The organism is Parathalassolituus penaei (assembly GCF_026626885.1).
GTDB classification, from domain to species: Bacteria; Pseudomonadota; Gammaproteobacteria; order Pseudomonadales; family Oceanobacteraceae; genus Oceanobacter; species Oceanobacter penaei.
Window position 1 is genome coordinate 227516 of sequence record NZ_JAPNOA010000016.1, and the last position, 57671, is coordinate 285186.

The window sequence follows — 57671 nt, forward strand, 5'->3', positions numbered from 1 at the left end:
GGCTGCGCACCTGATTCATCCACATACCGGCCTTGGGCAGCAGGCTGGCGCCACTGGTGGCCAGAATAATCAGTGGTGCTCCCATGCCAAGCCCCAATGCCAGCAGGGCACTGCCGCCGAGCCAGGCATCACCGGTACTGCCGATATACACCAGGGCTCCGGCCAGTGGTGCTGACACACATGGGGAAACCACCAGAGCGGACAGGATGCCAATCACCAGCACGCCCACAAACTGGCCGCCTTGCTGTTGCTGGCTGAGGTTATTCAGACGATTACGAATGGCGGAGGGCAGTTGCAGTTCGTAGAGGCCAAACATCGACAAGGCCAGCGCCACAAACAGTACGCTGAACACAACCAGCACTGCGGGGGTTTGCATCCAGGCTTGCAGGTTGGCTCCTGCCCCCAGCAAACCAACGGTAACACCTGCCAGTGCATAGGTCGTTGCCATCCCCAGTACATAGGTGGTCGACAGTAGCAGGGCGCGTTGGCGGTTCACCTGGCCATTGGCCGATTGCCCCAGCACAACGCTGGTCAGAATCGGTACCATCGGTAATACACAGGGAGTGAAGGTCAGACCCAGTCCCAATAGAAAAAACAGTCCAACCACGGCTGGCCATGAGCGGCCGCTGAACAGGCTGTTGCTGACGCTATTGCCGAAAGGTTCAGCCTGAGCAGGGGTAGCCGGGCTGGCGGCGGTGTTAGCGGTTGTGCTGGCTGCTGTGCTGACGCTGGCTATCGGGGGTGTTTGCTGGCTGTTATCGGTCTGGCTGTTGTTGGTGGTGCTAGCCGGATTGGTCGTTACTGCACTTGCCTGCAGATCGGCCAGCACTTCAAACGTGACTTTCTGGGGGGGATAACACAGACCGGCTTCGGCGCAGCCCTGATAAGTCAGGGTGGCGGGGCCAGGTTGAAGGGATGACAGATAAAACTCGGCATCCAGATCGCCGTGAAAAACCGTGACCAGGCCAAAGGCTTCATCCTGTTTCTCTTCACCTTTGGTAATGGCACCGTTGTGCAGAAAACGGCTGGCATCAACGCTGGCCGAGCCTTGCTGGACCTTGATGCGGTGCTGATACAGGTAATAACCGTCGGCGGAAGTCCAGCTGGCAATCAGGAACTTGCCTTGTACATCGGTTCGTAATGGAAAAGCCTGTTCTACCGGCAAAAACTGCGGTTCTTCAGAGGATTTACCAGTCAGGCTGTCGAGCAGCCCGGCCTGAACGGAGTTGGTCAGCAGACCAGACAGGGATACCAGCAACAGCAGCAGTCGCAGCATACGAACCTCAGACCGATCCGAAAAGTTGAACATGAGCCGGGCGAACCCGACTCATTGAAGATTAGCGTGTGCGCTGAGCAGCAATCACTGCCAGCGCCATCAAAGCGGTTTTGGCAGCAGAGTCTGGCAGAAGTTGCAGGGCTTGCTGGGCACGGGCAACCGAGTCGTTGGCTTTCTGGCGGGTGTATTCCATGGAGCCGCAGCGTTTTACCACTTCCATCACCGCCGACATATCCTCGAGACCACCTTTGCGAATGGCCTGACGCACCAGTTTGCGGCCTTCTTCATCGGCGTTGGCCATGGCGTGAATCAGGGGCAGGGTTGGTTTGCCTTCAGCAAGGTCGTCACCAACGTTTTTGCCCAGCTCTTCACTGTTGCCTTCGTAATCAAGTACGTCGTCGATCAGCTGGAATGCCAGACCGAGTTCCTTGCCGTACTGACGCATGGCTTCCTGAACCTCGGCCGGGGCATTCAGCAGGGCGGCAGCACCATGGGTGGAGGCTTCGAACAGCTGTGCTGTCTTGCCCTGAATCACCATCATGTACTGCTCTTCGGTAGTGTTCGGGTTGCGAACGTTGGTCAGCTGCAGCACTTCACCTTCGGCAATCACGCAGGTGGTGGTCGACAGAATATCCATGACCTTCAGGTTGGCCAGTTCAACCAGCATCATAAAGGAGCGGCTGTAGAGAAAGTCGCCAACCAGAACGGAAGGTGCGTTACCCCACTTGGCGTTAGCCGTCGGGTTACCGCGACGCATGTCCGAGGTATCGACCACGTCGTCATGCAGCAGGGTAGCGGTGTGCAGGAACTCAATAATGGCGGCCAGTTTGACGGCACCGTCGCCACAATGTCCAAGGGCGTGGGATGTCAGCAATACCAGCAATGGGCGGATGCGTTTGCCGCCGCTGTTCACAATATACTCGGCGATTTTTTCGACCAGCGGTACACGAGAGGCCAACTGTTCGTTGATCAACTGGTCTACAGCGTGGAAGTCATCGCCAACCAGGGCGAGAATGTCGGCAAGTTGCATGGTCTGTGCCTGAGCGGGTGTGGATTGCATGATAAAAGTCAGCCCCTGGAAGTCTGGCGCCATGCTAGGGAGCACTGGCTTGGCTGTCAAGAATGCCAAAGTTTCGGACTTGCAACAGAAGGTTGTCTGGGGTATAGTCTCGCGCCCGAAAAACGCTCCCTGCCATATGGTAACCCGGTCGTTACCAGTAGAAGCAGGCCATCTAAGCAGCGACGAGGGTCAGATATCCCGGTGTCCGGATCTGCTGGTGCAGATCGGTTCAGTGCACCGGTTATTCATATGCGGAGAACAGAATGTACGCAGTAGTTATTACCGGCGGTAAACAATACCGTGTGGAAGAAGGTCAAACCCTGAAAGTTGAAAAGCTGGAACTGGCTACCGGTGAAGCGGTTCAACTGGAAAAAGTTCTGCTGATCGGCAACGGCGACGACGTAAAAATCGGTACCCCAGTTGTTGAAGGCGCCAAGGTAACTGCAGAAGTTATCGCTCACGGTCGTCACAAGAAAGTGAAGATCCTGAAGTTCAAGCGTCGTAAGCACCACATGAAGCAAATGGGCCACCGTCAGTGGTTCACTGAACTGAAAATCACCAGCATCGCTGGCTAATTTTTGTAAATTCACCCCCGGGGCCCGTGTCGGCGCAAGTTGCCAGACCACATCCGCAGTGTTGTAGTGGCTCCATTAAAGGAGAAGTCTCATGGCTCACAAAAAAGCTGGTGGTAGTACTCGTAACGGTCGTGATTCCGAGAGTAAACGCCTTGGTGTCAAACTGTTCGGTGGCCAGGTTGCCAAAGCTGGTGCCATCATTGTTCGTCAGCGCGGCACTCGTATGCACGCTGGTTCCAACGTTCGCGTAGGTCGTGACCACACTCTGTTCGCTACTGCTGAAGGCGTAGTGACCTTTGAAGTGAAAGGTGCTGACAATCGCAAGACCGTTAGCGTCGTTCCTGCCTGATTCCTGAATAACTGCCTCGTATGAGGTAGTCAGGTGACCTGCAGGTCGAGCCAAGCGCCCTGACTGTTAACAGTTGGGGCGTTTTTGTTTGTTCAACAGAACCCGTATTTGAAACGGGTCTGATTCCAGTGGGACGAAATCATGAAATTCGTTGATGAAGCGCGCATCACAGTTGAAGCGGGCAAGGGCGGCAACGGCTGTATGAGCTTCCGTCGCGAAAAATTCATTCCCAAAGGTGGCCCCGATGGTGGTGATGGCGGCGACGGTGGTTCGATTTTTCTGCAAGCAGATGACTCTCTGAACACCCTGATCGATTTCCGGTATACCCGTCGTTATCGTGCCCAGAACGGTCAGAACGGCATGAGCTGTAACTGTACCGGTGCCAAAGGGGAAGATCTGATCCTGCGTGTGCCTGTGGGCACTACTGCGATTGATGAAGACACCGGTGAAACCCTGGGTGACCTGACCGAAGCTGGTCAGCAGCTGATGGTTGTGCGTGGTGGTTTTCACGGACTGGGTAACACCCGTTACAAGTCCAGTGCTAACCAGGCGCCACGTCAGACCAAGCCGGGTCAGGACGGTGAATCCCGTAACCTCAAGCTGGAACTGAAAGTTCTGGCGGATGTGGGCTTGCTGGGTCTGCCAAATGCCGGTAAATCGACCCTGATTCGTGCGGTATCCGCAGCCAAGCCAAAAGTGGCCGATTATCCATTTACCACCCTGGTTCCTAACCTGGGTGTGGTATCCATTGAACAGCACCGCAGCTTTGTGATCGCCGACATTCCGGGTCTGATCGAAGGTGCGTCAGACGGTGCTGGTCTGGGCGTGCGTTTCCTTAAGCATCTGGTTCGTACCCACCTGCTGCTGCACATTGTTGATATGTGCCCGCCAGATGGTGCTGATCCAGCGGACAATGCACTGACCATTATTAACGAGCTGGAGCACTTCTCTCCGGGTCTGGCGGCGCGTGACCGCTGGCTGGTGCTGAACAAGCTCGATTTGCTGGATCCTGAAGAGCGCAAAGAGCGTTGTCAGGCGGTTGTCGACAAGCTGGGCTGGACGGGGCCGGTATTCAGTGTGACAGCGCTGACCAAAACCGGTACGTTCGAACTGAGTTGCCGGATCATGGAATACATTGAGGCTCGTCGCCTGCGTGCGCTGGAAGACGAAGACTTTGCTGAGCAGATTCGCCAGGAACGTGAGCTGGTGGAAGCGGAAGCACGTGAGCGTATTGAAGATCTGGAAGAGCGTCGTCGCCTCGAACGCGCCATGCGTGCGGAAGAAGATGGTGATGACGATGATGAGGATAATGGCGTAGAGGTCATCTACGTTCGCGAGTAATCACGTCGACCTCCGGGACGGGGTTACCTGCGCCAGTTGGCGTGAGAAAAGGTGTCTGTAATGGCAGTAGATGAGATGCAGCAGTATCAGGAAAGCCGTGAACGCCTGGCGAAGCAAAAGCGCTGGGTCATCAAGATTGGCAGCGCCTTGCTGACCAATGACGGTAAGGGGCTGAACCGTGAAGGTATGCAGTCCTGGGTTGATCAGATGGCCGAGCTGCAGAAGCTGGGTCACGAGATTATTCTGGTGTCGTCCGGTTCAGTGGCTGAGGGCATGAAGCGCCTTGGTCTCAAGAAGCGACCGGATGAGGTGCATCAACTGCAGGCTGCGGCTGCCGTCGGGCAGATGGGGCTGGTGCAGGCTTATGAAACCGCCTTTGGCAAACATGAGCGTCTGACTGCCCAGGTACTGCTGACTCATGATGATCTCAGCAATCGTACTCGTTATCTGAATGCCCGCAGCACTCTGCGTACTCTGATGAGTATGGGGGTGGTGCCGGTCATCAACGAAAACGACACTGTTGTTACCGATGAAATCTGCTTTGGGGATAACGATACTCTGGGGGCTCTGGTTGCCAACCTGGTCGAAGCCGATGTGTTGGTGATTCTGACTGACCAGCAAGGGTTGTTTACGGCTGATCCGCGCTCCAATCCGGATGCCCGTCTTGTTGTTGAGGGGCGTGCCTCTGATCCTGCTTACGCCGCGATGGCAGGCGGTGGTGGCATTCTCGGTCGTGGTGGCATGGTTACCAAGGTCCGCGCAGCAACACTGGCGGCCCGTTCCGGTGCTGATACCGTGATTGTCGGCGGTCGTATTGATCAGGTGCTGACTCGACTGCGAGCCGGTGAGTTGATTGGCACGCTGATGCTGGCCGACAAGGAGCCGGTAGCAGCCCGCAAGCAGTGGATTGCTGGCCATCTGCAGACTCGTGGTGATCTGATTCTGGACGATGGTGCGGTGCGCGCTTTGCGCGAAGGTCGTCGCAGTCTGCTGCCGATTGGTGTGGTGGCGGCCAATGGTCGTTTTGAGCGTGGCGAGGTGGTGGCCTGCAAAGACGAGCGTGGCGAGTTGGTGGCGAAAGGGCTGGTGAATTACAGTCGTACTGAAGCTGTCAAGATTCTCAAAACACCATCCAGTGGATTGGAACAGGCGCTTGGTTATGTTGCTGAGCCCGAGATGATCCATCGCGATAATCTGGTGGTACTCTGATACAGGATTGTCCGGTACTGGTGTGACATAAGTGCTGGATGCTGCTGTGGGGTTGTATCTGTATATGCAGCCCAAAATTCATTCCTATATAACGAGGGAAGTTATGATCGAGTCGGTATCGGTTGCCGGTCTGGACGTCAGCAACAACAAGCCATTCACCCTGTTTGGTGGTATGAACGTGCTGGAAAGCCGTGACCTGGCCATGAGCATCTGTGAATACTATGTAAAAGTGACCGAGAAACTCGGCATTCCTTACGTATTCAAAGCATCTTTTGACAAGGCCAACCGTTCCTCTATCAACTCCTACCGTGGTCCTGGTATGGAAGAGGGTCTGAAGATTTTTGAAGAAATCAAAAAGACCTTTAACGTGCCAATCATCACTGACGTTCACGAGCCTTACCAGGCTGCTCCGGTGGCGGAAGTGGTTGATGTGATCCAGCTGCCAGCTTTCCTGGCGCGTCAGACGGATCTGGTGGTGGCGATGGCCAAAACCGGCGCCGCGATCAACATCAAGAAGCCTCAGTTCCTGGCTCCGCATGAAATGCGTCACATCATCAAGAAGTTTGCCGAAGCTGGTAACGAGCGTGTGATGCTGTGTGAGCGTGGTTCCTGCTTTGGTTACAACAACCTGGTGGTGGACATGCTGGGCATGGATGAAATGAAATCCATGGCTCCGGTTATTTTCGACGCGACCCACGCCCTGCAGCGTCCGGGTGGTCGTGCCGACTCCGCTGACGGTCGTCGTCAGCAGGCGTTTGAGCTGGCTCGTGCTGGTATGGCGCTGGGTATTGCAGGCCTGTTCCTGGAAGCTCACCCGAACCCGGCTGAAGCCAAGTGTGACGGCCCATGTGCTCTGCCGCTGGATAAACTCGAGGTTTATCTGAAGCAGATGAAAGATGTGGATGCCCTGATCAAGTCGTTCGACAAGGTTGTGATCGACTGATTTTTAGCCGGTAATATCCTGCTTTGGGCCGGGCTTGCTGTAAAAACGGCATTGACACTATCCGGTTTAGCTGGGAGAATACCGGCCCTATTTAATAGCAGGCCCGAAATCTTTGGGCCCATATTCAAGTTGAACCCAAATTTGAGGAGCCGACTGTGGCAAATTCTGCTGGTTCTCGTAAACGCGCCCGTCAGGCTGTCAAGCGTCGTGCTCGTACTGTAGCTCTGCGTTCCATGGTGCGTACTTACATCAAGAAAGTGAACGCTGCTGTTTCTACTGGTAGTTACGAGCAGGCTCAGGCCGCGTTTATCAAAGCACAACCTTACATCGACAAGATGGTTAACAAGGGTATCCTGCACAAGAACACTGCTGCACGTACCAAGAGCCGTCTGAACGCCAAGGTATTCGCTCTGAAGGGTTAATTCCTTCTGAACGACAAAAAGCCCGCCTCTGGCGGGCTTTTTTGTATCCGCTGTTTTTGTGGCCGTAATTTTTGTCCCTGTTATGTTTGTTAACTGCCCGAACCAGAGGGTTCAGGGTTGCGGAGTCAGTAAGATGTCTGATGCCGGTAGTGCCACCCCGGAGGGTGGAAAACCACGCAGCCTGCTGCGTTCGTCCTCGATTGTAGGTGTTCTCACCATGCTCAGCCGGGTGCTGGGTCTGGCGCGAGATATGGTGGTAGCCCAGTATTTTGGTTCCCATCTCGACCCGTTTCTGGTCGCTTTCAAAATTCCCAATTTTTTCCGCCGCCTGTTTGCGGAAGGTGCATTTTCGGTCGCATTTGTTCCGGTTCTGACCGAATACCGCACTCGTCGCAGTCTGCAGGAAGTGCAGCTGCTGGTATCCCGGGTATCCGGGGCGTTAGGTCTGGCACTGCTTCTGGTGACTGTGCTGGCCATTTTGTTTGCTGATTATCTGCCCTGGGTGTTTGCGCCGGGGTTCCAGAGTGATCCTGAAAAATTTGCCCTCACCGGTGATCTGTTACGCATTACGTTTCCATATCTGTTTTTTATTGCCCTGACAGCGTTTTCCGGTGGTGTGCTGAATTCTTATGGGCGCTTTGCGGTGCCGGCGTTTACCCCGGTATTGCTGAACGTCACCATGATTGCCACGACTCTCTGGGGCAGCGAGTGGTTTGAAGAGCCGTTGTATACCCTCGCCTGGGGCGTGTTTTTTGCCGGTCTGGTGCAGTGGTTGTTCCAGATGCCATTCCTGGCACGGATGCAGATGCTGGTGCGGCCAACCTTTGTGCGTAAAGACGAAGGTGTGCAGCGGATTATTGGTCTGATGATTCCTGCCCTGTTTGGTGTGTCGGTCAGTCAGATCAACCTGCTGCTGGATACGGTGCTGGCGTCGTTTCTGCAGAGTGGCAGTGTGTCATGGTTGTATTACGCCGATCGCCTGAACAACCTGCCGCTGGGGATTTTTGCCATCGCGATTGGGGTGGTGATTCTGCCTGCGTTGTCGAGCCGTCATGCCAATGAAGAAAAGGACGGTTTTGATCGTACCCTCGATTGGGCAGTGCGGATGGTTATTCTGCTGGCGGTGCCGGCAGCGCTGGCCTTGACCGTGCTGGCGGGCCCTATGATGTCGACCCTGTTTTATCACGGTGAAATGACACCGAACGATATTACCCAGATGACCAGTGCAACGCAGGCGTATGCCGTAGGTCTGCTGGCGTTTATGCTCATCAAGGTGCTTGCACCGGGGTTTTATGCCCGTCAGGACACCCGTACACCGGTGCGCATCGGTATTGTGGCTATGGTCGCCAACATGGTGCTGAACCTGATTCTGGTGTGGCCACTGGCGCATTCCGGGCTGGCGCTGGCGACCTCGTTGTCGTCTTATCTGAATGCCCTGATGCTGTATCTGGCCTTGCGCAAGGCTGGTGTGATGTCGCCACAGCCGGGTTGGGGAGCATTTATGCTGAAGATGCTGATAGCCAACGGCCTGATGATGTTGTTCCTGCTGGGGCTGATGGGATCATTCGAACAGTGGCTGGAGTGGTCTACGGCTGAACGCAGCTGGCGTCTGGCGGGGCTTGTGTGCGGTGGTGGTGCGGTTTATCTGGTCGTGCTGCTGGTTGCAGGACTGCGTCCTCGTCACCTGCGCGGGGCCAGTTTCTGATCAAAAACGGGTGAATGGCGCAGGCTGTTGACCCGTAAAAGCCTAATTGCTGTTCGTTGGGGAGGGGGTTGGCTATAATCCGGCCCTTTGTGTTGTCCCTGAGTTTTTGAGGTAGTACCGGCCCAATGCGTTTGCTGCGCGGTTTACACAATATTCCTGATCCGTTCCCTGGCTGTGCGGCAACCATCGGCAATTTTGATGGTTTGCATCGCGGCCATCAGGCGCTTTTGTCGGCTTTGCATACGGTTGCGGATCAGCACGGTGTGCCAACGCTGGTACTGCTCTTTGAGCCACAGCCGAAAGAGTATTTTGCACCGGACAAGGCGCCAGCCCGGTTGGCGAGTTTGCGCGAGAAACTGCAGGATCTGAACGCCGATCACGTGGATTACGTCTTGTGTCTGCCGTTTAACCATGCGCTGCGCAGTATGTCGGCGGATGCTTTTATCGAAGACATCCTGGTCAAGACCCTGAAAATCCGTCACCTGATTGTGGGAGATGATTTCCGTTTTGGCTGCGACCGCAAGGGCGATTACCAGGCGCTGGCCAGCGCCGGTGAGCAAGCCGGTTTTGATGTGCAGGACTCCTCGACCTTTCTGGTTGCGGGGGAGCGCGTCAGCAGCACCCGTGTGCGCGCTGAACTGGCTGGCCATAACCTGCAAGGTGCTGCCGACTTGCTGGGACGTCCGTACTCTATGTCCGGGCGGGTTGCCCATGGCCGCGAGCTGGGGCGCACCATTGATACGCCAACCGCCAACGTGCTGATTCGTCGCAAGCAGTTGCCGATTCGCGGTGTTTTTGCGGTTCGGGTGCGTCATCAGGAAACCGGTGATATCTGGCAAGGTGTTGCCAATGCCGGTTACAAGCCCAGTATTACCAAAATTCCGGAGCCGTCTCTGGAAGTGCATGTGTTTGATTTCAACGGGAATCTGTACGGTCAGCATCTGACGGTAGAGTTCCTGTTCCGTATTCGTGGCGAGCAGGCCTTTGCCAGCCTCGATCACTTGCGGGCCGCCATTGCTGCTGACAAGCAGGCTGCCCGTGATTATTTTGCCGCTCTGGCCGGGCAGTCGCCTGCCGCCAGCTCTTGACCGTTTTGAACTTCAGGAAATTGACTTGTCATGAACGATAAAGTGGACAGCCAGTACAAACCGACACTGAATCTGCCGGATACCGAATTCCCGATGCGTGGCAACCTGTCCCAGCGCGAACCAGAAATGCTGGCTCGTTGGGAAGAAATGGGCCTGTACCAGAAAATTCGTAACGCCCGCGCTGGTCGTGACAAGTTTGTGCTGCACGATGGCCCTCCATACGCCAACGGCAACATTCACATCGGTCATGCCGTTAACAAGATCCTGAAAGACGTGATCATCAAGTCCCGTACCCTGAGTGGCTTTGATGCCCCGTACGTACCGGGCTGGGACTGTCACGGTCTGCCAATCGAATTGAAGGTGGAAGAGCTGGTTGGTAAAGCCGGTCAGAAAGTAACCGCCTCAGAATTCCGCAAGCACTGCCGCGAATACGCCCTCAAGCAGGTTGACGGTCAGCGCAAGGACTTCAAACGCCTGATGGTGCTGGGTGACTGGGAAAAGCCTTACCTGACCATGGATTTCAAAACCGAGGCGGACATCATCCGTACCCTCGGCAAGATCATCGACAAGGGCCACCTGCACAAGGGCTTCAAGCCGGTGAACTGGTGTCCTGACTGTGCGTCTGCCCTGGCTGAAGCTGAGGTTGAATACCAGGACAAGAAATCCATCGCGATTGACGTGAAGTTCCCGTTCGCCAATTCGGCCGCACTGCTGGCGGCATTTGGTGTGCAGAACGACTCTCTGGCCGACAAGCCGGTCAGCATTGTGATCTGGACCACCACCCCATGGACTCTGCCGTCCAACGAAGCGGTATCCGTACATCCAACGCTGGAATACTCGCTGGTTCTGCTGAAAGAGCAGGGCGAGATGCTGGTTCTGGCGGATGCTCTGGTGCAGGACGCCATGAAACGTTACGGCATTGGCGCTGACGGTTTCGAAGTTCTGGCTAATGCTCGTGGTGAAGTATTCGGCCAACTGCCGGGTCAGGAAGAAGCACCATTTGTTGTGCATCACCCGTTTATGCCAGCAACCGATGCGCACACCAAAACCGTTCCGGTGATCACTGGCGAACACGTGACCGCGGATTCCGGTACTGGTGCTGTTCACACCGCGCCAATGCACGGTGTTGACGACTATAACGTGTCGGCCATTTACGGTGTGCGTTCCGCTGAAATGCTGGTGGATGGCAACGGTAACTTCATCAGCAATCCAGCACTGGATGCTCTGGAGTTGAGTGGCCTGAGCACGGCCGACAAGGGCAACTTCAAGGTTCTGGGTCTGCTGGCGGAAAAAGGCGCACTGCTGAAAAAAGCCAACATCACCCACAGCTACCCACACTGCTGGCGCCACAAGAGCCCGATTATCTTCCGTGCGACTCCGCAGTGGTTTATCTCCATGAACCAGGCGGGTCTGCTGGAACAGGCCATGCACGAAGTGCAAAACACCGTGGAATGGCGTCCGGGCTGGGGCAAGGCACGTATTGAAGGCATGATGAACGATCGTCCTGACTGGTGTATTTCCCGTCAGCGTACCTGGGGTGTGCCAATCGCCCTGTTCGTACACAAGGACTCCAGCGAGCTGCACCCACGCTCTGCCGAGCTGATCGAACAGGTTGCTCTGAAAGTTGAAGAGAAGGGCATTGATGCCTGGTTTGACCTGGAAGCCGTTGAGTTGCTGGGTGACGAAGCCGCTGACTACGTAAAAGTGACCGACACCCTCGACGTCTGGTTCGACTCCGGTGTTACCCACACCGCTGTGTGCAAGGCGCGCGAAGAACTGACCTTCCCGGCTGACATGTACCTGGAAGGTTCTGACCAGCACCGCGGCTGGTTCCAGAGCTCTCTGCTGACCAGTGTGGCGGCGTATGGCCATGCGCCGTACAAAACCGTTCTGACTCACGGTTTCACCGTGGATGGTCAGGGCCGCAAGATGTCTAAGTCGCTGGGCAACACCGTAGAGCCACAGAAAGTTCTGAACAGCCTGGGTGGTGACATTCTGCGCTGGTGGGTAGCGGATACCGACTACAGCGGTGAAATGACGGTTTCTGACGAGATCCTGAAGCGTAATGCCGATGCCTACCGTCGTGTCCGTAACACCTGTCGTTTCCTGCTGGCCAACATCAACGGCTTTAACCCGGTAACTGATCTGGTAGCGGGTGAAGACCTGTTGCCGCTGGATGCCTGGATGGTGGATTACACCCGTCAGCTGCAGGACAAGGTCAAGGCCTTCTACCTGGATTACGACTTCAAGGGCCTGACCAAGACCCTGATGAACTTCTGTGTATCCGAGCTGGGTGGTTTCTACCTCGACGTGATCAAGGATCGTCAGTACACCTGCAAGCGTGATGGTCTGCCACGTCGCAGCGCCCAGACTGCGCTGTTCCACGTACTGGAAGCCATGGCGCGCTGGATTGCACCAGTACTGTCGTTCACTGCCGAAGAAATCTGGGACAACCTGCCAGGTGAGCGTGAAGAGTCGGTATTCCTGGCGGAATGGTACGAAGCCTTCCCGACACTGGCTGTAACCGGTTTCGACGACGCTTACTGGCAGAACATTCTGCAGGTAAAAGAAGCGGTTAACGGCGAGCTGGAAAAAGCCCGTGTGAACAAGAGCATCGGTGCCAGTCTGGAAGCCGAGGTGGTTCTGTATGCCGAGCCTGAACAGCAAGCTGCGCTGGCAAAACTGGGCAACGAACTGCGCTTTGTGCTGATGACTTCTGCCGCAACCGTACAGCCGTTCGATGCAGAAGCCGGTCAGGCATCTGAGCTGAAGGGCCTGCGTGTTGGTGTTCTGCCAACGACTCACGACAAGTGTGAGCGCTGCTGGCACCACAGCGCGGATGTTGGCCTGAATGCCCAGCACCCAACCCTGTGTGGTCGTTGCGTTGAGAACGTTGAAGGAGATGGCGAAGTTCGTCATTACGCATAAGTATGCAAAGCAAAGACACTGCCATCCGCTGGATGTGGTTGGCCATACTGGTACTGGTTCTGGACCAGGTAACCAAACAACTGGCGGAGCACCTGCTGGCATATGCCCAGCCGGTGCCGTTGTTGCCGGTGCTGGATTTCACCCTGTTGTACAACCCGGGTGCGGCATTCAGCTTCCTGGCCGACGAATCCGGTTGGCAGCGCTGGTTTTTCACCCTGATTGCGGTGGGTGTCAGTGTCATGTTGTCGATCTGGCTGGCACGTTTGCCACGCCAGCAGCGCTGGCTTGCTTGCTCATTGGCGCTGATTCTGGGTGGTGCGGTTGGTAATCTTGTTGACCGCATGCTGTTTGGCCATGTGATCGACTTTATTTCCGTGCACTGGGACGATGCCTATTTCCCGGCGTTTAACATTGCAGACTCGGCGATTACCGTCGGTGCCATCATGATGGCTCTGGACGTGATTCGTGACAGTTTTGCTCCTGCGGCCGATTCGTCGGTGGCAGGAAAACCGGATAACAATGCCTGAGAGGTGAGAAATGACCGCAGAAATTCGTAATGGCAGCCAGGTGCGTTTCCATTTTGCGCTGAAGCTGACCGATGGTCAGATCATTGATTCCACGTTTGAAAGTGAACCGGCCGCCATGACCGTGGGTGATGGTAATCTGCCGGAAAACTTCGAATCCTGTCTGCATGGTTTGAGTGCTGGCGCTCATGAAACCTTCAGCGTGCCACCGGAACAGGCGTTTGGTCAGCACAATCCGAACAACGTACAACGTATGAAACGTTCCGATTTTGCTGCGGATATGCCAATTGCTCCCGGTCTGGTGGTGTCGTTTGCGGATGCCCAGAATACCGAACTGCCAGGTGTGATTGCCGGCGTTGATGGCAACTGGGTAGAAGTGGATTTCAACCATCCACTGGCTGGCAAAACCCTGCAATTTGAAGTGCAGATCCTCGAGGTTGTGAATGCAGATTAAGCTCGCCAACCCGCGTGGTTTCTGTGCCGGTGTTGATCGTGCCATCGACATCGTTAACCGTGCCCTCGACCTGTTTGAGCCGCCGATTTATGTGCGTCATGAAGTGGTGCACAACAAGTTTGTGGTGAACGGCCTGCGTGAGCGTGGTGCGTTGTTTGTTGATGAACTCGACGAAGTGCCAGATAACAGCATCGTGATTTTTTCTGCGCATGGTGTCTCCCAGGCAGTGCGGAAGAATGCAACAGACCGTGGTCTGCGTGTATTTGACGCAACCTGCCCGCTGGTTACCAAGGTTCACCTCGAAGTGGCCCGTTACAGTGCCGATGGCAGCGAATGTATCCTGATTGGTCACAAGGGCCATCCGGAAGTGGAAGGCACCATGGGGCAGTATGATCACTCCCGTGGTGGCGATATCTATCTGGTGGAAAACGAAGCTGATGTGGAGCGTCTGCAAGTACGTGATGAATCCCGTCTGTCTTATGTGACCCAGACTACTCTGTCGATGGACGATACTGCACGGGTGATCGATGCTCTGCGCAAGAAGTTTGTGCAGATTCAGGGCCCGCGTAAGGACGACATCTGTTATGCCACCCAGAACCGTCAGGACGCCGTCAAACGTCTGGCATCCGAATGTCAGGTACTGATGGTGGTGGGTTCGCCAAACAGCTCCAACTCCAATCGCCTGCGTGAACTGGGTGAGCGTATGGGAGCCAAGGCTTACCTGATCGACAACGCCAGTGAAATCCAGCCGGAATGGGTTCACGGGATCGAGGCCGTTGGGGTTACCGCGGGTGCTTCTGCTCCGGAAGTGCTGGTGCGGGAAGTGATCAGCAAACTACGTGATCTTGGTGGTGAGGCGCCGGAAGAAATCGCTGGTACAGAAGAGAACGTGGTGTTCACGTTGCCGAAGGAGCTGCGAATGGTCGACGTTGGCTGATCGCCAGCTTCGATAATTTGCTCATAAAAAAGCGCCTTCGGGCGCTTTTTTATGAGGCTGGATCTGGCCAGGACAAATTACCAGCTCACCTCTGTGGTGTCAGGCAATACCCGTACGGCACGCCCCAGGGTATTGGCTATCAGGTTACCGTCATTCACCTGGCTGCCCTGGGCTTTGGCTTCAACCTCTACGCATTGGGTCAGGGTCATACCGGTGCAAGCACGTGCCACGATGTGATAACGGCCATCATCGGTGGTGACATAAGCCGATGAACCTGAGCCGGTTACGGTCATACCGAGTTTGGCCAGTTCATTGGTATAAGTGACGTTATCGGCGTAATAACGTTCCTCTCCGTTCAGAATGCTGCTGATTGCTCCAACCGCGTCGGTGCGATGTCCCTTGCGAACCTGATTCTGGTAAGACGGCACTACCACGGCCGTGAGAATGGCGATCACCACCAGAGTGATCATGAGTTCTACCAGAGTGAAACCGGCCGCCAGTCGATGTGTGTTAAAGCGAATTGTCATCTCGAACTCTCTTAAAGACTCAGAAGTTGGCGAGTGCCACTGTGGTGGTCATGATCTGACGGGCAACACCATCGGTGAAGGTATAAGGCGCTGCATCCAGCAGTACGTAGCTGCGTTGCTCTTCACCACTGGCGTTTTCGGCCCATGATCGGGTCAAAACACTTATCCGAACAGCCGAGACATTAGACATGTCCGATATGTCACTGGCACGCACATACCGTGTAATGGCACGGTTATCACTGCTGCTTCCCTCAGCATAGAGAATCTGTAGCCCTTCAACGCCGGATGCGATGGTCTGGGCTGGCGCCACGATTACACCGCTGTCGTCGTAGGTAACACAGCGCAATACATCGTCGTAGGCATCACCATCGTTGCCATTGTCACGTACTACCCAGTAGACATCGGTAAGAACGGTTTCATCATTAGTCAGTGCCGCGTTGGTGCTGAGGTCTACGCCGGTGCAATCCTGGCCATCACGTGCGTTACCACTGCTGGTGGAGTAGGTCCGCTGCAAGGCCAGACGATCGCTATTAGCGGCGTCATCGCTGTTGAAAGAACAGTTGCCTCCGACCGCAGGAGGCATGGCAGAGCCGGCCGCACAAGCTGATGCAAATGGCTGCACACGGTCGGCGCTGATATTGCTGTTGTAACCGGCTCGTCGGGCTTCGGTATGCAACCAGCTCAGTACAAAACGACCAGACTCCTGCGCCTGTGCTTGTCCATTGGAACGCGAGGCGGTCTGACTGCTGGTCATCATGATCGACATGGCGAAATAACTGATCACCAGAGCCAGTACTCCGGCGATCATTAATTCGACAAGGGTGATACCGCGTTGTTGTTGCAGACCACGCGACAGCAGGGGGCGTTGACGCTGAATCATGGGGTGAACTCCGTGGTCAGGGTCAATGTGCGATCCTGGATGTCATCTGAATCGACGTAAATAAAATTGCCATTGGCATCCTGGCCGCCGGAGCGAGCGTCCCAGCTGAGACTGATCTGTACATGATCATCCACGGCACCATCGGTAAAAGTTACTATCAGTTGTGGAGTAGCAATAAAGTCGGATGCACTTTTTCGCGTAAATACTGACCCTGATACTTCCCAGTTACTGGAGCAGGCGACGTCCCACAAATCAGAAGCCGCCAAGGTAGCAGCAGTGCAAGTTGCATCAGCGATGGTAATGTTATTGCCATTATATTGGTTGGAACACATGGGAGTCGGTGGAGCGCTGCAGTCCACGGCTACTCCGCCAGTATCATAAGCGGACGCCGCAGCAGAATTGGCGCGAATACGATTGGTCAGGTCTTCGAGCATCCAGCTAGCCTGGGTACGGCCCCCCGCATCTTCTGTTGAGCGATTGACTTCCAGTTGCAAAGCAGCGATGCCAGCGAGACCAATGATACTGATCACAACGGTGATCATCACTTCGATCAGGGTGTACCCCTGCTGACGAATAGGGGAATATCTCATGGGCAGGCACCTGAGGTAATCACGGTTTGGCCGATGAAGTTGATGTTGATGGTGTGGCGGTGTTCCCCCTTGCAATTGGTGACGGCAATCAGCAGGGAGCCGGTTGAGGCGCGTCCCTGACTGTCGAAACTTAAGGGGGCACTTGTGGTGAACGTGCTGCTGATGGTGTTGGCAGCGGCGGTATGCTGACTGTTGGAGCCGCGGGTTCTCAGAAGCGTAGCACCTTGCAGTACTTGCCAGCCGATGTTCCAATCGCCACTGAGTGGCTGGACATTGACGGTATTAGCGAGAACCACGGCTTGGCTGCGTGCAAAGGCGATATCCATTTCCAGATGGTCACGCAGAGCGTCGGCGGTACGGTTTTGCATCATTCCATTGATGGAAGGCCCTCCCACCGCCGCCAGAATGGCGATGATGGTAAGGGTAATCATCATTTCAATCAGGGTCAGGCCACGTATGGCCCTCCCCTGAAACAGGTGGGATACAGCTATCATTCTTCCCTCCAGTAATTTCGATAAAGGGTGGCGTTGGCATCCGGTGGACACTCGAGTTCGGCACCGATGATTATGGATTGTCCATTTGGACAACCACCACCACCGCCACCACCAACGGTACCGTCTGCAACGGCTTTTTCAACAATCAGCACGGGACTTGGCGGAATTCCTCCTTCTTCCAGATCTTTTTCGATCAGAATGGGCGGCTCTTTTACAACGTTGCCGTTTTCATCCAGCTTGTAGGTACCGTTTTTCAACATATATACCCGCGCATCGCCGATATCCGGTTCACAGCCACTCTGGGTATTTGGATCTGATGGCCGATAGGTGGTGAAATAGCTATAACCACTGACCGTGATGGAGTCGGACAATGCTTTTTCCCCTTCATCTGGCAGGGTGTAGAACAGCCCGTTATGAATCTGGTTGGCCGATGCTGAGCTGAAGCTGCTGTAGTTAGCCAGATCGGAACGGTTCAAGGGGCTGTAACTGCTCGGTACCGTCAGTGTGTCGTAGTCATTGATCAGGTACAGGCGGTCGGTGGCGCTGTTATCCAGTGGATGTGCGCGGTAACCAGAGCCGATCGCAATCTGGAAACGTTCCTGCGAGTACAGGGTGCCTGTAGACGAGTTATAAAACTGTCCCTCATTACTCCAGCTAACATCCGGAGAAGTAAAGAAACGGACGTTCTCGGAGGCCGAGTTGTCAGCCCCCAGATCAGCAATCACGCCACCTTGAGCATAATCAGCAGCACCTGCGCCGGTATCGGCCCCGGTAAAGTCGATACGCCAGATACGTCCACCCATATCAGAGGCATAGAGCATATCAACAGTACCGTCACCGTCCATATCTACCGGAGCGATGTTGGATGGAATGGCACTGGTCATTCCTGTCAGGCGTAAGCTGGCATCAGCTGACGGAGAGGCTTTCCAGAGCAATGCGCCGGTCGCCGGGTCAACCATATAGATGGCATTACCCATGGTGGCATCCGTGCGGATATCGTTGTTGTCTTCAGCTGGATCGTAACCACCGCCAAACACCAGAACGTCTTTTTTGACGCCGCCCCATTTAATAGTGATCGGTGTCATTTCTGACCAGGTCTGCCCCAGCTCAGAGAACGAACCTGAGCCGCCGTTAATCTGCCACAGATATTTGGGTTCGGCTCGGTCGCTGACGTCGAGTGCGTAGTAGTTACGACCACCACGGCGCATACCGCTGTAAAGATAGGCTTGTTCATTATTGTCGATGATCAGATTGCCGTTGCTGTCGTTATGCCAAACGCTGATCTGGCCATCCATACCGTACATCTTGCTGCCACCACCGGCGTAGTAGGCAGCGAGGTTTGGCAGCAGTTCTTTCGGAACAAATGAAAAGTGTTCGTATGGGCTGTCGATGTTGGTGTTAAACGCGTGCAGATAACCACTGTTGGTGCCCACATACAGAACACTGTCCGGAATCTTTTCGCCGGAGCCGTTGATGGTATACCCATAGGTCAGCAGTGCTGGACGGCTGTGTAGCGGGTCTTCCATTTCACGACGAGCAAGGGTCGGGTTGCCGTTCAGAACGTCATAACCAGATGACCACAGCAGCAGTTTGGTGAAATTGTCCGTTGACAGGCTGGTACCGAACATTGCCTGGGTCAGGTTGCTATTGGAGCTACTGATGCGATTGGCAGAAGCGGTCAGGGATGTATTGCCGCCTAACCAGGTGGCAATATTGCGTGACGCCGGAGCGGTCAGGCGGCGGGCAATACCACCGGTGGTGACGTTGGCGCCATCCGGAGAGTCTTCTGAGAGTGTCCAGAAGCTGACGGCGTTATCCGCAAAAAATCCGGTAGTGTCATCCACCGCTGCCGCATCGCGGGAATCGACGATTTCACCGTCAGAGAGACGATAACGCTTGATATTGCCTTGCCAACGCACGGTGCTGGCTGGGCTGAATACCGAGAAATACAGCTGGTCGGTATGCTCCATGCTGTTAAAGGCGTTCACCGCCACAGCGGGTGCCGAGAAGCTGCCGCTGTTGCTGGAAATGTTGGCAAATACCTTGGTCAAGGCTTCTTTCAGAGATGCGGCGTCGCTACCGTTACCGGAAATACCGCCACCGTAGGAAGCCATGGCATCGAGGCGATTCTGCGATGCACCGGAAATAAAACCACCAATGGTGTGAACGTAAATACGTTGGGTGTCTTCCAGGGCGGTGGAGTTGTCGGCGTGGTAATAGAACCATGCCAGTTCTTCCGCACAGCCACCCTCACCAGAGCAGCTGGTCGAGAAGTTGCTGGCGGTTGGGTAAGTACTGGCAGGCAGGGTTTGCACCAGGCTGCGTACGGTTGTGTTGATATCCGTATCCTGGTTGGGTTCGCCGTCGGTGAACACCACAATATGGTTGGTCTGACATTCGTCGTTCATGGGCGAGATGTATTTGCCAGCACCGTTGTGAGCATCGTCCAGATTCAGATATTCGTTACACACGGTCTCCGTCCGGTTTTCGACGGTGTCGGGCGTTCCGGCAACCGGGCCGGTGGTGTCGTTGGCAATGTTGCTGCTGTAAGTACTTTCGTTAATACCGGCGTTGACCAGCTGGGTTTTGGTGCTGCTGCTGAGGCTGCTCCAGATGGTGAACTCACCGGTATCCGCATTACGAATACTCGAAATCAGCGATGTATCGAGCACAAACCACCAGGGCACCGAGCCAGTGCCAAAGGTTGTTGAAGTCAGGCCATAGGTATTACGGAGCGTGTTTTTGGCACTGCTATTCAGGCTGCCCCAGGATTTCCAGGTCAGGGATGGATTGGTTTTGTAGGTATAGGGAATGACCCACAAATCATTCTGGGCGACGGTCCACCACCATGGGTATTGAGTAGGAGTGCCGGGGATTACCACTTGTGTGACTTGTTCACTGGTGCTCACACAGATATTGCTGTTGTCGGTAACCGTGGTGCCGTATTTGATGTTGTCACCGCGAAGAAATGCGCCTGCTTCATAAACGGCTTCAGTGAGGGGGGTATAACCGTTGGCCGTATAGGAGTTGAGGACCGAACTGACCACCGAGCGGGTGCCATCGGCATCAATCGACATCATAGGTGTACTGAGGCGTCCGCCCTGGTTGTTATTGAAGCGCATCAGGGCAATATTGATATTGCTGGTACTGTTGATAACGTCAATGGCCGCCTGACGAACAACCGCCAAACGAGTGCCCTGCAGAGTGCCGTCGCTGTAAACGTTACCGGCCATACTGCCTGATGTGTCCATCACAAACACCACGTTTGGGGTACTGGAAGCATTGCTGCTGACATAGATTTCGGTGTCGTCAGCCTGTGCCGGTGGAACAGACAGTAGTCCTATTGCTGTTAACGATAGCCAGTAGAGTTTCATGGGCTGTACCTCAATACGGTCCTTTGTAGCCGCCGAAGCGAATGTAGGTGACTTCCTTTTGCTGACGATCTACCCCGAGATAAATCACCGGGTAGGGGTGCGACAGGTACAGCTCAGTCGCACGCTTGAGGTCAATGGGAGTGTCCTGATCAAAAAATTCGTTGTACCGGCTCAGCTTCAGAGCGGTAATGGAGCAGTCTTCACACAGGCGAGCCTGTGCTGCTCCGCCCGAGAAGGCTACCAGGTCGGTGGCCGCAATATGGTATTCGGCAAAACCGCCCAGCGTTGGTGACTCTTCTGTCGCCAGGCAATACGAAGCCATTGCCAGACTTGCCAGCAAACACAACCTTTTCATTGTCTCGTCTCCCTGAGTCGGGCTGTTATTGCGGGGCAGCGCCCATCACAACAAAGCCCTGGCGTTGTACTGAGCTGATATTGCCGCCGGCATTACTCGCGATAACCTGGCTGGCGAAGTAGTAAGGAGCCTGGGTGCCAGCACTGTTGCCAGCGGAGTCCCGAAGCGAATATTTCTTGCCGGATGGCAGTTGGTCGACGCTGACAAGGTTGGATACCGAGTCAACGGCTTTCAGATCATCGTGTTCCGGCGCGGTCCAGCTACTCTCGGAAAAAATATCGATGGTGGTATCACCGCTGGCAGCACCGGCGTTGACATTGTTTTGTTCGTTGGTGATCAGGGTGCCGAGCGCATCGGTGGCACCATCACCGCTGCCCAGGTTGGCCATCATGGATTCAATGCTGCTATAAGCTGCCGTGAACATTTGCTGCTTGAATTGCATGTTGGTTGTCATCTTGACCTGCAAGCTTGAACGTTGCATGGCCACACTGGCACCCAGAGTCAGCAGAGTGAGAATGGCCAGACTGATCAGCAGGGCAGATCCGCGCTGTTTTCTGGCTCGAATCGGCGCACTGCCAGAAAATGTAGTATTTTGGTAACTGATTCTCATTTTCTAGTAGCAACTTTAACTTTAAGTAAAAATGATGAGGGATATTGCTACTCAACATAGGGGTTTTGCAACTGCTCAAACGCCAGGCGTTTCAGTTTTCGGTGTTAACGGTTACCTCAAAAACACGGAATATTTTGACCGCTGGCAGCCTCCGGAAGCCCGTCACCATTAGTATCTCGACCAGTTCTCACTCGACCCATCCGCGACACAATCCATACAGAAGTTGAATAACGATTGTTCGGCAAACGACGACAATAACTGAGTGAGCCATTGTTAACGGCAGCAAAGCCACGTTCGTCAAACATCAGTGCCCGGTTAGGATAATGGCGTTTCACATCGTTATCAGCGGCTGGAATGGTCTGAATAACGGTTTCGTTGGTGTCGAGCGCACGATTGCCGTTGCGGTCCTGAAACAGGGTGAGGGATGCGTTCCAGTTGTTGTCGCAGCGCTGCTGGCTGTCGAGTGGACAGAGTGTGGCATGTGATTGCAGGGCAACCGCTGTGGTCCGGCTAGTGTCGATCAGGGTTTGTAGCTGCTGGATTTCGTAATAGCCACGCTGTTGTAACAGGAAGCCATCAATGGCGGGGAATACGAACGCAAACGAGATACTGATGATCAGCAGGACAATCAGCAGTTCGGTCAGGGTCATGCCGTGCTGATCATTGGAGACAGGTACGGGTGAGGCAAGTACATTCCTTTGCATGGATATTCCTCCCTGGATGGTATGAACCATTTAAAGCCAGGGAGGTGCGCTTGTCTGTCCAGAAAAAGCATGAGATTTCGGAGAATTTTCCTCAGTCTTTTTACTGAGGCAATTTGGGCAATTTAATCAATTCTCAGCTTCTTGCAGCGGTAGCGCAGTGCCCGGAAACTGATTCCGAGCTTTTCAGCAGCGGCGGTCTTGTTCCAGCGCGTGGTTTCCAGTGCATGAGTGATAGCGGAACGTTCGATGTTTTCCAGATACATCTCGAGATTGCTGGTCTCGATGGGGTGCTGGATGTCAGAGATTCCTGAGCTTGTGCTCTCCAGATTGCCGTCATTCAATGATCTGTCATCGGATGCATCATTTGGATTTTCAGCGTTGCTAACAGCCAAAGATGACGTAGGGCGGCTGCTCTGGCCAGGCAGATGCAGATCATAGGCCGTGATTTCGTCACCTTCAGCCATGGTAACGGCCCGTTGCAGGATATTTTCCAGTTCCCGCACGTTACCCGGGTATTCGTAATTCAGCAGGCATTGCATTGCCTCCGGTTCGAGGCGGGCTTCTGGCATTCCCCATTCCTTGCTGTATTTGCGAATAAAGTGCTGTACCAGATGCGGGATGTCATCCGAGCGTTCGCACAGGCGTGGCACTTCCAGCTGGATCACATTGAGGCGGAAAAAAAGGTCTTGGCGGAATTTTTCATCCTCGACCATTTTGCCCAGATTCTTGTGGCTGGCGCTGACGATACGGACATCGACCGGCACTTCATGTTCGCTACCAACGGCCCGGATGGCTTTTTCCTGGATCACACGCAGCAGTTTGGCTTGCATGTCGAGGGGGAGTTCAGCGACTTCGTCCAGAAACAAGGTGCCGCCTTCCGCGGCGCGAAAGAAACCTTCTTTTTCGCCGGTTGCACCGGTGAAGGCTCCTTTCTTGTGGCCAAAAAATTCACTTTCCATCAGGTCTTTGGGAATAGCGCCGCAGTTTACCGGAATAAACGGTCCTTCGGCACGGGAGCTCTGGTGATGAATCAGGCGTGCCACCAGTTCCTTACCGGTACCGGATTCGCCAAAAATAAATACCGGCGCCTGGGTGCGGGCGACTTTCTGGATACGCTCCTTGAGCTGGCGCATGGGGGCTGACTGGCCCAGCAACGCATCGGAAGAGGGCAGGCTTTCCATATGAACCGGTACGCGGGTCAAACGCAGAGCGGCATTGGCCAGTTCACGCAAGCGGGTGATGTCAACCGGTTTGGCGACTACATCAAAGGCTCCCGCCTTCAGTGTCTCAATCGCCATTTCCATATTGCCGTAGGCGGTGATCATGGCCACTGGCATATCCGGATAACGCGAGTGGCAGAGCTGGATTATGTCCATACCGTTGCCATCGGGCAGCTTCATGTCGGTCAGACAGAAATGAAATGGACGTTCGCGCAGCAATTGCAATGCTTCGCTGACGGTCGCCGCCTGGCTGCAGTCGAGGTCCATTCGCCCAAGGGTCATGGCCATTAACTGGCGGATATCGGGCTCATCATCAATGATGAGGACTGAGTACTGCTTCATGAATGTGTGTCCGTTCTCATCATCAGGCGAAAACAGCTGCCTGATTCGGTAGGTTGATACAGCAGGCTTGCCTGGTTGGCTTCACTCAGTTCTCGAGAAAGATACAAGCCAAGTCCGGTGCCATTATGTTCAGTGGTGTGGAAGGGTTCAAATAAATGCGCCAGTTGTTCAGGGGCAATACCACCACCATTATCGACGATATCCAACTGGATGCGCTCACCATTGGTGGTTACGGATGCTTCCAATCGCAAGCTTGCCTGGTCCGGATTCTGTTTGAGTGCATAACGCAGGCCGTTACCGCAGAGGTTATAGAGAATCTGTTGCAGATGATCAGGGTCAAACATCACCATCAACTCGCGATCACAATGGATTTCCAGAGTGAATACCAGCTCTTTATGCTGGCTACGAAATTGTTCGGCGAAATGCTGTAACCAGGGAGCAAGACGCAAACCTTCCTGCATTGGCTGGCGTTTGCGCGACAATTGCAGTATGTCTTCGATGGTGCGGTTGATCCGCATGCAATGCTGTTCAATTACCTGGGTCAGATATTGCTCCGAAGACTGCAGATAAGGCGTTTCGGCCAAGAGCTGGGATGCCTGGCGCAGGGCGCTGAGCGGGTTGCGAATTTCGTGAGCGATACTGGCAGTCAGACGACCAAGAGAGGCCAGTTTTAGCTGCTGGGCGGCGGCATTTACGCTGGATTGTTCTTCGATAAACAGCAGAAAATCACCCGGTTCGCCATCGTTCAATTCAACCTTGCGAATGGCAAGCTGTTGATCGTTAACCTTCAGCTTGCAGATTTCTTCACCATGGTGATGGGGCAGGCACTCGCGTACAACCTGGGGCAATCCGGGGCCTTGATCCAGACCAAGCCATTGCTGGGCTTTCTGGTTAAAAAACAGCACTTCCATATCCTTGTCGCAACCAACGATACCATGTGGCAGGTCCAGTAGTGCTTGCCAGCTGAAACGTCGCAGGCGGCGGAGCCGGGCGGCTTCTTCGGTGGCCAACGCCAGAGCGCTGCGCAAACGGGTCGCCAACGCCTGGGTGAGAGCAGCCAGCAGGAAGCACAGACCGCCATAAAAGCCCGAAGCAAACAGTACGTTGGTATCATAACGGTCTGGCAGGTAGTGCAGGGTAAACATCACAGCCAGCGTGACCCAGGCGGCCACGGCATAGCCGAGCATACCTGGAGCTAGCAGGTTGGCGATCACCACGCTGAACAGAATCAGGCTGGAGAAACCACTGGTGAAGCCACCGGCAATCGACATCAGAAAACTGAGAATGGCGGTTTCAATAAAGAAGTAGGCGGTGGCATGCTGCACATTGGGGCCGAGCCAGGCAATCACTACAAACATGGCGGCAAGGGCAACATAACCGAGGGTTAACCAGAAGCGCAGCAGTGAATTCGGGTTGCCCATAATCTGTCCGCTGGTATCCATCACATGAATGGACACCACAACCAGAGCAACCAACAGTGAATAAATTGCGTAGAATCGGAGCAGACGGTTGCCTCTGACGGCGAGCTCGCTTGCCTGAAAAACCATGTCTTTACTGTCTCCTGGCGGCTGCTTGATAAATCCGCGTTGGTTGTTTGCGTAACCGTTGGCAAAAACCGACAATACCGCGAAAAACATCGAAAGGTAACGTATTACATGTCCGAGACACTCCAGATTGCCTTGGCGCAGTGCAATTTTCTGGTTGGCGACATCGTCGGCAACTGCGACCGTATCATTGCCGAAGCGGCGACGGCTCGTACCCGGGGTGCGGATATGGTGCTGTTTTCCGAACTGGCCCTGACCGGTTATCCACCAGAAGACCTGCTGCTACGCCCAAGCCTGCAGCCACGCATTGAAGAAGCCCTGCATCGAATAGCTGCATCCAGCAGTGGTATTGCGATTGTAGTGGGCTTCCCATGGCGTGAGGATGGCCGTCTTTATAACTGTGCTGGTATCTGGTCTGAAGGCGCTTGCCTGGGCCGTTATGCCAAACAATGTTTGCCAAACTATCAGGTGTTCGATGAGCAGCGCTATTTCAGCGCCGGTTATCAGCCTCTGGTGGTTGATTATCGTGGCCATCGTCTGGGCCTGACCATTTGTGAAGATATCTGGCATCAAGGGCCAATCGACCAGTGTGTTGGTGCCGGTGCGGAACTGGTGCTGAACCTCAATGCTTCGCCGTATCACATTGGCAAACACGATGAGCGTGTGAGCCTGCTGAAAGAACATACCAGCCGCCTGGGTGTGCCGATCCTCTATGTGAATCAGGTGGGTGGTCAGGACGAACTGGTGTTTGATGGCGCCTCGTTTGCGATGGCTGGCAACGGTGATGTGGTTCTGCAAATGGCCGAATGGAACGAATGCCAGGCGGATGTGTGCTGGAATGGCTCGCTGCTGACTGCGGTATCGGCTAATGCTGCCCTGCCTGAATCCGAACTGGCAAGCCTGTATCAGGCGCTGGTTACCGGCGTACGTGATTACGTTAACAAGAACCGTTTCAAAGGTGTGGTACTGGGGTTGTCTGGTGGTATCGACTCGGCATTGACGCTGGCGATTGCCGTTGATGCGCTCGGTGCCGACCGGGTTGAGGCGGTGATGATGCCGTTTGCCTACACCTCTGACATGAGCAAGGAAGACGCTGCCCTGCAGGCGACCAAAATGGGCGTTCAGTATCGATCGATTTCGATTGCGCCTATGTACGATGCCTTTATGGAATCGCTGGCGGAGAAGTTTGCTGGTATGGCGCGTGATACCACCGAAGAAAACCTGCAGTCGCGCTGCCGTGGTGTGTTGCTGATGGCGATTTCCAACAAGACCGGTTACATGGTGCTGACCACTGGCAACAAGAGTGAAATGGCGGTGGGTTACGCCACGCTTTACGGTGATATGGCCGGTGGTTACGGTGCGATCAAGGACGTCTACAAAACCCGTGTGTTTGATCTGGCCAATTATCGCAACAGCATTGAGCCGGTGATTCCGCAGCGCGTGATCGATCGCCCACCGTCAGCCGAGCTGGCTCCGGGTCAGGTGGATCAGGACAGCCTGCCGCCGTATCCGGTGCTGGATGCGATTCTGGAGTCCTACATTGAGCAGGACATGAGCGCCGAAGCCATTATCGCCAGCGGCTTCTCCCGTGAGGATGTGATGCGGGTAGTACGTCTGGTTGATATCAACGAATACAAGCGTCGCCAGGCACCGGTGGGTGTGCGTGTTACCCGTCGTGGTTTTGGCCGTGATCGTCGATATCCGCTCACCAATGGCTGGAAGGCTGGTGTTTAAGTGTGAGCGATGGAGTCTCAGGCATACTGGGTGTGTCTGGGGCTTCGGAATCCCAGACAATAAAAAAGCGGCCTTGGCCGCTTTTTTATTGTCTGCTGCTAATCGGTCTGGCGATCAGCGCAACAAGCCGAATGTCATGACTTCCAGCAGGGAATGACGGTCAACCTGAGCCAGACCACTGGACTGGAATTCACCATCTTTCATCTGTGGATGATCCGGGTAGTTGATTGCCAGCAGTTCCAATGCCTTGTCAGCCTCCGGTTTCATGTTGAGTTCCTGATAGGCCTCAACCATGATGGCCAGTGCATCAGCAACGGCTGGTGTGCGCTGGTAGTGTTCCAGCACGTTTTCACAACGGTTGGCGGCCGCCAGAAAGGCGTGACGTTTCATGTAGTAACGAGCAATTTCCACATCGTGGGATGCCAGGCGCTGACGCAAGTACACCATGCGGGCACGGGCGTCCGCCACGTACGGGCTGTTCGGATAACGTTTCAGCAACTCAGCGAAGTGGTTAAAGGCGTCACGCAGAGGTGTGACATCACGACGGGCGTTGCCCTGGTTGACGCGACGCTCAACCATCGAGAAACCCATTTCATAGGTCGCCAGCGCGCGCATGTAGTAGGCGTAGTCGACTTTTTCATGCAGCGGGTTAAGGCGGATAAAACGTTCGGTATCCGCTAAAACGGCTTCCATATCAGACATCTGGAAGTGGGCGTAGATCAGTTCCAGCTGAGCCTGCTCGGCGTAGCGACCAAACGGATAGCGGGATTCCAGTTCCTGCAGTTTTTCAACGGCAGACATGTAACTTTCATCATCCAGAGCCTCACGGGCCTGCTGGTAGTATTCCTGTTCTGTCAGTTCAGTCTTTTCAGGATTATTTGAACAAGCGGACAGAATCAGGGGCAGGGCAAGCAACAGCCAGCGGCGTATCATGGAGCGCATTCCTGTTTGTGGATATACTTCGCGGAAACGCGGTATTAAAGCACAGTCGTCCGGTTGTCCCAAGAAGCCGACGGCAGTTCGTATCCGTACGCCCGCTCATTTCCGGACTTAACCAGATTCCCTATGACCACCCAGATCCAGAAAACTCTCCAGGTTCCTTATGAACATGGCAATAAACGCTTTGACCAGGTTGCGGCCATTGTTTTCCCTGAATATTCGCGCTCGCGCCTGCAACAATGGATCAAGGATGGTCTGCTGACGGTTGATGGCAAGGTATGGCGCGGCCGCGACAAGCTGGTCGGCGGCGAAACCCTTGCGCTGAATGCCGAGCTGACACCAGAAGGTGACTGGCAGCCAGAAGCCATCGAACTCGATGTGGTGTTCGAAGACGAACACATTCTGGTCATCAACAAACCGGCTGGTCTGGTGGTGCACCCGGCGGCCGGTAACCATGATGGCACTCTGCTGAATGGTCTGTTGCATCATTGCCCGGAGCTGGTGAACATTCCGCGCGCCGGTATTGTGCACCGTCTCGACAAGGACACCACCGGTCTGATGGTGGTGGCCAAAACCCTGCAAGCCCAGGCCAACCTGGTGGGGCAGCTGCAAGACCGCACCATGGGCCGTGAATACGAAGCCGTGGTGCAAGGCCAGATGACCGGTGGTGGCAAGGTTGATCAGCCGATTGGTCGCCATGGCACCCAGCGTACCAAAATGGCCGTTAACCCGATGGGTAAGGAAGCGATTACCAACTATCGCGTTCTGAAGAAATTCGGCACTCATACCCATATCCGTTGCAAGCTGGAAACCGGCCGTACCCACCAGATTCGTGTGCACATGTCACACATCGGTTATCCGCTGGTGGGCGATGCCACCTACGCTGGCCGTACTCGTCTGGTTCGTGGCATTGGCCCGGAGCTGCGCAACCTCCTGCAAACCTTCCCGCGTCAGGCGCTGCATGCCAAGGCACTGGCCTTGTGGCATCCGGTGGATGGTGACTGGCTGGAGTGGGAAGTGGATCTGCCGGAAGACATGATTCACCTGCTCGACGTACTGGGGCGTGATGGCCGTGAAGAAGATCAGGATTACTGATTGGCAATTGCCCGCCGGCGTGCGGGCACTGGTAACGACCCGTGACGGTGGATTTTCCAGCGGGTCGTATGCCGGACTGAATCTGGGGGATCACGTTGGTGATGATCCGCTCACGGTGGCGCGTAATCGTCAGCAGCTGTTGCAGGAATTACCAGGTGTCACCGCGATCCAGTGGTTGCAGCAGGTGCACGGTGTGGATGTGGTAGAAGCCTGTGGTGGACCTGTGCGTCTGACCGCCGATGCCAGCACCACCCGTCAGACCGGTCTGGCCTGTGCGATTCTGACTGCAGACTGTCTACCGGTGTTATTTGCCAGTCTGGATGGCCAGCAGGTAGCAGCTGCACATGCGGGCTGGCGCGGATTGGCGGCCGGTGTGTTGCTGAACACACTGGCGCGCTTTCCGGATCCCTCGCAGGTGACGGCTTATATTGGCCCGGCGATTGGCCCGGATGCTTTTGAAGTCGGACCGGAAGTGCGTGCGGCCTTTGCTGGAGCACCGGACAGCTGTTTCCGGGCGGGGCGAGGGGATCGTCTGATGGCGGATCTGCCAGCGATTGCCCGCTGGCAGCTGCTATCGGCCGGTGTCAGTCTGGTGGCTGGTGGAACGGACTGTACCTTCAGCGATCCTGAACGCTTCTATTCCTATCGCCGGGATCGCTTCTGTGGTCGTCAGGCAACGCTTATCTGGCGCGAAAACGGTCTCTGATTGTCGCGCCTGACACTTATGGCTGACAGTATTGTTTGATGATCTTGTCGGCCTTGGTGTTTTCTTCAGCCCGCTCGGCATCCGTCAGTGGGCGCATACTGCCATCCGGACGGGTGTAACGACGGTTGAAGTTGGAAGCCAGAGTCTGTTTGTAATCCCGGCCCTGCTTGCAGTACTTGTCGGCATCTTCTGTCGAAACACTGCCTTTCATTTCCGTATCTTTTTCAGTGGGTTTATCGGCGGCTGGTGCATTCTTGTTGGCAGCACCCGGAGCCGGTGTTGCTGGTGGCAAGGCTTTGATGTCATAGTTTTCCGCCTGTTTGAGTTTTTCGACCGGCGGGTTGGAACTGAAGTGAACCTGACCGTTTTCATCGGTCCAGCGATATACCTGGGCAGCATTCAGAGTGGCTGGCAGCAGGCTGGCCAGCAGGGCCAGAGCCGACAGGGAGCGGACAAGGATTTGAACTGGGCGTTGACGCAACTGCATGAACATTGGCGTTTACCTGATGGCGAAAGCTGGGAAACCGGGTGGACGTGTGTGCGCTAACCGGCGGGTCCGTCCGTTGAATGCGAGAGTGGGAAAATCTGTTCCTGAAGTCAAGGAACTGCGACACTCTGTGATACCCGCATCTGGCAGTCATCAAGCCTTCTGAAGTCCCCGACGGGTGGTACTTCATATAGACAAAATAAGCGGTGGTGATAAAATCGCCGGGTTTCTTCCGGGTATTGAAGCCTCACCATCCCTGATGGCTCCCTGGAAGATTTTGGTCCCTGGTACGGTTATCCTCCGATCCAGTTCCGACTTGTGGTTTTCGACCAGGCCACAAGACTCCGATGAGCAACTACAAGTTATTCATCCACCCCAGGCTTCTCCCTGTCAACGTCGATAGCGGAGCGGGCCATTATTCATTCAATTTTCAGTCATGCTCGTTATTGAGCCTGTGCAAGAGGATAGTACGGTGGAATTACTTTCCGGCGGAGAAATGTTGGTTCGTGCGTTGCACGAAGCAGGCGTTGAATACATTTATGGTTACCCGGGCGGCTCGCTGCTGCACGTGTACGATGCCCTGTACAGACAAAGTGCCGTGAAACACGTACTGGTCCGTCACGAGCAGGCCGCTGCTCACATGGCAGATGGTTACGCCCGTGCGACCGGTAAACCCGGCGTAGTGATGGTGACCTCAGGCCCTGGTGCTACCAATACCATTACCGGTATTGCTACCGCCTTTACTGACTCCATCCCGATGGTCATTATTTCTGGTCAGGTAATGAGCCATCTGGTGGGCGATGACGCCTTCCAGGAAACCGACATGCTGGGTGTGTCTCGCCCGGTTGTTAAACACAGCTTCAGCGTTCGCCGTCCGGAAGAAATCCCGGAACTGGTGGCCAAGGCTTTTTATATCGCCAGCACTGGCCGTCCAGGTCCGGTTCTGATCGATATTCCAAAAGACATGACCATGCCGAATGAGCGTTACGAATACGCTTATCCGAAGAAGGTCAAACTGCGTTCTTACACTCCACCTCAGCGCGGTCACTCCGGTCAGATCAAGAAAGCCGTTGAGTTGCTGCTGAAAGCCAAACGTCCGGTGATTTACTCCGGCGGTGGTGTGGTCATTGATGGCAGCTCCGACAAGCTGCGCGCTCTGGTTGATCGTCTGAACTTCCCATGCACCAGCACCCTGATGGGTCTGGGCGCGTATCCGGGTACTGCTGACCGCTTCCTGGGTATGCTGGGTATGCACGGTACTTACGAAGCCAACATGGTTATGCATCACTCTGATGTGATTCTGGCCGTGGGTGCCCGTTTTGACGACCGTGTAACCAACGCAACCAGCAAGTTCTGCCCGGATGCCAAGATCATCCACATCGACATTGATCCGTCTTCTATTTCCAAGACCATCACCGCTGATGTGCCAATCGTTGGCCCGGTTGGTACTGTTCTGGACGAAATGATGGCGTTGCTGGATGAAGCCGGTGAAGTGCCGGATGCCGATGCGATCAGTGCCTGGTGGAAGCAGATCAACGAATGGCGTCCACGTCACGGCATGCGTTTCGACAAGAACGAAAACGGCCTGATGAAACCTCAGGAAGTGATTGAAGCCATGTGGGCGGCCACCAACGGTGACGCGTACGTGACGTCTGACGTAGGCCAGCACCAGATGTTTGCGGCCCAGTACTACAAGTTTGACAAGCCAAACCGCTGGATCAACTCCGGTGGTCTGGGCACCATGGGCTTCGGCTTCCCTGCCGCCATGGGTATCAAGCTGAATTTTCCGGATCACCACGTTGTGTGTGTTACCGGTGAAGGATCTATCCAGATGAACATCCAGGAAATGTCTACCTGTCTGCAATACGGCATTCCTGTGAAGATCCTGTGTCTGAACAACGGCTCTCTGGGCATGGTGCGTCAGTGGCAGGACATGAACTATGAAGGCCGTCACTCGCACTCCTACATGGAATCCCTGCCGGATTTCGTGAAGCTGGCTGAGGCTTATGGCCACGTGGGTATTCAGGTCAAGACTCGTGATGAGCTGCCGCAGGCACTGGAAGACGCCCTGGTGAAATACAAGGATCGTCTGGTGTTCCTGGATGTGGCAGTTGACCCTGAAGAACACGTTTATCCAATGCAGGTGCCACAGGGCTCCATGCGCGATATGTGGCTGAGCAAGACGGAGCGTACCTGATCATGAGACACATCATTTCTATTCTGCTGGAAAACGAACCGGGCGCGCTCTCCCGAGTAGTGGGTCTGTTCGCCCAGCGTGGTTACAACATCGAAACCCTGACCGTGGCTCCAACGGAAGACGCGACCCTGTCCCGTCTGACCATGACCACTCACGGTGACGACCGCAAGATCGAGCAGATCACCAAGCAGCTGAACAAGCTGATCGAAGTGGTCAAGCTGGTGGACCTGTCCGAAGGTCAGCACATCGAGCGTGAGCTGATGCTGATCAAGGTGAAGGCCGTGGGTGCCCAGCGTGCCGAGATCAAGCGTACCGCGGATATCTTCCGTGGCCAGATCGTTGATGTGTCGCCAAACGTGTATACCATCCAGTTGACCGGCGCGACCGACAAACTGGAAGCCTTTATCGAGGCAATTGGTCCGGGTTCCGTACTGGAAACCGTCCGTACTGGTGTATCCGGTATTTCCCGCGGCGAAAAAATTCTGAGCCTGTAAGGTTCGGATTTCGCGGAAGTAAAAAGGGCAGCCTGGCTGCCCTTTTTTATTGGGCTGTTTTTATCATCCCGGTATGTTGTGTGGCGGATGTTATGATCCGTTGCTGGCGTTTTTCCGGTTTCACATGTCGTGGATTGGATGATGGCCGTTGGTGTGAGTGAGTATCCTGCAACCATTATGATCAGTCGTTATCCGGTGCCAGCGGCACCTTGCCATACCAGTCTGGAAATCAAACGCAGCCGTTTTCTGACCTTTGTCGAGCGGGCGTCCAGTCGCGACGATGCCGAGGCGTTTCTGCACTCGGTACGTGCCCGTTTTCCCGATGCTGGCCATGTTTGCTGGGCCTATATCGCTGGTGCACCGGATACCACCGTCAAATCCATGAGTGACGACGGCGAACCGTCTGGCACCGCCGGACGTCCGATGCTGAATGCCTTGCAACACAGCGGTCTGGGCGAAATTGTGGTGGCGGTGGTGCGTTATTTTGGTGGCATCAAACTCGGCACCGGTGGGTTGCAGCGGGCTTATGCCGATGCGGTGTTACAGGCGCTGGCGGAGTTAAGTACCCGGGAGCGAGTGCCCCGTGTGGCGGCTGGTATTTGTTTTGATTACGCCCTGGAATCAACCGTGCGCAACCTGATGGAAGGTTACGACATTGAACTGGTGGATACCGGCTGGGACCAGCAAGTCAGTATGCAGCTGCAGATTGCGGCGGAAGTGGCTGACGAGTTTCTGCAACGCCTGTCCGACCGTTGTGCCGGACAGGTGCTGATTAAACGGGAAAACCCGTAGCCTGTGTTGGCTGATGGCGTGGGAATTATTCCCAGCGCACATCCGTCGCCAGCATATACCCCATGCCGTACACGGTTTTGATTAACCGCGGCGACTTCGGATTTTCCTCGAGTTTTTTGCGGATGCGCGACATCCGTACATCAATACTGCGGTCAAACGCATCATCCTGCTGCCGTAACAGCTGATCGCGGCTGAGAATCTGTTTCGGGCTTTGTAACAGCTGCAGCAGCAGTTCGGCCTCTCCGGCACTCAGAACCGCTTCTTCACCGCTGTCGCGAGTCAGGGTCAGGGTGGCGCTGTCAAAACACCAGTGCTCAAAGCGGGCGATGCTGCGGCCTTTTTCACCGGGGCTGTAAATTGTGGATTTGGGCTGGCTGTTCTTGTCGAGACGACGGATCACACTGCTGACCCTGGCCACCAGTTCACGCGGATCAAAGGGTTTGCTGATGTAGTCATCGGCCCCCAGTTCCAGGCCTAACACCCGATCGGGAAGACTGTCACGTCCCGACAGGATCATCACGCCAATATTGGCCTGGGCCGTCAGTTGGCGCACTAGCTCCAGACCGTCCATATCGGGCAGACCGAGATCAACAATACAAACGCGTGGCATCTGGTTCAGCGCCGCCAGTAATTGGGCGCCGGTACGAAAATATCGAACCCGGTAACCGTAACGTTCCAGTTCAAGACTGACCAGTCGGGCGATATCGGCATCGTCCTCAACCAGATAGATCAGCTCCTGGGCACTCATAACGGGGTATTCCTCCGGTGGGCAGCTTTCATCAGGGCCGCAGCCAGCTGGCTACGGTCGAATGGTTTTCTTAATAATGGCTGATCGCCGCTTTGCAATTCCTGTCCGGAGTCATACCCCGTCATCAGCAGGACAACAGCATCCGGCATGCGCTGGCGTACCAGCCGCGCCAGACTGCGGCCATTAATCGACCCCGGCATCATCACATCGGTGATCACCCCGGTCAGGCGTGGTGGGGCCTGTTCGGGGTTGTCATTGGCCGATGGTTCGAGGGTGTCGAGCAGGAACAGGGCTTCATCACCGTCTTCGGCTTCCAGCACATGTACTCCCAGTCCGGTCAGTTGTTCGCGAACCACTGCCCGCACATCCGGGTCATCTTCAACCAGCAGAAACAGACCGCCGCCGAGGGAGAACTCCGGTGCCTGTGGCGAGTGAGTGGTATCAGCGCTTGAGGCTGCAAATGCTGGTAACAGCAGCTGTACCCTGGCGCCACCTTCGGCCTGATTTTCGAGGCGAATATAACCGGCGGACTGTTTTACAAAACCGTAGACCATGGATAACCCGAGGCCGGAATTGTTGCCACCGGTTTTGGTACTGAAAAAGGGCTCGAACGCCTGTTCCAGAGCATCGGCACTGAACCCCGTCCCGGTGTCGCTCACGCTGATTTCAATATAGACGCCGGGTTTTACCAGCTCATCCCAGCGCCGTGGGTGGTTGATTTCGGTCAGGCGTGCCGCAAAGTGGATCTCGCCGCCATCGACCATGGCATCGCGGGCATTAAGGCCAAGGTTAACCAGGGCGTTTTCCAGATAACCGGGATCAATATGCGCACGCATGCCTGCCAGAGCGGCATCGGCGTGGCAGCTGAGCTGATATTTCGACGGCATACTGCTTTCCAGCAGCTCGGTGACTTCCTGCATCAGGCGTTCGATGGCCACGGCTTCCGGTTGAAGTGGCTGGCGGCGCGAAAATGCCAGCAGGCGATGGGTAATGTCGGCACCACGACGGGCAGCACGTTCGGCGGGCGCCAGCAGACGTTCCAGCTCGGGATTGCTGCTGCCAAAACGCTCACGCGCCAGCAGCAGGTTACCGACAATAATCGACAACAGATTGTTGAAGTCGTGGGCGAGGCCACCGGTCAGCTGGCCCACGGCATTCATACGCTGGGCACGGGCGCTGGTGGCTAATAACTCATCGGTTCGTTGTTTGACCTTGGCATCGAGGCTTTCAATGCTGTTACGCAGACGTTGCACCATGGCGTCAAAGGATGACGCCAGAATGCCGATTTCGTCATCGCGTTTGATACCACTGCGGGCCGACAGATCACCGCTGCAGACCTTCAATGCCGTGGCTGCCAGCTGCTCCAGCGGGCGGGTAATACGGCTGACAAAAAAGCTCGAAATCAGCAGGGTGCCCAACATGGTGACGGCGGCAAGAATCATGATGCGGGTACTGAGCAGTTCCGAACTGCTCTGTAATTCATCCAGGTACACCGACGAACAGATATACCAGTCAAAACCGGCGATATAACGCACCAGCGACAGTTTGCCGTAGGCGTAATTGCCGGGGTCGTCGGGTTTGTCCCAGCGGTAATGCAACTCGCGGCCGGTATCAGCAACGTTCATCAGTTCCTGATAGATGGGTTTGCCGGTCACCGGGTTCTGATGGCGGGTAAAGGTCACACCATCGAGGTTGTTGTTGGGGTGAATGAGCATGTGGCCCGCAGAATCAAACACATACATGTAACCGGTTTTGGCAACCTTGATCTCCTGCAGCGCCTGGCGCAGGTCTGCAAGGGCCTGTTCCTTGCGCTGGCGTACCTCGTCTTCCAGGTCATCCAGATACACACCGGAACCAATCACCAGCCCCCACTCTGGGTAGTTGCGAATAAACGACACCTTGTCAAGTGGCTGTTCACCGTCGATGCGATTCCATTTGTAGTGGTAATACCCTTCGCCATCACGAATGGCCTGCTGCACCAGACCGGCCAGCACCGGGTTGCCCTGCTCATCACGGATTTCCTGCGGTGAGCCTCCATGGAAACGCGGGTCGGGGTGGGAGAGCACATTGGCGTTGTAGTCCATCACCCAGACGTAATCGCTGTTACCGAAGCTGAAGTCGCGCAGGTAGGAAAACGCGATCTGGCGCGCCTGTTCCATCGGCACACCGTTTTTTAACGCTTCCCGGAAGTGGGATTGCAGAAACACCTCGGCCAGATTCACCGCCATCTTCAGCTGGTTCTTGTGGTTGTCGAGGGATTGCTGGCGATATTGCTCAACCCCGGCATACATGCGGTTGGCAATTTCGAAGACGTTATTCAGCGCCAGCCGGCTCGAGTTGCGTTCAATCTCGAATACCTTCTGTTTGATCATCGGCACCGTGTACAGATACACGAATACGAATACCGCCAGCAGTATTCCCCGGATTATAAATGACAATTGTCGTGACAATCGTGCCTTGTGATTCAAATCGCGCTGCTGAAACATTTCGATACATTTGCGAAAAATTAGGGAAAAAGTGCCCCGTTACCTTGCTCATCATAACGATATATCGGAGCCAGTAATACTGTTGCGATAACGCAATAAAAAATATCTGTCTCCACGACCTTGGTCGTATGTCGTGACAATAAACAGCAAAGTCAGGCCATTAATGGCGGAACGGGAAATGAATAATAACTATATTCTCGAAACACAAAACCTGACCCGGGAATTTCGCGGCTTTACCGCCGTCGACAAGGTCAATCTGCAAATCCGGAACGGCGATATTCACGCGCTTATTGGCCCTAACGGGGCAGGGAAAACCACGGTGTTTAACCTGCTGACCTGTTATCTGCCGCCCAGCTCCGGAACCATTCTGTTTAACGGTCGCGACATTACCGGTATCGAGTCATCGGCGATTGCCCGTCAGGGGCTGGTACGTTCGTTCCAGATCTCGGCCGTGTTTCCGAATTTGACCGTACTGGAAAACGTTCGTATTGCGCTGCAACAGCGCGAGGGTAACAGCTTCCATTTCTGGAAATCCGAACGGGTGCTGAATCGTCTGAACCAGCGCGCCGAGGAGCTGCTGGATGAAGTCGGGCTGCTGTCGTTTGCGCGAGTGACCACCCGTGATTTGTCGTATGGCCGCAAACGGGCGCTGGAAATTGCCACCACGCTGGCGCTGGAGCCACAGATGATGCTGCTGGACGAACCGACCCAGGGCATGGGCCATGAAGACGTTGATCGTATTGCCGAGCTGATTCTGAAAGTCCGCAAGGGCCGCACCATCCTGATGGTGGAGCACAACCTCCATGTGGTGTCGAAGCTGGCAGACCGTATCACGGTGTTGCAACGCGGCGCGGTGCTGACCGAAGGTGACTACGCCACGGTATCGGCCGATCCACGGGTACGCGAGGCCTATCTGGGCGTTTCTGCCGAGGAGGCTGCAGCATGAACAATCCTGTTACCCAGCTGCCGACTCATACCCGTCCGCACAATATTCCGCTGCCACAGCAACAGCTGCACGACGAGCGTTTCCCTCATGGTGTTGGCGACGAAAAAATCCGTATCCGTGACCTTCACGCCTTTTATGGCGAGTCTCATGTTCTGCACGGTGTTGACCTGTATGTGAATCAGGGCGAGCTGGTCACGCTGCTGGGGCGCAACGGCGCCGGGCGTTCAACCACCCTGAAATCCATCATGAACATGGTGGGCCGCCGCACCGGCAGCATCATGATCAATGGCCGTGAAACCCTGGGCATGGCTGCCCACCAGATCGCCTGGCTGGGCCTCGGTTTCTGCCCGGAAGAGCGCGGCATTTTTGCCAGTCTCACCGTTGAAGAAAACCTGATGCTGCCGCCGGATGTGCGTTCCGACGGTATGCCGCTGGAGGAAATCTACAGCGTTTTCCCCAACCTCTACGAACGTCGTTACAGCCAGGGCACCCGCCTTTCCGGTGGTGAACAGCAGATGCTGGCGTTGGCCCGCATCATGCGCAGTGGCGCCAATATCCTGCTGCTCGACGAAATTACCGAAGGTCTGGCACCGGTGATTGTACGCAAGCTCGGTGAGGTGCTGGTTACCCTCAAGAATCGCGGACTCACCATTTTACTGGTGGAGCAGAATTTCCATTTTGCTGCGCCAATAGCTGACCGTCATTACGTGATGGATCACGGCCATATTGTTGAAGAAATAAGTCGGGAGGAATTGCCATCCCGACAGGAATACCTGAACAGCATGCTGGGTGTCTGATTGATATTCAGCCGCAAATGAGCACCAATAAAAATAACATCGAGGTTCATATGAAAAAGTCTGTTTTGACCACCGCACTGGCTCTGGCAACCCTGGCGGTTATGCCAGCCCAGGCCACCGGTATATCCGATGACAAGGTTCGTATCGGCGTACTGGCGGATATGGGTGGTCCTTACGGTGACCTGTGTGGCAAGAATTGTGTCGAAGCCGTAAAGATGGCCATTGAGGATTTTGGCGGCACGGTATTGGGCAAGCCGATTGATGTGGTATCGGCGGATGACCAGAACAAGCCGGACCTGGGTTCTGCCAAGGCACGTGAGTGGATCGAAAGTGAGCATGTGGATGCCATCAACGGCCTGGTGGCGTCTTCGGTGGTGGGAGCGGTGGCGCAGGTCGCCAATGCCGCTGAAAAACCGATCCTGATTTCCGGTGCCGGTTCCAACACCTTTACTACCACCAGTTGTTCACCGTTTAACGCCCACTGGACCTACGACGTGGTGTCGCTGGCCAAAGGCACCGTCAAGCCCATGCTGGATGCGGGCAAGAAGAAGTGGTTCTTCATCACCGCCGACTATGCCTTTGGTCATGCCCTCGAAAAAGTGGCCACCGGTATTATCGAAAGCAACGGCGGCACCGTGGTGGGGTCAGCCCGTGCGCCACTGGGCACCACGGACTACTCCTCGTTTGTGCTGCAGGCGATGTCATCCGGTGCTGATGCGGTGGCGCTGGCCAACGCTGGCAAGGACTTTGTGAACTCGCTGAAAGGTGCCACCGAATTTGGCCTGACCAAACAGGCGACCATGGTCGGCCTGCTGGTGTTTGCATCCGACACCAAGGCGATTGAAGCAGAAGTGATTGGTGATATGCGTCTGACCACCGGTTTCTACTGGGATCGTGACGACAACAGCCGCGCCTGGAGCCAGCGTTTTATGGAGCGTACCGGCGGTGCGATTCCAACCATGGCCCACGCGGGTGCTTACTCTTCAACGCTGCATTACCTGAACGCGGTGAAAGAAGCGGGTACGGATGAAGGCAAGGCGGTGATGGCGAAGATGAAAGCCATCAAGCCGGATGACATGTTTGCCCGTAATGCCACCCTGCGTGCCGACGGCCGTCTGGTGCACGACATGTATCAGGTACGGGTGAAAAAGGCTGATGAACGTAAAAACGCCAATGACCTTTACGAGATAGAACGGGTAATTCCGGGCGAGCAGGCCTTTGGTGAAATGATCCCTGAGTGTGATTTCAAGTAAGCGTGGTCAGCGTCGGGCGCCCAGCGTCCGACGCCATCAATAAGCAACTTTTGCCCCGAGCGGGGCTTACTTGAGGAACATCACATGGGTATCAACCTGTTTGCCCTGATGGGGCAGTTGCTGGTTGGCCTGATCAACGGGTCGTTTTACGCCCTGTTGGCGTTGGGTCTGGCCATTATTTTTGGCTTGTTGCGCATTATCAATTTTGCCCAGGGCGCAATGTATATGCTGGGAGCATTCTGTGCCTGGCTGGGTTTGCAGTATCTGAATATGAATTACTGGCTGGCGCTGATTGTGGTGCCGGTGGTGGTGGGGCTGGTTGGCATTCTGATGGAACGGTTTCTGGTGCGGCCAATCGCCCAACAGGATCACCTCTACAGTCTGCTGCTGACCTTTGGTATCGCCCTTATGCTGCAGGGCACGTTTAACCATCTGTTTGGTTCGTCGGGTCAGTCGTATGCCATTCCGGCGGCGCTGCAGGGCGGGTTTAACCTCGGTTTTATGTATCTGCCGATGTACCGCGGCTGGATCATTCTGGTGTCGCTGGTGGTGTGTTTTGGCGCCTGGTGGACGATTGAAAAGACCCGTCTGGGGGCTTATCTGCGCGCCGGGACCGAGAACCCGAAACTGCTGCAGGGCTTTGGCGTAAACGTGCCGCTGATGATCACCCTGACCTTTGGTTTTGGGGTGGGTCTGGCGGGGCTGGCCGGTGTGCTGGCAGCACCTGTGTATTCCGTTAGCGCCGATATGGGCTCAAACATCCTGATTGTGGTGTTTGCTATTGTGGTGATTGGCGGTATGGGTTCGATTGGTGGCGCGATCCTGACCGGGATTGGAATGGGCGTGGTGGAAGGACTGACCAAGTACTTTTATCCGGAAGCGTCCACGACCGTAATTTTTATGGTGATGGTGCTGGTGTTGTTGATGAAACCCGCCGGCCTGTTTGGCAAGGAGGCATAAGATGGCAAATCTGCTGCAATCCGACCGTTCGTTTTACACCACGGCAGGCATTCTGCTGGTGGGAGCCCTGTTGGCTCCGGCGCTGGTATATCCGGTGTTTCTGATGAAGTTCCTGTGTTTTGCCCTGTTCGCCTGTGCGTTCAACCTGATGTTGGGGTTTGTGGGCATGTTGTCGTTTGGCCACGCGGCGTTCCTGGCGACCGGGGGTTATGTCACCGGTTACCTGATGACGAATTTTGGCCTGACGCCGGAAATCGGCGTGGTACTGGGCATGCTGGCATCTGCACTGCTGGGCTGGGGTTTTGGGGCCTTGTCGGTCAAACGTGAAGGTATCTACTTTGCCATGGTGACCCTGGCGCTGGCCCAGCTGGTGTTCTTCTTTTATCTGCAAGCGCCGTTCACCGGCGGTGAAAACGGCATGCAGGGTATTCCTCGTGGTCAGCTGTTTGGTTTTATCAACCTCGGCGACAACCTCAACATGTACTACTTCGTGCTGGCGATTTTTGTAATCGGCTTTGCCCTGATTCACCGCACCGTGCATTCACCGTTTGGACAGGTGTTAAAGGCCATTCGTGAAAACGAAGCGCGTGCCACATCGCTGGGTTACGACGTGCGCCGTTACAAACTGATGGCGTTTGTAATCTCGGCGGCGATTGCCGGTCTGGCCGGTGCCACCAAGGCGCTGGTATTTGAACTGGAAAGCCTTACCGACGCCCACTGGCATATGTCGGGTGAAGTGGTGCTGATGACCCTGCTGGGCGGGATGGGAACCATCTGGGGGCCGGTGGTGGGAGCAGCCATAGTGATTGCAATTGCGACGATTTTTTCCGGCGGCGAGATGGGGAATTACATCCACATCATCATGGGCGCCATTTTTGTGGTGTGTGTTCTGGCGTTCCGGCGTGGTGTGGTGGGGGAATTCCGCCATTTCATGCAGCGTAATTTTCAGGCGGCCTTATCCACCGAGCGAACCTGACGGGCAGGCATACACATAAAGGACGCTGCCGGTACACACGGCAGCGCATTCGACACTCAACTCACCAAGAGTAAAGACCATGCACGACAATATATATGACCAGCATCTGGATGCTCTTTCGGCCAACTATGAAGCACTGAGTCCGCTGTCTTACCTGAAGCGCGCTGCGGTGGTTTACCCGGACAAGGTGGCCGTTGTTCATGGAGAACTGCGCCGTACCTGGGCGGAGGTCTATCGTCGTTGTGTGAAGCTGGCCAGCGCCCTCAACAAGCGTGGCATCGGCAAAGGTGACACTGTGTCTCTGATGGCACCCAACCTGCCGGAACACTATGAAGCTCACTTTGCTGTGCCGATGTGTGGGGCCGTGCTGAACTCCATCAATACCCGTCTCGATGCTCCGGCGGTGGCGTTTATCCTGCAACACGCAGAAAGCAAGGTACTGATTACTGATCGTGAAATGGCACCGGTGGTCAAGAAGGCCATCCACATGCTGCACAATCCTCCGCTGGTGATCGACATTGATGATCCAACCTACGAAGGTGGCGAGCTGCTGGGCGCGATGGATTACGAAGCCCTGCTGGCCGAAGGTGATGACAACTACGCCTGGCATGGTCCAGTGAACGAATGGGATGCCATTACCCTCAACTATACCTCCGGTACCACCGGTGACCCGAAAGGGGTGGTGTACCACCACCGTGGTGCGTATCTGAACGCCGCCTCCAACGCCATGTCATGGGGCATGACCAGCAAGGCGGTCTACCTCTGGACGCTGCCGATGTTCCACTGCAACGGTTGGTGTTTCCCATGGACCATGGCCGCGATTGGTGGCACCAGCGTGTGTCTGCGTCATGTGCGTGGTGATGCCATTGTGAACCTGGTGGTGAAGGAAAAAGTCGATCACCTCTGTGGTGCGCCGATTGTGCTGAGCCTGATTGCCGCGGTGGACGAGTCCCTGCGTGCCGGCCTGACCCACACCGTGAAGGTCATGACCGCCGGTGCACCACCACCAGCATCCGTGATCCAGAAAATGGAAGAAATCAACTTCGAAGTTACCCACGTGTATGGCCTCACCGAAACCTACGGCCCATGTGTGGTATGCGCCTGGAAAGACGAGTGGGATGGCGAAACCATGGGTGAACGGGCACGCCTGAAAGCCCGTCAGGGTGTGGCTGTACCGATGCAGGAAGGCCTGATGGTCGCCGATCCGGAAACCCTGGAGCCGGTCGCTCGTGATGGTGAAACCATTGGTGAAGTCTTTATGCGCGGCAACATCGTGATGAAGGGTTATCTGAAAAACCCGACCACCACCGATGCCTCGTTTGATGGTGGCTGGTTCCACTCCGGTGACCTCGCGGTATGGCACGAAGACGGTTACATCGAAATCAAGGACCGCTCCAAGGACATCATTATTTCCGGTGGTGAAAACATCTCCTCCATCGAAGTGGAAGAAGTGCTGTTCCGTCATCCACAAATCGAAGATGCCGCGGTGGTGGCGAAACCGGATGAGAAGTGGGGCGAGGTGCCATGTGCTTTCGTCAAGCTGGTGGCCGGTGTGGAACTGAGCGAAGCCGAAATCATCGCCTACTGCCGCCAGAACATGGCGCACTTCAAAGCCCCGAAAAAAGTGATGTTTGCCGCTCTGCCACGTACCTCCACGGGCAAGGTGCAGAAATTCAAACTGCGTCAGTGGGCGAAGGATGGCATCCCGGAAGCGGACAGTGTCAGCGGCTGAGTAGCGTCTGATTGATTGTATGGGCTCGCGGTGATGGTGCCGTGGTCTGAAAAACGTGCCACAGGGATGTGGCTCCAGCAATCCCGCACCGGCAACGGGATTGTGTGATTAAACCAGTTGAACCACAGCAGCGGGTTTGATCATGACAGGGTTGCGAGCCCCTCCGTTCGACCTGTCCCGGCCCCTGGCGCGTTGTGAACGTGCTGAACACCACTCCTGTTCAGCATTGGCACAGCGCGTTTTTTATTAAGCGCGCTTTTCTTGCCAGCCCTTTTCTTGTCCGTACTTTTATTGCCCGTACCTTTATTACCAGCCTTGAGGCAACTATGACTCTTGTATGAATAGGATCAGATCGGCTGTTTATCTATCTATCGATCGTTATATTGGGTGTTGGTGATAAAACTGTCTTTATGACAAGTGCATTACAAACGGGTGTTTTTTAACTGGTTATTGGCGCAACGGATTGTCCTGAAAATGTCAGGAAACTTTCGTCCAGATGTCATCTGCCATCTTTACAGTTCGAGTTCTCAAAAAAACCGGATGATGACAGAGAGATACTTCCATGGAACTGTTCAAGAAGAACCGCCTGCTTCAAGCCATGATGATGGCGGCGATGGCGACTGGTCTGGCTGCTTGTGGCGCTGACGGTGACGACGGTAAAGATGGTGCAAATGGTACCACCAGTCTGACTTCTACCACTGTTGTAGCGGTTGGCAGCGCCGAGTGTGCGAATGGTGGCACTGTAGTTTCTACTGGTATGGATGACAACGCCAACGGCGTACTGGATTCTGCCGAAATCGACTCCAGCGTGAACGTTTGTAATGGTTCCGATGGTACTGATGGTGTAGATGGTACTGATGGTGTAGATGGTACTGATGGCACCGACGGTGTGAACGGTTCTGCTGTCAGCATCAAGTTTGTAGGTGTTGATGCACCGTCTACCGACGCTGAAAAGCGCGAGATCATGGTTTCCCAGGCTGTTGTCAAAGGTGAAATCTACGGTGGTGTGTATAACACTCTGGCGCGTTCCGGTGACGTGATCGACGGTATCCCGTTTGGTCTGATCGTGGATGATCAGGGCAACGCAGTGCTTGAAGAAGACAACTCCGAGCGTATCACTGACGCCAACGAACACACTTCTCTGCTGCCAATCAACGGTCGTCTGTTCTCGGTTTCCCAGATGGAAACCCGTCCAGGTGCCATGTTCCTGTTCGAACTGAACCAGAACAGCACCACAGGCGCTCTGACTGTGAAGAGCATGTCCCAGATCGATCAGAAAGGTGTTGATGGTGGTTGGGTACACTGTGCCGCTTCCGTTACTCCATGGACCACTCACCTGGCCTCTGAAGAATACGAACCGGATGCCAAGAAGCTGCCAACCGCCACCGAAGTGGCCGCTGACAGCTACTCATCTACCCAGCTGGATTACTTCAAGTCTGGCGACCTGAACTGGAACCCTTACTACTACGGCTGGAACATCGAAGTAGAAGTGGCGACCGATTCTGCTGACGCTGCGTCTGCTGCGACTACCGAACTGACCAAACACTACTCCATGGGTCGTCTGGCGTTCGAACTGGCGTACGTAATGCCGGATTCCAAAACCGTTTACATGACTGACGACGGCACCAACGTTGGTTTCTACATGTTCATTGCGGATACCGCTGGTGATCTGAGCGCAGGTACCCTTTATGCCGCCAAGTGGAACCAGACTTCTGCTGATGGTGTTGGTGCAGCCAACCTGACCTGGGTATCCCTGGGCCACACCACTGACTCTGCAATCTCTGATTACGTACATGGCACCAACGGCAAAACTGCCGCTACCTTTACCGACATCTTCACTGCTGTTGATCCGGTTGGTGGTGTGTGTGCCGATGGTTACACCTCTATCAACGCCAACGGCGTGGGTCAGGAGTGTCTGAAGATCAACACCGGTATGGAACTGGTTGCTTCCCGTCTGGAAACCCGTCGTTACGCGGCCATGATGGGCGCTACTACCGAACTGCGTAAGGAAGAAGGTATTACTTACGACAGCAAGCGTCACAAGATCTACCTGGCTATGTCTGAAGTAGCCAAGGGCATGCTGGATGGTGACTCTACCCTCGACGTTGGTGGCCCGAACGATATGAAACTGGCTGCCAAGAACTCCTGTGGTGCTGTGTACCAGCTGGAACTGGGCTCTGACAGCACTATTGGTTCTGACTACGTCGCCAAGAACATGTCTGGTCTGGTTGCTGGTCGTCCGGTTTCTGCATCTGACCCACAAGTGGCCGGTTTCGAAGACAACAACAGCTGCCACATCAACGGTATCGCCAACCCTGACAACCTGACCTATATGTCTGGTTATGATCAGCTGATCATTGGTGAAGACACCGACAAACACCAGAACGACGTGATCTGGGCTTACGACCTGGCCGCTGGTGAGCTGACCCGTATCCAGACCACTCCATACGGTTCTGAAACCACCTCTCCATACTGGTACCCGAACATCAATGGCTTTGCCTACCTGATGTCTGTGGTGCAACACCCGTACGGTGAGTCTGATATGGATCAGGACACTACCGGTACCGAGCACCGCGCTTACACCGGTTACATTGGTCCATTCCCGGCTATCCAGTAATCGTTTGATTACAAAACGAGGGCGACTGCGGTCGCCCTCGTGTCGTTTGAGGTTTTGAAGCGTTATGTACAAGAATTTATCGTTTGTGGTGGCAGCCGCTGCTTTGATGCTGGCGGGTTGTCAGCAGGAAGAAGCCCCAGTGGTACAGGGTAAAAGCACTCAGATTGAAAGCGCGCAGGTTGAAAGCGCCGCAGCAGATGTAAAAAAGGCCAACACCCTGGCCCCAACCGCTGCTGGTAAAGCCGACTCCAATCCGGTCGCTACCGATTATCAGTATGGCACCCTGACCCGGATTACCGCCGATCACGTCAGCAACCGCGTGTCTTATATCCCGCCGCAGTGTTACACCAATCCGGTCGACAGCAATGGTGTGGTCAGTAACCCCTGTTATGCCTGCCATACCGAAAGCAAACGACCGAACTTCCTGAACGATATTGACGTGCAGTTGAGCTACAACTTCCCGGAATCCGGGGTGGTCAACAACTGGACCAACCTGTTCAAGGATCGCACCACCCAGGTGGCGGCTATCAGTGATGCCGAGATCCAGCGTTATGTACGCGAAGACAACTATTTTGCTGCCAACGGCGGCATTATTCTGGCCGCAAAACTGGCCAATCCTCCGGCAGAGTGGGATCGCAATGGTGATGGCCAGTGGGGTGGTTATGTCCCGGATGCCTGGTTCCATTTTGACGAGCAGGGTTTTGATATTGCACCCAACGGAGACATGAGTGGCTGGCGCGTGTTTGCCTATTACCCGTTCCCCGGCACCTTTATGCCCACCAACGGTTCCACCGATGACGTGATGATCCGTTTGCCTGAGATGTTCCGCCAACTGGCAGATGGCACCTTTGATCGTGAGACCTATATCGTCAACCTGGCGATTGTTGAAGCCATGATGAAAGAAACCAACATCCAGATTGAGCCGGTCGATGAAAGCCGCTGGGGTGTTGACCTCGACAAGAACGGCAGTATCGGCATGGCAAGCCAGATCACCTACGACTGGGCGCCCAAAGAAAAACGCCTGATGAGTTATGTGGGTGCCGCCAAGGCCGCCTTTGATGCCGGTACTATCAAAATGGCTGCTCGTATGTTCCCGACCCGCACCGAGTTCCTGCATTCCGTGCGTTATGTGGACGTTAACGACAGCGGTTCCGAAACCCGTATGGCTCCTCGCATGAAAGAGCTGCGCTACAGCATCAAAAAAGGCTGGAGCACCTACTTTGACTGGCGCAACCTCGCCGATGACGAGTTCAAGGAACGTCACGACTTCCCGGACCGCGCCAAGACGGTTTACGGCAACATGGAAGAGGGCGTGTACGCCAAACACGGCTGGTTGTACCAGGGCTTTATCGAAGACGATGCTGGCCAGCTGCGTCCGCAGAGTTATCAGGAAAACGTCTTCTGTCTGGGCTGCCACGGCTACATTGGTGCCCACAACGACACCGTACTGTCCTTCAACCGCAAATTTGATAACAACTCGGCGTTCCGTCGTGGCTGGTATCACTGGTCCGAAAAAGGTTTTGCCGGTGTTGCTGACCCACACAAGGAAGACGGCAGTGGTGAATATGCGTTCTACCTGCAACACAACCCGACCGGTAACGAATATCGCACCAACGATGAAGTGCACCAGCGCTTCTTTGATGCTGATGGCAAGGCCCGTCCGGAAGCGTTCGAACGCCTGTCCAATGACATCAGTTATCTGTTGATGCCAAGTCCGGAGCGAGCCATGGCGCTTAACAAGGCTTACCGGGTGATTGTGCAGGAGCAGAGTTATAACGAAGGTCGCGACCCGGTGATCAAACCGCTGACCAATGTTCACAAGGAAGTTACCCGTGGTCAGGAAACCGGTATTACCGAAGTCCTGAATCACTACTGATTGGTATCATGACGCATTGTTGCCACGCCGGCAGGTTCTCTATCGGCGCGGCTTGTTAATTGGCCAGGCTTTTTGCCCTCTTGGGGGACCTTGTCCCCCGGCCGGGCAGGCCTCCCCCTGCTTTTGCCCGACTGGGCTCGTTTTTCCGGTATTCCCCGACAACGGCGTTTCGACCCCGGCCCGATGGCACATCCCTGTGCCAACGGGCCTGGCGGGGCATCCATGCCCCGGCCGGGTCAGCCGTTGCGGTGAACCCCGGCTCGCCCAGATGGGCATTGAGCAGCCAGCTACGCTGGGCTAATCCGGTTGTACTGGATGCTTGGCTGCGGAAGGGAATTTATTCCCGAAATTGCTCGGCCTGGATTGATGCTGCCTGTCCGACTTCTACTCGGCGTATTAATTGGTCCGGCTGTTTGCCCTCTTGGGGGACAAGGTTCCCCAAGAGGGCAGCAGCTTGGCCAGTTAACAAACTGCGTTGATAGTGCGGTTATTCCGCTGAGGTGCGAGGCTGAGTCAGCGCTTGATACGGTAACAAGGCGTGTATTCGCCGTTCAGCTTCATCCGTTTATGCGCCACCATGGTTTCCAGCAGGGCATCCATCCGTTCCATCAGAGCGGCGTCACCGGTCAGCTGGTACGGACCATGTTCCTGCACCCGTTTCACCCCTTCGGCCTTGACGTTACCGGCGACGATACCGGAGAAGGCACGACGCAGGTTGGCGGCCAACTCGTGACGTGGCTGGTCGAGGCTGAGTTCGAGGTTGGCCATGGCGTCATGGGTTGGATCAAACGGCATCTGGAACACAGGTTCGATGTGCAGCGACCAGTTGAAGTAGTAAGCATCGTTTTGCTTGCGGCGGTGATCGCGCACTTGCTGGATGCCTTTTTTCATCAGGCTGGCGACTTTTTCCGGGTCCTGAATCACCAGGTGATAACGGCTGCGTGCTTCTTCGCCGAGGGTTTCGGCAATAAAGCTGTCGATGGAGCGCAGGTAGTCTTCGGTTTCTTTCGGACCGGTAATCACCACCGGGAACGGCAGGTCGCGGTTTTTCGGATGCGACAGAATCCCCAGCAGGTACAGCAACTCTTCGGCGGTGCCCGGGCCACCCGGGAAAATCACAATGCCGTGGGCCATACGCACAAACGCTTCCAGACGTTTTTCGATATCCGGCAGGATCACCAGCTCGTTCACAATCGGGTTCGGCGCTTCGGTGGCGATGATGCCAGGTTCGGTGATACCTATATAACGGCCGTTACGCAGGTGCTGTTTGGCATGGCCAATGGTGGCACCTTTCATTGGGCCTTTCATGGCACCCGGACCACAGCCGGTACCAATGTCGAGGCCGCGCAGGCCAATGTGGTAACCAACTTCCTTGCAGTATTCGTATTCGTGACGCGGGATTGAGTGACCGCCCCAGCACACCACCAGATTCGGCAGACGATCACCGCGCAGCAGGTCGGCGTTGCGCAGCATATGGAATACCGCGTTGGTGATGCCGTCGCTGTCGTTCAGATCAAAACGGTGGGTGCGAAGGATGGAGTCCTGGGCGTACAACACATCGCGCAGCACCGAAAACAGCTGCTCACGAATACCCCGAATAATCTCACCATCGACGAATGCACATTCCGGAGCGTTGATCAGGCGTAATACCAGACCACGGTTTTCCTGCTGGAATTCGATGTTGAAGTCCTGATATTCGCGCTCGATCTCAACATAACTGTCGTTGAGGCTGCCAGCGCTCAGAACCGCATAACAACAACGTCGCACCAGATCGTGGGTGCCGTGGCTGGCGTTGCGCAGTTGCTGGATTTCGTAGTGGGAAAGTACCCGCAAATTGGTTTTCGGATGAATCACTTCATAGTGGCGCATAGGGTTGTCTCCCTGAACTCTATTAATACTGACTATAAGCCTGTCTTTGCCGTTTTGCAGCCCGTTGATCCCTATCGGCTGTTATATATTCTTAGATGTTTACTTCCAGCTGGCCGGGTAGGGCCAGCCCCCGCAACAGATCGCTGCGGGTCAGCATACCAATCAGCTTCTGATCATCATCACAGACCGGCAAACAGCCAAGCCGATAACGCAACATCAGATCCGCGGCCTGACGGGCCGGGGTATCGGTACAGGTGCAGAACAAGGGGCGGCTGGCGATGGTCAGGGCGCGGCTCTGGTCGGAATGTTGGCGGCTCGAACGCAGCATATCCCGTTCAGACAACAGGGCCAGTGGTCCGGTTTCCGATACCAGTGGCAAATGGCGGATGTCATGTTGTGCCAGCAGGGCGTGGGCGTCAGCAATGCTGGCGTCTTCTGGTAACACAATAACCGGAGATGACATCAGATCGGCAACCACCGAATGAGCCAGCACCGGTTCGTGGCGGCTGGCGACCTGCTGATACGCGTCGGCTTGTGCAGTGTGTGCCATATCACGACGAATACGGCGTGTTGCCCGGATGGCACTGCTGGCGCTAACCGTGCGCTCGGCGGGCGGAAGAGGGGTGCTGATGCGCAGCCCCATATCAAAAACCATCAGTGTCATTGGGCCTCCGGGGTGATGACGGATTGGCATACAAAAATGGTATAAACGTTTAAACTTTGCGCTCTTTCGGGTGGTTGTTCAAATGAATGACCACAATTGCCGGCCCCCCCGGCACAGCAGGCACGGCTGTGTGATGGCGTGTCATTCAGGTAGATTTTTATGGAACGCGTGTATCGTCTGACGATTTCCTGCCCTGATCGGGTGGGTATTGTGGCCCGGGTTGGACAGTTTTTTTCCGGACATGGTGGCTGGATTGTTGAGGCCAACCATTATTCCGATCCGGTCAGTAACCGCTTTTTCATGCGTCACTGTATCCGCGCAGAATCCCTGCCGTTCGGACTGGCCGAACTGAAGAGCCGTTTTGCCGAAATCGCCGCCGAGTTCGATATGGACTGGCACATCAATGATTCTGATCAGCCGAAGCAGGTAATCCTGATGGCCAGCAAGGACAGCCACTGTCTGGTTGACCTGCTGCACCGTTGGCACAGCAAGGAGTTGCACTGTGATATTCCGTGTGTAATTTCCAACCACGATACCCTGCGTTCGCTGGTGGAGTGGCACGGTATTCCGTTCTTCCATGTGCCAATGGACAAGGACAACAAGGGTGAACACTTCCGTCGGGTGAACGCCATTGTTGAAGAACACAAGGCCGACACCGTTGTACTGGCGCGTTACATGCAAATTCTGCCGCCAGAGTTGTGCCAGAAATACCACGGCCAGGTGATCAACATTCACCACAGCTTCCTGCCGTCATTTGCCGGTGCGCGTCCGTACCACCAGGCGGCTGAGCGTGGGGTAAAACTGATTGGTGCCACCTGTCACTACGTAACCCAGGATCTTGATGCCGGTCCGATCATTGATCAGGACGTGATTCGTATCAGCCATAACGACCGTGTTGAAGACATGGTGCGTCTGGGCAAGGACGTTGAAAAAATGGTTCTGGCTCGTGGTGTACGCAGCCATCTGGAAGACCGTGTGCTGCTGCACGGCAACAAGACCATCGTGTTCTGATACGGGTCTGATGTTTGTATGATGATTCCGGTCATACCTCCCGTGTGGCCGGAATATCCCTCCTGAGCTTTCTGGTCACCAACCCCGCCTCGTTATGTATTTCCAGACTTCAGGTCTGTTTTGATCCGGCGCTGCGGTGCAATTGAGCTAGTCTTTTCCTGTCAGAGTTCGCTTTAGTGTTTTATTGAATTGATTCAGGCACTGGACTGATGAATTTTTGGAAAGTCTGGCGTTAACAATCCGTCATCCATTCCCGGCTGTTAATGACAGTGGTTCTCGTTACAAAAAGACACAAAAGTTGAGCAATAAAGCTTTGGATTCATCCTTTAGAGGGATGAGTATCCTGTAGTGGCAGGATTATATTCCCGACAATGTTGTGAATTGTCGGGCGCTTGCTTGCACAACAAAACAGATAACAACAATAGACAGGTAGCGATATGGTACACAGAACGTTACTGGGCATGGCGATTGCAGCCGCCAGCCTGGCCCTGGCAGGGTGTAATATCAGCAGCGTGGATACGGAAGCCGAGGTTAATCAGACCCCGGTGGAAGCGGGTTCCGAAGGTACGGTTGCAGAGGTGGTAACGCCACTGTTTAACCCGGCACGCAGCATTTTGCCGGTGGCGACGGACTTCCTGTATCGCACCTATCCAATGGATTCCAGTGGGAATGCCATCGATAGCACCGACGTGGATGGCACTCTGTATTACGGCGCAGGCAAGAATATTGAACCACTTGCGGCTGACGGTAGCATCAACCCGTCGTACAACCCGGTCTACGACGCCCTTAACGACCTTGAAGGCTTCTCGACTGCCGGTCAGATTTACGTTGAATTTAATGGTTCACTGGCATCTGAACAGCCGTCCGGTTCTGTCTATCTGGTACCGCTGAATTACGACGGTGGCCCGAAAACCGGCACCCTGGTATCCAGCAGCCCATTCCAGTATCAGAAGATTCCCGCCATTCGGGTGGATGTAATCACCGATGAAAGTGGTTCGATCAACAACAACGTCCTGCGTATCAGCCCGCTGCAACCGCTGATGCCGGACACCCGTTATCTGGTAGTGATGCTGGATAATCTGGAAGACGCCAATGGCAACAGCGTGCAGATGCCAAGCCAGTATGAATACCTGATTGGTGACGACGACCTGTTGTCGGCCGCGCTGGGTTCAGTACGCACCGCCGTAAAAGGCTGGAAGCAGTTGGCCGACGGTTTTGTTGCCGGTGTGCTGCAGCGTAATGCCAGTGTGCGCATGGCCTACACCTTTACGACCACCAGTACCACCGCGGTTACCAACGTGATGGCAGCGCCGGGCAATGCCGACAGCAGCCTGACCAACGCGGCGATTCCGGCGGCGGTGCAGAACTACCTGAATACCACGGATGATGATCAGGCCACCCAGCTGGCAACCCTGACCTACATGACCGGCAGTTCCAGCGCCGCCAGCCAACTTCTGGGCGGGCACACCTTGTTGAGCACGCTGGCAGCACCGGCTCCACGCAAAACCGATTTCAGTACCAGCGCGCCGGTAGCCACCGCGATGCTGGTAACCGGTGCACAATCGACTTTCCGTACTGGCCGTATTGAGCTGCCCTATTTCCAGAAAGCACCTTCCGGTGCATACGCTGGTGAAAACCCTCTGACTGGTTACGCCTGTCAGGAGGCCACCACCGAGTGTGCGCAGTCGCGCCTGACCGCCGCTAACGTGATTACCTCGCAGTGGGAATCCAACGCTGATGTGATCAGCAATCTGAAGCTGGCGACCGGCTCCTCCGAAGCAGTGGCTGCGGCGTACGCAGCACCATCAGAAAACGTTACCTCGCTGTTCCCGTTTGCCAAACAGCAGGGCACTGTATCCGTCCCTGTGATGGTGGTTGAACCGGTGTCCAGCTGTGAAAAACCGGACGATGGCTGGCCGGTCGTGATTTACCAGCACGGCCTCGGCTCCAACCGTCTGGCTACGCTGCCGCTGGCAGAACAACTGGCGCAAAACTGCTACGCCACGGTCGCCATCGACCTGCCGTTACACGGTCCGATGCCAACCGATACGTTCTCCTATGCCGGTTACAATATTCCGGTACTGGCGGCGGTGCTGGGCAGCGAAAACAGTACCTATAACTTCGGTACGTTTATGGGCCTGCCAAGTGCGACCCAGACAGCGCTGATTACGTCACAGACCATTACCCAGCGCCACTTTGGTCTGACCGCTGATGGTGTGGCACCAACCGCAGTGAGTGCCACCGATGCCAGCGCCAACGCTTCCGGTTCGCTGTTTGTGACCTTCGTACGTTTCCAGACCACCCGTGACAACAACCGTCAGGCGGTGATGGACCTGCTGAACCTCGATGCATCGATTCCGTTTATGGATATCGATAATGACGGCACTGCCGACCTGGATGGTAACAACCTCTATTTCGCTGGTATTTCCCTCGGTTCGATTGTGGGCACCCAGTTTGTGGCGGTGAACAACGCCAACACCACCTCGGCCAACAGTGTTGGCAACAGCGCCCTGAAGCCGATCAAGGCTGCCGTGTTTGGTGTTCCGGGTGGTGGTCTGGCCAAGTTGCTGGAGAATTCCCAGACCTATGGCCCAACTATTGTGGGTGGTCTCACCAGTGCTGACGGTTTTAACCTGACCCAGGGCAGCCTCGATTATGAGTCGCTGCTGACCGTTTACCAGGCGACTGTCGACAGTGCTGATCCGGTGAACTATGCGGCCCAGCTGACCGCGACCGGTACGCCTTACAGCGTGATCGAATCCATTGGTGACACCGTGATTCCGAACTCGGTTGAAGAAGCGCCACTGGCGGGTACCGAGCCATTGATCAGCGCCATGGGGATTACCGCGGTGGATACTTCCACCGACTTGTCGGCACTCAGTCCGGTGCAGGTCAGCTTCCAGTTGAGTGACGAGCTGAGCAGCCATATTTCCATGGCGCGCCCGGATACCAGTGATGCCACTGCTGAAACCCCAGCCACCTTTGCCACGATTGCAGCCCATGTGATCAGCATGTTTAACGATCCTGCCGCGCCGACTCTGGATGACGGTGGTGCCGGTATCGTTGAAGCGGTCGCGGAATAAGGAGACGTGGTTATGAATAACAACATGAAGGGGAATTTTATGCCGTTCACCCTGAAACGTTTGCCTGTGGCGATGGCCCTGGCAACGCTGGCGACGACTTCTTATGGTCTGGATTTTAATCTTGGCGAACTGGAAGCCCGTCTCGATAACACCATCAGTTATGGTGTGTCGTGGCGAACTGAAAAACCGGGTTCCTGGCAGATTATGCCGGGTAACGGTGAGGCGACTGGCAACAGCGCCAGCGGCTCCTCGTTTAACTATGACGATGGCACCCTCAATTACAAAAAGGGTGACATTTACACCAACGTGGTGAAGTGGACTTCTGACCTTGAGCTGACCTACGGCAACAAGGGTGGTTTCTTCCGTGCCCGTGCCTGGTATGACACGGCCATCATGGATGAGGAAACTGACTTCAAACCGCTGAACCAGCAGGCCCGTGATGCGGCGGGTAAAGGTATTGAGCTGCTGGATGCCTACGTCTGGAGCGACTTCGACATTGGTGATTCGCCGGCGTCGTTGCGAGTAGGGCGCCAGGTAATCAGCTGGGGTGAAAGTACCTTTATCCAGGGTGGTATCAACAGTGTGAACCCGGTGGATGCTTCGGCATTCCGCAAGCCGGGGGCCGAGTTAAAAGAAGGCCTGTTGCCAGTCAACATGGTGTTTGCGTCGGTGGGCCTGAATGAAGCGGTAAGTGTGGAAGGTTTTTACCAGCTGAAGTGGGAAAAAACCCGTACCGACCCCTGTGGTACCTTCTTCTCCAGTGCTGATTTTATTGCCGACGGTTGTGGCCCGGTGATTCTGGCCGGTAGTGAAAGTGAACTGACCTACCTCGAAATGCGTGATCAGGAAATCCGGCAGGGCACGCCGCTGAGTGCGCGCGTGGCACCGGTAACCGAGCGTCTGCCGGACTCCACACCAAAAGATTCCGGTCAGTATGGTCTGGCCATGAACTGGTATGCCGAAAGTCTGGGTGATACCGAGTTTGGTCTGTATTACATGAACATCCACAGCCGTCTGCCGTATATCAACGGTGTGGTGACCAACTATGCCGGTGGTACTACCCGTCTGAACGAAAACGGTCGTTACGACAACAACTACCCGCTGTACCAGATTGAATATCCGGAAGACATCAAGATTGCCGGTATCAGTTTTGCCCGTGCGACCGAGAGTGGTGCGTCGGTATCCGGTGAAGTGAGTTACCGTCCGGACATGCCGCTGCAGTGGAACGCTTTTGAACTGCTGCTGGGCGGTAACGCTGCTCCTTACAGTCGTTTGTACCAGCAGCGTCTGGCCGAAGCCGGTGGTAATGCCGCTGATCTCTATGGCAACCTCGCCAAAGGTTACGACGAGTTTGACATGTGGCAGGCGCAGACCACCTACATTGTGTTCTTCGACCGGATTCTGGGCTCAGATCGTTTGTCGCTGGTGTCCGAGGTGGGCGTGAGTTACATCCCGGGACTGCCTGACACCGACAAGGCCCGTTACGGCCGTTCCGGCGCGTACGGTATTGGTAACAACGACGGTGTGTGGGGCCTCAACGACACGACCATGGCCACCGACTTCTGTTCCGCCGCTGTTAATCCTCTGACTGGTGGTGTCAACTCTGGCCAGAACGCCAATACCTCCAACTGTACTGACGATGGTTATGTCACCAAGTGGTCAGGTGGTATCCGCGTACGGGCGGCGCTGGATTACAACAATGCGTTTGCGGGCCTCAACGTCACTCCGGTGTTGTCGCTCGGTTATGACAAAGGCAATGGTCCTGAGCCAGGCGCCCAGTTTATTGATGATCGTGTAAGCACCGGCATTGGTGTGAACTTCCTGTATCTCAACCAGACCTCTGTGGAAGTGGCGTACAGCAACTTCAGCGGTGGCAAGTACAACCAGATGAAAGATCGCGACAACATCAGTTTGTCGGCGAAATACTCTTTCTGATCCGGGCTTAAATGCGCGAGGGCAACGTAATGATAAAAACAAGACTGACGATGCTGGCTTCGGCTCTGGTGATGTGTGTGGGGCTGCAATCAGCAGCTCTGGCGGCCGTGCCGGAAGCGGAAGCAGCACGTTTGGGTAAAGACCTGACGCCCATGGGCGCGGAAATGGCTGCCAGTGGTGATATTCCTGCCTGGACCGGTGGTGTGACCAAAGGTCCGGCCGGGCATGTGGCCGGAGAGCGTCCAACCAACCCGTTTGCCGATGACAAACCTCTGTTTGTGATCGACCGTTCCAACTACAAGCAATACAGCAGTCGCCTGTCACCCGGCCAGATTGCCATGTTCGAGAAGTACGCGGACTACCATATGCCGGTTTATCCAACCCGGCGTTCGGCGGCGTATCCGGACAAGATCTACAAGGCAACCGCAGAAAACGCCCGTAAAACCGAGCTGGTGGACGGCGGCAACGGCCTCAAAAACTACCTCGAAGGTACTCCGTTCCCGCTGCCATCATCGGGGCTGGAAGTGGTCTGGAACCATATCGTTCGTTATCGCGGTGGCAGTGTGCAGCGGGTAATTGGTCAGGTGACGCCGCAGGCTAACGGTGATTACACCCTCGTGCGTTTCCAGGAGGAGTTCACCTTCCGTACCCAGCTGACGGATTACGATCCTGCCAAGGATGCCAACGTATTGTTCTACTTCACCCAGGATGTGCTGTCGCCAGCGCGTCTGGCTGGTAACCTGCTGCTGGTGCACGAAACCATCGACCAGGTAAAAGAGCCGCGCAAGGCGTGGATCTATAACGCTGGTCAGCGTCGTGTGCG

The 57671-nt window shown here is 55.2% G+C and carries 49 protein-coding genes (2 of these 49 running past the window's edge); 30 read left to right on the top strand and 19 right to left on the bottom strand.

Going from position 1 to position 57671, the window contains the following annotated elements:
- A protein-coding gene (gene dsbD, locus OUO13_RS04230) for a protein-disulfide reductase DsbD (RefSeq protein WP_283172605.1) crosses the window boundary here: on the bottom strand, positions 1 to 1276 show its 5' portion. 641 nt of this gene lie to the left of the window's left edge; the window shows 1276 of its 1917 coding nt (coding positions 1–1276); its start codon is at positions 1274 to 1276; its stop codon lies off the left edge, out of view.
- Between the two features lie 61 nt (positions 1277 to 1337).
- Positions 1338 to 2306 (bottom strand): polyprenyl synthetase family protein, encoded by a 969-nt coding sequence (locus tag OUO13_RS04235; RefSeq protein WP_346429334.1) that lies wholly within the window; start codon positions 2304 to 2306, stop codon positions 1338 to 1340.
- Positions 2307 to 2599: 293 nt separating this feature from the next.
- On the opposite strand from OUO13_RS04235, the gene rplU reads away from it, so the two are divergent.
- From rplU to ispH, 12 genes are all read left to right on the top strand, one after another.
- Entirely contained in the window at positions 2600 to 2911 is a 312-nt protein-coding gene (gene rplU, locus OUO13_RS04240; RefSeq protein WP_283172607.1) for a 50S ribosomal protein L21, read from the top strand.
- 91 nt (positions 2912 to 3002) lie between these two features.
- Positions 3003 to 3260, top strand: coding sequence for a 50S ribosomal protein L27 (rpmA, locus tag OUO13_RS04245; RefSeq protein ID WP_283172608.1), 258 nt, complete (start codon positions 3003 to 3005; stop codon positions 3258 to 3260).
- A 141-nt stretch (positions 3261 to 3401) separates the two neighbouring features.
- Positions 3402 to 4601: an Obg family GTPase CgtA gene (cgtA, locus tag OUO13_RS04250; RefSeq protein ID WP_283172609.1), complete on the top strand. Its 1200-nt coding sequence runs from the start codon at positions 3402 to 3404 to the stop codon at positions 4599 to 4601.
- Positions 4602 to 4661: 60 nt separating this feature from the next.
- Entirely contained in the window at positions 4662 to 5810 is a 1149-nt protein-coding gene (proB, locus tag OUO13_RS04255) for a glutamate 5-kinase (protein WP_283172610.1), read from the top strand.
- A 103-nt stretch (positions 5811 to 5913) separates the two neighbouring features.
- Complete coding sequence (gene kdsA, locus OUO13_RS04260; RefSeq protein WP_283172611.1) at positions 5914 to 6753, top strand: 3-deoxy-8-phosphooctulonate synthase; 840 nt, start codon at positions 5914 to 5916, stop codon at positions 6751 to 6753.
- A gap of 155 nt (positions 6754 to 6908) precedes the next feature.
- The gene (gene rpsT, locus OUO13_RS04265) at positions 6909 to 7175 is read left to right on the top strand and encodes a 30S ribosomal protein S20 (protein WP_283172612.1); all 267 of its coding nucleotides are present in this window, start codon (positions 6909 to 6911) and stop codon (positions 7173 to 7175) included.
- A 133-nt stretch (positions 7176 to 7308) separates the two neighbouring features.
- Positions 7309 to 8880 (top strand): murein biosynthesis integral membrane protein MurJ, encoded by a 1572-nt coding sequence (murJ, locus tag OUO13_RS04270; RefSeq protein WP_283172613.1) that lies wholly within the window; start codon positions 7309 to 7311, stop codon positions 8878 to 8880.
- A gap of 125 nt (positions 8881 to 9005) precedes the next feature.
- Positions 9006 to 9968, top strand: a complete 963-nt coding sequence (gene ribF / locus OUO13_RS04275; protein WP_283172614.1) for a bifunctional riboflavin kinase/FAD synthetase — start codon at positions 9006 to 9008, stop codon at positions 9966 to 9968.
- Positions 9969 to 9998: 30 nt separating this feature from the next.
- Positions 9999 to 12896, top strand: a complete 2898-nt coding sequence (ileS, locus tag OUO13_RS04280) for an isoleucine--tRNA ligase (protein ID WP_283172615.1) — start codon at positions 9999 to 10001, stop codon at positions 12894 to 12896.
- Between the two features lie 2 nt (positions 12897 to 12898).
- Positions 12899 to 13423, top strand: coding sequence for a signal peptidase II (lspA, locus tag OUO13_RS04285; protein WP_283172616.1), 525 nt, complete (start codon positions 12899 to 12901; stop codon positions 13421 to 13423).
- 10 nt (positions 13424 to 13433) lie between these two features.
- A complete protein-coding gene (locus tag OUO13_RS04290) occupies positions 13434 to 13874 on the top strand; it encodes an FKBP-type peptidyl-prolyl cis-trans isomerase (RefSeq protein ID WP_283172617.1) in 441 nt (146 codons plus the stop codon).
- Positions 13864 to 14811 (top strand): 4-hydroxy-3-methylbut-2-enyl diphosphate reductase, encoded by a 948-nt coding sequence (gene ispH / locus OUO13_RS04295; RefSeq protein WP_283172618.1) that lies wholly within the window; start codon positions 13864 to 13866, stop codon positions 14809 to 14811. The genes OUO13_RS04290 and ispH overlap by 11 nt, the downstream gene beginning before the upstream one ends.
- A gap of 77 nt (positions 14812 to 14888) precedes the next feature.
- Here the strand turns inward: ispH and OUO13_RS04300 are convergent, their stop codons facing one another.
- The 10 genes from OUO13_RS04300 to OUO13_RS04345 form a co-directional block, all read right to left on the bottom strand.
- The gene (locus OUO13_RS04300) at positions 14889 to 15338 is read right to left on the bottom strand and encodes a type IV pilin protein (protein ID WP_283172619.1); all 450 of its coding nucleotides are present in this window, start codon (positions 15336 to 15338) and stop codon (positions 14889 to 14891) included.
- A 19-nt stretch (positions 15339 to 15357) separates the two neighbouring features.
- Positions 15358 to 16218 carry a PilW family protein gene (locus OUO13_RS04305; RefSeq protein ID WP_283172620.1) on the bottom strand — a complete coding sequence of 287 codons (861 nt, stop codon included), beginning with the start codon at positions 16216 to 16218 and terminating at the stop codon, positions 15358 to 15360.
- Positions 16215 to 16808 (bottom strand): type IV pilus modification PilV family protein, encoded by a 594-nt coding sequence (locus tag OUO13_RS04310; protein ID WP_283172621.1) that lies wholly within the window; start codon positions 16806 to 16808, stop codon positions 16215 to 16217. The genes OUO13_RS04305 and OUO13_RS04310 overlap by 4 nt, the downstream gene beginning before the upstream one ends.
- Complete coding sequence (locus OUO13_RS04315; protein WP_283172622.1) at positions 16805 to 17302, bottom strand: GspH/FimT family pseudopilin; 498 nt, start codon at positions 17300 to 17302, stop codon at positions 16805 to 16807. Before OUO13_RS04315 ends, OUO13_RS04310 begins: the two co-directional genes overlap by 4 nt.
- On the bottom strand, positions 17299 to 20676 hold the full coding sequence (locus tag OUO13_RS04320) for a PilC/PilY family type IV pilus protein (RefSeq protein ID WP_283172623.1): 3378 nt from the start codon (positions 20674 to 20676) through the stop codon (positions 17299 to 17301). Before OUO13_RS04320 ends, OUO13_RS04315 begins: the two co-directional genes overlap by 4 nt.
- Positions 20677 to 20686: 10 nt before the next feature.
- Entirely contained in the window at positions 20687 to 21031 is a 345-nt protein-coding gene (locus OUO13_RS04325) for a hypothetical protein (protein WP_283172624.1), read from the bottom strand.
- Between the two features lie 25 nt (positions 21032 to 21056).
- Positions 21057 to 21641: a pilus assembly PilX family protein gene (locus OUO13_RS04330; RefSeq protein ID WP_283172625.1), complete on the bottom strand. Its 585-nt coding sequence runs from the start codon at positions 21639 to 21641 to the stop codon at positions 21057 to 21059.
- A gap of 116 nt (positions 21642 to 21757) precedes the next feature.
- Complete coding sequence (locus OUO13_RS04335) at positions 21758 to 22345, bottom strand: GspH/FimT family protein (protein WP_283172626.1); 588 nt, start codon at positions 22343 to 22345, stop codon at positions 21758 to 21760.
- A 122-nt stretch (positions 22346 to 22467) separates the two neighbouring features.
- Positions 22468 to 23907: a sigma-54-dependent transcriptional regulator gene (locus OUO13_RS04340; RefSeq protein ID WP_283172627.1), complete on the bottom strand. Its 1440-nt coding sequence runs from the start codon at positions 23905 to 23907 to the stop codon at positions 22468 to 22470.
- Entirely contained in the window at positions 23904 to 25454 is a 1551-nt protein-coding gene (locus tag OUO13_RS04345) for a sensor histidine kinase (RefSeq protein ID WP_283172628.1), read from the bottom strand. The genes OUO13_RS04340 and OUO13_RS04345 overlap by 4 nt, the downstream gene beginning before the upstream one ends.
- A gap of 108 nt (positions 25455 to 25562) precedes the next feature.
- On the opposite strand from OUO13_RS04345, the gene OUO13_RS04350 reads away from it, so the two are divergent.
- Entirely contained in the window at positions 25563 to 27185 is a 1623-nt protein-coding gene (locus tag OUO13_RS04350; protein WP_283172629.1) for an NAD+ synthase, read from the top strand.
- Positions 27186 to 27299: 114 nt separating this feature from the next.
- On the opposite strand, the gene OUO13_RS04355 is transcribed toward OUO13_RS04350, so the two are convergent.
- On the bottom strand, positions 27300 to 28118 hold the full coding sequence (locus OUO13_RS04355; protein ID WP_283172630.1) for an outer membrane protein assembly factor BamD: 819 nt from the start codon (positions 28116 to 28118) through the stop codon (positions 27300 to 27302).
- Between the two features lie 132 nt (positions 28119 to 28250).
- Between OUO13_RS04355 and rluD the strand changes: the two genes are divergently transcribed.
- Positions 28251 to 29219: a 23S rRNA pseudouridine(1911/1915/1917) synthase RluD gene (rluD, locus tag OUO13_RS04360; RefSeq protein WP_283172631.1), complete on the top strand. Its 969-nt coding sequence runs from the start codon at positions 28251 to 28253 to the stop codon at positions 29217 to 29219.
- Positions 29197 to 29925, top strand: coding sequence for a peptidoglycan editing factor PgeF (gene pgeF / locus OUO13_RS04365; protein WP_428982316.1), 729 nt, complete (start codon positions 29197 to 29199; stop codon positions 29923 to 29925). Before rluD ends, pgeF begins: the two co-directional genes overlap by 23 nt.
- Positions 29926 to 29941: 16 nt before the next feature.
- Here pgeF and OUO13_RS04370 read toward each other — a convergent pair whose 3' ends face one another.
- Positions 29942 to 30418, bottom strand: coding sequence for a DUF4124 domain-containing protein (locus tag OUO13_RS04370; protein ID WP_283172633.1), 477 nt, complete (start codon positions 30416 to 30418; stop codon positions 29942 to 29944).
- 466 nt (positions 30419 to 30884) lie between these two features.
- On the opposite strand from OUO13_RS04370, the gene OUO13_RS04375 reads away from it, so the two are divergent.
- From OUO13_RS04375 to OUO13_RS04385, 3 genes are all read left to right on the top strand, one after another.
- Positions 30885 to 32609 carry an acetolactate synthase 3 large subunit gene (locus OUO13_RS04375; protein WP_283172634.1) on the top strand — a complete coding sequence of 575 codons (1725 nt, stop codon included), beginning with the start codon at positions 30885 to 30887 and terminating at the stop codon, positions 32607 to 32609.
- A gap of 2 nt (positions 32610 to 32611) precedes the next feature.
- Positions 32612 to 33103: an acetolactate synthase small subunit gene (gene ilvN, locus OUO13_RS04380; RefSeq protein ID WP_283172635.1), complete on the top strand. Its 492-nt coding sequence runs from the start codon at positions 32612 to 32614 to the stop codon at positions 33101 to 33103.
- 138 nt (positions 33104 to 33241) lie between these two features.
- A complete protein-coding gene (locus OUO13_RS04385) occupies positions 33242 to 33895 on the top strand; it encodes a YigZ family protein (protein ID WP_283172706.1) in 654 nt (217 codons plus the stop codon).
- Between the two features lie 25 nt (positions 33896 to 33920).
- On the opposite strand, the gene OUO13_RS04390 is transcribed toward OUO13_RS04385, so the two are convergent.
- Genes OUO13_RS04390 through OUO13_RS04400 form a run of 3 tightly spaced genes read right to left on the bottom strand, consistent with a single transcriptional unit; the run spans position 33921 to position 37184 of the window.
- Entirely contained in the window at positions 33921 to 34643 is a 723-nt protein-coding gene (locus OUO13_RS04390) for a response regulator transcription factor (RefSeq protein WP_283172636.1), read from the bottom strand.
- On the bottom strand, positions 34640 to 37015 hold the full coding sequence (locus OUO13_RS04395) for a cache domain-containing protein (RefSeq protein ID WP_283172637.1): 2376 nt from the start codon (positions 37013 to 37015) through the stop codon (positions 34640 to 34642). Before OUO13_RS04395 ends, OUO13_RS04390 begins: the two co-directional genes overlap by 4 nt.
- Complete coding sequence (locus OUO13_RS04400; protein WP_283172638.1) at positions 36987 to 37184, bottom strand: hypothetical protein; 198 nt, start codon at positions 37182 to 37184, stop codon at positions 36987 to 36989. The genes OUO13_RS04395 and OUO13_RS04400 overlap by 29 nt, the downstream gene beginning before the upstream one ends.
- Before the next feature lie 123 nt (positions 37185 to 37307).
- Between OUO13_RS04400 and OUO13_RS04405 the strand changes: the two genes are divergently transcribed.
- The 8 genes from OUO13_RS04405 to OUO13_RS04440 all read left to right on the top strand — a co-directional run bounded on the left by OUO13_RS04405 (position 37308) and on the right by OUO13_RS04440 (position 48286).
- Positions 37308 to 38075 (top strand): ABC transporter ATP-binding protein, encoded by a 768-nt coding sequence (locus tag OUO13_RS04405; protein ID WP_283172639.1) that lies wholly within the window; start codon positions 37308 to 37310, stop codon positions 38073 to 38075.
- Positions 38072 to 38872, top strand: coding sequence for an ABC transporter ATP-binding protein (locus tag OUO13_RS04410; RefSeq protein WP_283172640.1), 801 nt, complete (start codon positions 38072 to 38074; stop codon positions 38870 to 38872). The genes OUO13_RS04405 and OUO13_RS04410 overlap by 4 nt, the downstream gene beginning before the upstream one ends.
- Before the next feature lie 50 nt (positions 38873 to 38922).
- Entirely contained in the window at positions 38923 to 40125 is a 1203-nt protein-coding gene (locus tag OUO13_RS04415) for an ABC transporter substrate-binding protein (RefSeq protein WP_283172641.1), read from the top strand.
- 84 nt (positions 40126 to 40209) lie between these two features.
- The gene (locus OUO13_RS04420; protein WP_283172642.1) at positions 40210 to 41085 is read left to right on the top strand and encodes a branched-chain amino acid ABC transporter permease; all 876 of its coding nucleotides are present in this window, start codon (positions 40210 to 40212) and stop codon (positions 41083 to 41085) included.
- A gap of 1 nt (position 41086) precedes the next feature.
- A complete protein-coding gene (locus tag OUO13_RS04425; protein ID WP_283172643.1) occupies positions 41087 to 42061 on the top strand; it encodes a branched-chain amino acid ABC transporter permease in 975 nt (324 codons plus the stop codon).
- A 79-nt stretch (positions 42062 to 42140) separates the two neighbouring features.
- Positions 42141 to 43793, top strand: coding sequence for an acyl-CoA synthetase (locus OUO13_RS04430; RefSeq protein ID WP_283172644.1), 1653 nt, complete (start codon positions 42141 to 42143; stop codon positions 43791 to 43793).
- A gap of 562 nt (positions 43794 to 44355) precedes the next feature.
- On the top strand, positions 44356 to 46410 hold the full coding sequence (locus OUO13_RS04435; RefSeq protein ID WP_283172645.1) for a PhoX family protein: 2055 nt from the start codon (positions 44356 to 44358) through the stop codon (positions 46408 to 46410).
- 64 nt (positions 46411 to 46474) lie between these two features.
- Positions 46475 to 48286, top strand: coding sequence for a hypothetical protein (locus tag OUO13_RS04440; protein WP_283172646.1), 1812 nt, complete (start codon positions 46475 to 46477; stop codon positions 48284 to 48286).
- Between the two features lie 513 nt (positions 48287 to 48799).
- On the opposite strand, the gene ppnN is transcribed toward OUO13_RS04440, so the two are convergent.
- Positions 48800 to 50155: a nucleotide 5'-monophosphate nucleosidase PpnN gene (gene ppnN / locus OUO13_RS04445; RefSeq protein ID WP_283172647.1), complete on the bottom strand. Its 1356-nt coding sequence runs from the start codon at positions 50153 to 50155 to the stop codon at positions 48800 to 48802.
- Between the two features lie 91 nt (positions 50156 to 50246).
- Entirely contained in the window at positions 50247 to 50819 is a 573-nt protein-coding gene (locus tag OUO13_RS04450; protein WP_283172648.1) for a CBS domain-containing protein, read from the bottom strand.
- 159 nt (positions 50820 to 50978) lie between these two features.
- Between OUO13_RS04450 and purU the strand changes: the two genes are divergently transcribed.
- From purU to OUO13_RS04470, 4 genes are all read left to right on the top strand, one after another.
- The gene (purU, locus tag OUO13_RS04455; RefSeq protein WP_283172649.1) at positions 50979 to 51830 is read left to right on the top strand and encodes a formyltetrahydrofolate deformylase; all 852 of its coding nucleotides are present in this window, start codon (positions 50979 to 50981) and stop codon (positions 51828 to 51830) included.
- Between the two features lie 437 nt (positions 51831 to 52267).
- Positions 52268 to 54913 carry a hypothetical protein gene (locus OUO13_RS04460; RefSeq protein WP_283172650.1) on the top strand — a complete coding sequence of 882 codons (2646 nt, stop codon included), beginning with the start codon at positions 52268 to 52270 and terminating at the stop codon, positions 54911 to 54913.
- 12 nt (positions 54914 to 54925) lie between these two features.
- Positions 54926 to 56848 (top strand): DUF1302 domain-containing protein, encoded by a 1923-nt coding sequence (locus OUO13_RS04465; RefSeq protein WP_283172651.1) that lies wholly within the window; start codon positions 54926 to 54928, stop codon positions 56846 to 56848.
- Between the two features lie 50 nt (positions 56849 to 56898).
- A protein-coding gene (locus OUO13_RS04470) for a DUF1329 domain-containing protein (RefSeq protein ID WP_283172652.1) crosses the window boundary here: on the top strand, positions 56899 to 57671 show its 5' portion. 568 nt of this gene lie beyond the right edge of the window; 773 of the gene's 1341 nt are visible here — the first part of the coding sequence; it begins with the start codon at positions 56899 to 56901; its stop codon lies beyond the right edge, outside the window.

Coding starts and splice junctions, on each gene's coding strand:
- OUO13_RS04235 (WP_346429334.1), bottom strand. CDS start 2,306: ATGCAACTTGCCGACATTCTCGCCCTGGTTGGCGATGACTTCCACGCT.
- rplU (WP_283172607.1), top strand. CDS start 2,600: ATGTACGCAGTAGTTATTACCGGCGGTAAACAATACCGTGTGGAAGAA.
- rpmA (WP_283172608.1), top strand. CDS start 3,003: ATGGCTCACAAAAAAGCTGGTGGTAGTACTCGTAACGGTCGTGATTCC.
- cgtA (WP_283172609.1), top strand. CDS start 3,402: ATGAAATTCGTTGATGAAGCGCGCATCACAGTTGAAGCGGGCAAGGGC.
- proB (WP_283172610.1), top strand. CDS start 4,662: ATGGCAGTAGATGAGATGCAGCAGTATCAGGAAAGCCGTGAACGCCTG.
- kdsA (WP_283172611.1), top strand. CDS start 5,914: ATGATCGAGTCGGTATCGGTTGCCGGTCTGGACGTCAGCAACAACAAG.
- murJ (WP_283172613.1), top strand. CDS start 7,309: ATGTCTGATGCCGGTAGTGCCACCCCGGAGGGTGGAAAACCACGCAGC.
- ribF (WP_283172614.1), top strand. CDS start 9,006: ATGCGTTTGCTGCGCGGTTTACACAATATTCCTGATCCGTTCCCTGGC.
- ileS (WP_283172615.1), top strand. CDS start 9,999: ATGAACGATAAAGTGGACAGCCAGTACAAACCGACACTGAATCTGCCG.
- lspA (WP_283172616.1), top strand. CDS start 12,899: ATGCAAAGCAAAGACACTGCCATCCGCTGGATGTGGTTGGCCATACTG.
- OUO13_RS04290 (WP_283172617.1), top strand. CDS start 13,434: ATGACCGCAGAAATTCGTAATGGCAGCCAGGTGCGTTTCCATTTTGCG.
- ispH (WP_283172618.1), top strand. CDS start 13,864: ATGCAGATTAAGCTCGCCAACCCGCGTGGTTTCTGTGCCGGTGTTGAT.
- OUO13_RS04300 (WP_283172619.1), bottom strand. CDS start 15,338: ATGACAATTCGCTTTAACACACATCGACTGGCGGCCGGTTTCACTCTG.
- OUO13_RS04305 (WP_283172620.1), bottom strand. CDS start 16,218: ATGATTCAGCGTCAACGCCCCCTGCTGTCGCGTGGTCTGCAACAACAA.
- OUO13_RS04310 (WP_283172621.1), bottom strand. CDS start 16,808: ATGAGATATTCCCCTATTCGTCAGCAGGGGTACACCCTGATCGAAGTG.
- OUO13_RS04315 (WP_283172622.1), bottom strand. CDS start 17,302: ATGATAGCTGTATCCCACCTGTTTCAGGGGAGGGCCATACGTGGCCTG.
- OUO13_RS04320 (WP_283172623.1), bottom strand. CDS start 20,676: ATGAAACTCTACTGGCTATCGTTAACAGCAATAGGACTACTGTCTGTT.
- OUO13_RS04325 (WP_283172624.1), bottom strand. CDS start 21,031: ATGAAAAGGTTGTGTTTGCTGGCAAGTCTGGCAATGGCTTCGTATTGC.
- OUO13_RS04330 (WP_283172625.1), bottom strand. CDS start 21,641: ATGAGAATCAGTTACCAAAATACTACATTTTCTGGCAGTGCGCCGATT.
- OUO13_RS04335 (WP_283172626.1), bottom strand. CDS start 22,345: ATGCAAAGGAATGTACTTGCCTCACCCGTACCTGTCTCCAATGATCAG.
- OUO13_RS04340 (WP_283172627.1), bottom strand. CDS start 23,907: ATGAAGCAGTACTCAGTCCTCATCATTGATGATGAGCCCGATATCCGC.
- OUO13_RS04345 (WP_283172628.1), bottom strand. CDS start 25,454: ATGGTTTTTCAGGCAAGCGAGCTCGCCGTCAGAGGCAACCGTCTGCTC.
- OUO13_RS04350 (WP_283172629.1), top strand. CDS start 25,563: ATGTCCGAGACACTCCAGATTGCCTTGGCGCAGTGCAATTTTCTGGTT.
- OUO13_RS04355 (WP_283172630.1), bottom strand. CDS start 28,118: ATGATACGCCGCTGGCTGTTGCTTGCCCTGCCCCTGATTCTGTCCGCT.
- rluD (WP_283172631.1), top strand. CDS start 28,251: ATGACCACCCAGATCCAGAAAACTCTCCAGGTTCCTTATGAACATGGC.
- OUO13_RS04370 (WP_283172633.1), bottom strand. CDS start 30,418: ATGTTCATGCAGTTGCGTCAACGCCCAGTTCAAATCCTTGTCCGCTCC.
- ilvN (WP_283172635.1), top strand. CDS start 32,612: ATGAGACACATCATTTCTATTCTGCTGGAAAACGAACCGGGCGCGCTC.
- OUO13_RS04385 (WP_283172706.1), top strand. CDS start 33,242: ATGATGGCCGTTGGTGTGAGTGAGTATCCTGCAACCATTATGATCAGT.
- OUO13_RS04390 (WP_283172636.1), bottom strand. CDS start 34,643: ATGAGTGCCCAGGAGCTGATCTATCTGGTTGAGGACGATGCCGATATC.
- OUO13_RS04395 (WP_283172637.1), bottom strand. CDS start 37,015: ATGATCAAACAGAAGGTATTCGAGATTGAACGCAACTCGAGCCGGCTG.
- OUO13_RS04400 (WP_283172638.1), bottom strand. CDS start 37,184: ATGATGAGCAAGGTAACGGGGCACTTTTTCCCTAATTTTTCGCAAATG.
- OUO13_RS04405 (WP_283172639.1), top strand. CDS start 37,308: ATGAATAATAACTATATTCTCGAAACACAAAACCTGACCCGGGAATTT.
- OUO13_RS04410 (WP_283172640.1), top strand. CDS start 38,072: ATGAACAATCCTGTTACCCAGCTGCCGACTCATACCCGTCCGCACAAT.
- OUO13_RS04415 (WP_283172641.1), top strand. CDS start 38,923: ATGAAAAAGTCTGTTTTGACCACCGCACTGGCTCTGGCAACCCTGGCG.
- OUO13_RS04420 (WP_283172642.1), top strand. CDS start 40,210: ATGGGTATCAACCTGTTTGCCCTGATGGGGCAGTTGCTGGTTGGCCTG.
- OUO13_RS04425 (WP_283172643.1), top strand. CDS start 41,087: ATGGCAAATCTGCTGCAATCCGACCGTTCGTTTTACACCACGGCAGGC.
- OUO13_RS04430 (WP_283172644.1), top strand. CDS start 42,141: ATGCACGACAATATATATGACCAGCATCTGGATGCTCTTTCGGCCAAC.
- OUO13_RS04435 (WP_283172645.1), top strand. CDS start 44,356: ATGGAACTGTTCAAGAAGAACCGCCTGCTTCAAGCCATGATGATGGCG.
- OUO13_RS04440 (WP_283172646.1), top strand. CDS start 46,475: ATGTACAAGAATTTATCGTTTGTGGTGGCAGCCGCTGCTTTGATGCTG.
- ppnN (WP_283172647.1), bottom strand. CDS start 50,155: ATGCGCCACTATGAAGTGATTCATCCGAAAACCAATTTGCGGGTACTT.
- OUO13_RS04450 (WP_283172648.1), bottom strand. CDS start 50,819: ATGACACTGATGGTTTTTGATATGGGGCTGCGCATCAGCACCCCTCTT.
- purU (WP_283172649.1), top strand. CDS start 50,979: ATGGAACGCGTGTATCGTCTGACGATTTCCTGCCCTGATCGGGTGGGT.
- OUO13_RS04460 (WP_283172650.1), top strand. CDS start 52,268: ATGGTACACAGAACGTTACTGGGCATGGCGATTGCAGCCGCCAGCCTG.
- OUO13_RS04465 (WP_283172651.1), top strand. CDS start 54,926: ATGAATAACAACATGAAGGGGAATTTTATGCCGTTCACCCTGAAACGT.